Raw genomic sequence first — 47758 nt, forward strand, 5'->3', positions numbered from 1 at the left:
CTTCGCGTTCGCCCTCACCTCGTTCGTGGCCGTGACCACGCTGGGTTTCCTGCTTGCACTGTCGTACGCGACACCCGTGTTCGCTGCACTGCCGGTCGCGCGGACCGGAGCGGTGAGCGCGCACGCCACGCTCGCCGTGTTCGGTGCCATCCTGACCACCGTCTTCGGCGCGCTCTACCAGCTCGCGACGATGTTCACCCAGACGGAACTCCACGGCGTCGATCACCACTGCTGCCGGGTCGAGTCCTACGGCTACCCCACTGGTGTCCTCGCGCTCGCGGTCGGCCGGCTGGTGGGGTCTGTACCGCTCGCACGGGTCGGCGGCGCGCTCGTGTGCCTCGCCGTCGCCGGCTTCGCTGTCCTGCTGGCCCGGCGACTGGTCGAGACCCGCGTCGACTGGACCCCGATGCTCTCCCGGTACGCCGTCGTCGCCGTCGCGATGGCCGCCTGGAGCCTGCTGACTGCTCCGGCGTGGCTCACCGATCCCCTCGCCCTCGCGTACCGCTTCGGCGGCCCCGATACTGTCCACCTGCTCGCGCTCGGTGTCGTCGGGTTCGTCGTACTCGGCACGCTCTATCACATCGTGCCCTTCATCGTCTGGGTTCACCGGTACAGCGACCTGCTCGGGTTCGAGGACGTACCGATGATCGACGACCTCTACGGCGACCGGCTGGCCGCGGCGGATTTCGGCCTGTTTTCCGCCGGCACGGCCGGGCTCGTCGCCGCGGACCTGCTGGCTCTGCCCACCGTCGTCGCCCCGCTCTCGGGGGCGCTCGTGGCCGCCGGTACCGTCGTGTTCGCCGCGAACCTGCTCTCGGTCCTGCGGAACCACAGCCCGCAGACGCTCGGCGGCGTGTTGTTCGCCAGTGCGGACCGTGACCAGGAACCCAGCGAGGAGGCGGTCTGATTCACTCGGGCAGGATGTCCCCGAGGGATGCCCCGACGGCCATCACCGTCGCGGTGAACGTGACCTGCCCGAGCGCGACCGCAGGGGTCGCCCAGTCGGCGCGTCCCCAGATGGTCATCAGGACCAGTGCCGAGGTCACGGCGATGACCAGAAGTCCCGGCAACCGCAACGGGAGGACCCCGAACAGGAGGTCCGCTTCGACCGCTTCTGCACCCGCGGCGTGGAGCAGGCCGACGACCAGTCCCACGCCCAGCAGGACCGTCAGCCCGAAAAAGAGCGGTCGGGTAGCGATGTAGGCACCCACGTCCAGAGCCCCATCCTCGACGATCATCGGGATGCCAAAGAGGAAGCTCCCGACGAACGCTTCCCCCGCATCGCGTGACCCGAACTCGTCCCGGATCGACAGCAGGAGATTGTCCCGGCGGACCCGGCGGACGGTCCGCATCGTCTCGCGGACCCGCTCGCGCTCGTCGGGCGAATCGACCAGCGCTTCGAGTTCCTCCAGATCGTCGAGTACGTCGTCGATACCCGGTTCCTCCGACGGCCCATCGCCCTCCGTCTCGGCGCCCGTTCTCCGGCCCATACCCGCGGTCGCACACTCGTGGCACAAAGGCCCATCGCCACGCGCCACCGTGAACGAAGCGAGTCGTCCGGTAACACCGGCGTCACCTGATAACACCCCGGCCAGAGAGGGACTATACGTGTCGGCCACCTATATAGGAGTACCCATGAGTATTCGGACACCCGGCATCCACCACGTGACGGCCATCGCGAGCGATCCACAGGAAAACGTCGACTTCTACACCGACGTACTGGGCCTGCGACTCGTGAAGCGCACCGTCAATTTCGACGATACGCACACCTACCACCTCTACTACGGCGACGAGGTCGGCACGCCCGGGACGATCCTCACGTTCTTCCCGTTCGAGGGCGGTCAGCCCGGTTCCGTCGGCCGCGGCCAGACCAGCGCGACCGCGTTCGTGATCCCCGAGGCGTCGGTCGATTTCTGGGTCGACCGCCTGGAATCGGAAGGGCTGGCGGTCGAGGAACCGACCGAGCGATTCGCCCAAACCGTCGTCGCCTTCGAGGATCGGGACGGCCAGCAGCTGGAACTGGTCACCGGCGAGAGCGATATCGAACCGTGGGCCGACGGGCCGGTCCCCGCCGAACACGCCATCCGCGGGTTCCACGGCGTGACGCTCGATTCGCTCGACCCCGAGGCCACGGGCAGCCTCCTCGAAGCGATGGGGTACGAGCGCGTCGCCGAGGCTGGCGAGCGAACGCGCTTCGAGGCCGACGGCGACCGCGCGACCGCGGTCGACGTGCTCGACCGACCCGAAGGCGAGCGCGGCCGGCAGGGGACTGGAACTGTCCACCACGTCGCCTTCCGCGTCCCGGACGACGAGACCCAGCTGGACTGGCGCGAGGAACTGATCGAGGGGGGCCAGCGCGTCACCGAGCAGAAGGACCGCCAGTACTTCCAGTCGATCTACGTCCGGGAGGCCGGCGGCGTCCTCTTCGAGATCGCGACGGACCCGCCGGGCTTCACCCGCGACGAGTCGGTAGCCGACCTCGGGAGCGATCTGAAGCTCCCGCCGTGGCTCGAAGGGGATCGGGAGACCATCGAATCCCAGCTCGCGGAGATCGACACGACAGGTCCCGCGGAGGTCGAACGATGACCGGCCCACATCAGGATCAGCCGCTGGTCACCGCCGGGACGGACCTCGACGACGCCGAGGTCGCCGTCGCGCTGACCCACGGCCGCGGCGCGAGCGCCGAGAGCATCGTCCAGCAACTCGGGCGGGAGATCGACCGCGACGGCGTCGCCCTGCTGGCCCCCCAGGCCGCCCGGAGTACCTGGTACCCCAACTCCTTCCTCGCACCCGTCGAGCGCAACGAGCCCGGCCGGTCCTCCGGCCTGCAGGCCGTCGAGAACGCCGTCGAGACGGCCATCGACGCCGGCGTCCCCCACGAGCGCGTCCTGCTCGTCGGGTTCTCGCAGGGTGGCTGTCTCTCCAGCGAGTTCGTCGCGCGCACGCCCCGCCGCTACGGCGGGCTGGCGGTCCTCTCGGGCGGTCTGATCGGCGAGACGGTCGATCCCGACGACTACCTCGCGGTCGAGGGCGACCTCGACGGGACCCCGGTCTTCCTGGGCTGTAGCGACGCAGACCCGCACATCCCGGAGGAGCGCGTCCACGCGACGGCCGAGGTTCTGGACGACCTCGGCGGCGACGTGACGACCCGCATCTACGAGGGGATGGGTCACGGCGTCAACGCCGACGAACTCGACCACCTGGACGAGATGGTCGCCGACCTCCTGGACGGGGACCACACCTAATTGTCGGGCACTGCAACGGGGGGTATGGACACCGTACAGGAGTTCCGGTTCGCCTACGACCACGGTCCGATCCGGTACGGCCGCGGGTGTGTCGACGCGCTGGCCGACGAACTCGCCGGGACCGGGGCCGATCGGGCGCTGGTGGTCTCTGGCAAAACCGTCGGGTCGACCGCCGACGTGATCGACCCCGTCGAGGACGGCCTCGGCGAGTACCACGCCGGCACCTTCGCCGGGACGACCCCGGACAAGCGCCTCGGGTCGGCCGTTGCCGGCCTGGAGGCCATGGAAGACCTGGACGCCGACGCGCTGGTGAGTCTCGGCGGCGGGAGCAGTCTCGACGTGGCCAAGGCCATCGCGGTGCTTTCCGGTCGGGCGGAGTCACCCGCGGAGCTCGCGGCGGAACTCGAATCGACGGGTACCATCGCGACGCCCGACGACGTACCGCCCATCGTCACGGTCCCGACGACGCTGGCCGGAGCCGACCTCTCGATAGCCGCGGGGATCACCGCTACGCCGGCCTCCGGGCTGGTCGAGGAACCCGTCGGCGGCGGGCTGTTCGGACACCAGCTGATGCCCGCCGCCCTGCTGTACGATCCTGCCCTGTTCGCGACGACGCCGACAGGGATCCTCGCGGGCTCGGCGATGAACGGCTTCGACAAGGCCATCGAGGCTCTCTACGCCAGCACGCGGACCGCCGTGACGGACGCGACGGCCAAGCGGGCGCTGGAACTGCTCTCGGCGGGCCTCCCCGACCTGCGCGAGGACACGGACGAGGCCCTGGAGCAGGTGGTTCCCGGGATCGTCCTCGCACAGTACGGGGCCTCCCGCCCCGACGGGATGACACTCTCGCTGTTGCACGCGTTCGGCCACGGGCTGACCGCCGGCTACCCGGTCCAGCAGGGGGTCGCCCACGCCGTGATCGCACCCCACGCGCTCGACTACCTCTTCGAGCAGGTCGACGGTCGCCGTCGCCTGCTGGCCGACGGCCTGGGTGTCGAGACCGAGGGCGCGAGCGACGACGAACTGGCCGACGACGTGGTCTCGCGGGTCACCGAGATTCGCGACGCACTGGAACTACCGTCGAGCCTCCGCGAGGTCGACGGGATCGAGCAGTCGGACCTCCACGACATCGCGGCGTACACCCTGGACGACAGCCTGATTGGCTACGCGCCGGCAGAGCTCGACCCCACCGTCGAGGAGCTGGAAGGCGTCCTCCGCGAGGCCTGGTGAACGATGGGCGAGACACCACGCTGTCGGCTCTGCGGGTCGGACCTGACGACCGGGCTCGTCGCCACCGGCCGCCGGGTCGGCTGTTGCAACGCCACACCCATCGTCGGGACCTGCCCGGAACACGGGCCGCTCGGCCCGCATCACGTCGTCGAGAGCGAGTGAGGGCGATCAGTCGCCCGGCGACCCGTCCGGTCGCGTCGCTCCGGAGGCCCCGACGCCGAGCGCGACACCGCCGGTGACGAAGCCGGGGACACCGAAGCGAAGATTCCCGAGGACGACACCGACGAGAAGGACGCAGAGAACGAAACCGAAGACGAACCGATCGACAGCAACGAAACCGACCTGACTGTCCCGTCACCCGCACCGACGCGGGTGCTGCCCTCCCCGTCGACAGGACGGCACCAATTTTTCCGTCGCTCCCGAACAGCGGTGGCTACGGAGACGATTCCGAGGCTGTCGGTGCGTCGTCGGCCAGCAGCAGGAAGGCGAGGCGGGCCGCAGTGTCGGGACTGACCGAGCCGGCCAACCGCATCGCCCCCGTCTCGTGGTCGTCGAGGTCGAGTACGTCCCGGAAGAACCACGAGAGCGTGACGTACCGCTCGTGCAGGTCGGCGGCCCGCGACCGGCCCTCGGCCGTGAGCGTCGCCCCCTCGTACGGTTCGTAGGTGATCAGCCCCTTCGAGTCGAGCCGCTGGCACATCTCGGTCGTCGCCGCCGGCGACTTGTCGAGGCGGTCCGCGAGCCGGCCCGACGGAATCGGCGGCGAGCGGCGCTGTTGCTCGACGTACAGGGCGAGCAGGTACTGGTCGATCCTGGTCGCGGTGTCGGTCACGGGTTCACCCCTCGTCGGCGATGCTGCCTGCCAATCGCTCGCGGTGGGCAGCGAGTGACCGACTCGTCGTCCCCGGCCCCGCTCATGATTCGTCGAGGTACGAACGGATCGTATCGTCGTCGAGCGAGTCGAGGACGACCATCGGATCGTCGAGTCCGTCGACGAGCGCGGCATCGTCGAGGGTGCCAGCCAGTCGGCGGTGGCCGCGCTCTGCACGGCGATTCCGCTCGGTCTCGGAGACGTACGCCGCCAGTTTCTCGTCGATGACTGTTTCCCGAATTCGCTCGACCGTCTCGGCGTCGCGGTCGAGATCGTCGGGCACCAGACTGTCGAACCACTCGCGCCAGCGCTCGCGGTCGGTCCACTCGTCGTCGAGTTCGGCTTCCCGGCGCACCCAGTCGATGCGGTCGGCGACCGCGTCCCAGTAGCCGTCCTCGCGGCGCGCGTCAGCGATCAGGGTGCGCGCGACCGTCGCGCCGTGCCCGGCGGCGACGATGGCCTGGTCGGTCACGCCGGCGAGCGGGCCAGCGACGTACAGCCCCTCGATGGGTGTCCGGCCGTCGTCGTCGGGATACTCGCGGTCGAAGTACGCCTCGCTCTCGCCGTCGTGCTCGTGCGTCGTGAACATCGCGTCCTGGGTCCCGAGCGGTCGGAGGTAGTCGGCGTCGTACTTCGCCGCCGCGACGACCCGGTCGGTCTCGACGACGCGACCCTGCTGTGTTTCGACGCGGAATCCGGTGTCGGTGCGGGTGACCGATTCGACGAGATCCGAAACCAGCTCGGCACCGGCCTCGCGCAGCTGGACCCGCGCCAGTTCGTAGAACGTCTCCACGTCGATCCCGCCCGGGAACCCCAGGTAGTTCTCCAGATGGGCACAGCGCTTGAGCGAGGAGCGACCGCGGTCGAACACAAGCGTCTCGATGCCGGCCCGGGCACAGAACACGGCCGCCGACGCGCCCGCGGGTCCACCGCCGACGATCACGGTTTCCGTAGTCCGCCGGTCGGCGTCGTCCCCGGTCACGCGTCCTCACCCAGTTTGGAGTCGAGTTGCCGCGTGACGAACTCGTCGTCGAGCAGGGAATCCGGGCCGGTAAAGTGGACGACCGGCCCGTTCTCGACGCGCAGCCACTCGTCGTTGCCGCTGCCGGCCAGCGTCACGGTCTGTCGGGAGTGGGGCAGGCCGTTCGCCCGTCGGCTGTCGGTCGCCTCCCGGACCGCGGCGAGTTCGACCGCACCGTCATCGACCGTCGAGACCACGAAGTCGTGCTGGGTCAACTCGGGGTCCAGTTCCCGCATCGCGGCACGGTACTGGCGGGCCGCCGAACACGCTCGCTCCGCGTCGGCGTACGACGCGAACCGCGCGTCGGTCACCGGTTCGGGGCGGACACCCGTGTCGCGGCAGGCGACGACGAACTCGCCGTCGTCCGTTCGGTGGTCCTCGATCCGCTCACGGGCCCACCTGATGGTCTCGGCACGGGTGGTCGCATTCCCGTCACTCGCAGTGTGGGTGTTCGACACGGCTACACCTCGCCGCGGATCGCGGCCGCGACCTGCTTACGGTCGAACAACCGTTCCGCCGCTGGAATCTCCGGATACGGCCCCTCCTCGTAGGGTGGCCACTCGCCGAAGGCGTCCGGATAGAGTTGCTTGGCAGTCATCTCTAGCTGGAAGAGGTGCAGGATCGGGCCCTGGTAGCGGGCGCCCTGGGGATACATCCGCCCGCTCTGGACCGCGGTGATTTCCGAGGCGACGGGGTCCGACCGGAGCGCCTCCTTCCGTTTGGGCAGACTCGTTCCCGGTTCGAAGCCGCCGAGGAAGAAAATCACGTCGGGGTCGGCCGAAAGCAGCGTCTCGAAGTCGACGACCGTGTTCGTCTCGATCTCGCCGTCGAAGGCGTCCGAGACCCCGAACGGCCGCAGGTGGGCAGTCAGGAATCCAGGGTTTCTCACCGTGTACGCGTAAATTTCGTCCAGATCGGCCGAGGCGAGCATCACTGCCGACGGTCGCTCGGATTCGGGCGGGAGGCCCGACTCGATGGTCGACGTGAGGTCGTCGTGGACCGCGGCCAGTTTCTCGTACCGTTTCCGCTCTTTGAACATGTCGGCGACGATCTCGAACTGCTCCCAGAGGGTGTAGTACTCGTACCCCTCCTGCCAGCCCGGGGCCGGTTCGGCGTGGCGGTCGCTCAGCGAGTTGCCGACCCACGGCGAGATGTTGTTCGTGACCTCCTCGAAGTCCTCGCGGCTCCAGGCGTCCTGTATGGCGATCCAGGCCGGGTCCGCGAGGTGGACGTCGCTGTTCAGTTCGTAGAGTTTCTCCTTGCTCGGCTTCCACGAGGAGTATAATCCTTTCCAGTCCAGCGTGACACCGGGCAACCGCGCGACGAACTGGTTCCAGAGGCCGTCGTAGTAGTCCGGCGCGTGCATCGCAGTGATGGAGTCACCGCGACCGAGGGCGAACGCCATGTCGGCGTGATGGGTCAGGCGCGTGAAGACCGTCTCCGGCGGGTCCTCGAACGTGACCTCGCCCATCGGCGACATCGACACCGTGTACGCGCCCGACCCGGAGTCGGTGTCGTCGGTCTCCCCACCGAGGATACTCGAACAGCCCGCGAGCCCACCGCTGGCGGCGAGTGCAGTGCCGCATTTCAGTGCGTCCCTGCGCGTCGGCGTCGTCCATCGAGTCGTGTCGTCGGTCATCGTTAGCGATCCCCCGTAATTGCGTCCGCAATCTGCTGATGGTCGAACAGCTGTGCGTCCTCGTTCGAGAGCGCCTCGACCCCGCGCCACTCCCCGAACTCGTCGGGATAGAACTGCTTGGCCGCGATCTCGGTCTGGAGCAGGTTGATGATCGGGCCCTGATAGGCCGTGCCACCGCGGTAGAGCCGGCCGTCCTCGACCGCCGAGAGTTGCTGGCCCACTGGGTCCGCTCGCATCTTCGCAATCCGGTCCTCGAACTCGGCCTTCGACGCGTGAGAGAGCCCGTACGAGAACACCAGCACGTCAGGGTCGATTTCGAGGATCTGCTCGTAATCCCACTGCGCGTAGCCCCCCTCGATGTGGGGGCCGAAGGCGTCCCGAATCCCGAGGTCCTGATACGGTTTTTTCCCGTTGCCCTCGCCGATGGGATAGGCGTAGAACGAACCGTTCTCGAAATCGGAGTTGATCGACAGGAGTCCGATCTCCGGCCGGTCTCCGTCCCGTGGCAGGCGCGATTGCACGTCCTCGATGAACGAGTCGTGGACCGACTCGATCGCCTCGTACCGCTCGCGTTCCTGAAACACGTCGGCGATCTTCTCGAAGGCCTCGTACAGCGAATAGTAGCGGTAGTCGTGCCAGTCCTGCCCGCGACGGCGGATCGAGTTGCCAACGATGGGTCCCACCTGCTGGTCGATGTCGTCGAAGTCCGACGGCGAGAGCCCGTCCGCCAGCCGCTGGAGGTGGTTGGGATCGAACAGGTGCACATCACACCCCAGCTCGTAGAACACCTCTTTGTCGATACCGTTCTCACCCATCAGCTGCTGGATCCCGTCGAAGGATACGTCGACTCCCGGGAGCGCGTCGTAAAGCTGGATCGGCCAGTTCTCCGTGAAGACGAGGCCGGAGAGTCCGTCGAGTTGGCCGAGCGCGATCCCCATATCCCCGTACGTGCTGAAGTAGGCCATCCACGTCTCCGGGACCGCCTCGAACTCGACGGCCCCCATCGGTGCCATCGCTACTGTGTACGGGTCCGCGGAACCCTCGGGTGTCGTCCCGCTGTCCCCGCCAACCGGACTACTACAACCGGCCAGCGCCCCACCACCGATGGCAGCAGCGCCCGTCCTCACGCACGTCCTGCGCGTCACGTCACGTCGTGATCGATCCATACGGTTTAGGCTCGCCTAAATACGTAAACCGCTTTCGAAGTTTAGGGAGACCTAAATCGAGAGCCTGTAGGTGTCTGGCTCGATTCCGGTGCACTCGAACGGCTCACCGGTCACGAGAGTCATCGCTATCATTGCGCCGTCGACATCGGTATCGAGGGCGAGGAGGCGACAGAAGACGAGGGTGGCATCCTCGGCCTCATCGCCGGTGTACTTTGCGGCGAAGGAAAGGCGGGGAATTTGAGGGAGACGGACGCGAAGTTCGAAGCAGAGGAAAACGTCTGAGCGGGATTCCCTCGAGGATACGGCCGGGCACTCTACGGCATCCGAGCGGGCCGGGACGACACGACGACTCACAGTCCTGTGCCGTCGCTGGAATCAGTCCGACGCGGCGTCGCTCCCAGTGACAGCTACACGCCCGTTCGACGGGATTCCTCGATGCGCAGCTGCCCGGCATCCCCGACAGATCGGAAGTTAACATATATTCCGACAGCCGTGTACTCCCAGTTATATGCAGTTCTGTGACGAGTGTGGGTCGCTGATGCACACGGAAGACGACAGGTGGGTGTGTCGCTCCTGTGAGAACGAGGAACCGCGGGACTCGCAAGCGGAAGCGGCGATGACGACCCAGGATGGACAGCGGGACGACGGGGGACCCGACGTGGCCGACGCGACCCAGGGCTCCACCGAGACGGTGCAGGAGCCCTGTCCGGCCGAGGACTGCGACAGCGAGCGGGCGCACTACGAGATGCTGCCGAAGCCGGGCGGCTCCTACGAGGTTCGGCTGTTCACCTGCGTCGAGTGTGACCACAAGTGGCGCGAGTCCTGACGGCACATCTCGCGCACCCCGCGGCTACTGAGCGGCTGGGTCCCGGTCTCCAGCACGAAAGAGTAGAGACTGCCGTGCTGCACGGGACCACGTCATCCACACCGGGACAGATCCGTCACGGATCGATTCCGTCGGCGGCACTCGCCAGCGCGGACAGGGAAGTCATTCCGGTTACTGCGCGGTAGCCTCGTTTCCCGCTGCTCACGTTCTCACACAGACGTTATCGAACGTTGATGTTTCTGGAGAGCGACCGTTCTCCCATGTCAGAGACCGAGCCCACTATCGAGCCACGGCCACCCGAATTCGAACTCCCGAACGTGGGGGTCGGGCCGGACCCGCTGTCACTCGCCCGAATCGGGGAGCGTGCCGATTTCGCAATTTTGCTCCTGTTACGGGACTACCACTGTCCGAAATGCAAATCACAGGTACGGACCGTCGCGAAACAGGCGCAGTCGTTTGCCGAATTGAACGCGGTCGTCGTCCCGATCCTCCCCGAGCCGCGTGACAGAGCCGCCGAGTGGCAGGAATCGTTCGACCTTCCGTTCCCGTTGCTGGCAGACCCCGAGAAAGACGTGGCGGAGAAGTACGACCAGCCCACGCGGTTCGGGGCGCTCGGCCAGCTTCACGACATGATCGGCCGGATGCCGGAGAGCGTCATCCTCGACACGCGAGACGTCGAGCCCGAAGTCGTCTACACGTACGAGGGCGAAACGCCGGGGGACCGACCGGATGTCGAAACACTGCTCGCCGAAGTCGACGCGTTACAGGAGTCGTTCGTCTTCGACTGCGATCTCGTCGACTGCTAAGTCGTTCGAGGGACGGGGGTCGTTACCTCGGCGTCAGGTGACCCTATATGAGCGGTGATCGCATCTTCGCCCGTCAGAAACGGGGTCGCCGTCCAATGCCACACGCACGATTACAGTTGAGCGCGCTCGAAGCGCCACACAGCGACAGGCTGGAACCGTTGCCGCCGAGTGCGAAACTCGTGTATCTCGTCCTCGCCTACGAGGGTCGACGGACACAGGGGGACCTGGTATCCGAAACGATGCTCTCACCCAGAACCGTCCGCTACGCACTGACGAAGCTCGAAGAGAACGAGCTGGTCACCTCGGATATATACATCCCCGACGCGAGAAAGAACGTCTACGAAATCACGTCACAGACGGGTCGAAGTAGCCCGAACATGGATTATTCTTGCTGTGTCGGTCCCACCCGAACGGTGGGAGATCACACCGGCACGTCGTCGAAGGCGTACTCGACGACCTTGTTCAGCGTCGGATGGGCGTGGATGGTGTCGGTGATATCCGAGACCTGCCCGGACCCGGCACGCATCGCGACGACGACCTCGTGGATCATCGTCGAGGCCTCGTAGCCCAGCGCGTGACAGCCCAGGATCTCGCCGTCCGGGGCCGCGAGCACCTTCACGAACCCGTCGTCGAGTTTCTTCGCGCGACCCATCGGCGTGTCCGGCAGATCCGCGCGGCCGACGACGTACTCCGTCCCGTCCGCCTCGAGTTCCGCCTCGGTCTCGCCGACGCCGGCCATCTGCGGTTCGGTGAAGATGGCGTGGGGCATCGCGGTGAAGTCGGCGGTCGCGTCGCCGCCGTGGACGACGTTCTCGATTGTGACCTGGGTCTCGTAGTCGCCCGAGTGTTTGAACATCGCGTTGTCGGCGATGTCGCCCTGCGCCCAGACGTTCTCCGCCGACGTTTCGAGCCGGTCGTTCGTGACGACGAACCCGTCGTCGTCTGTCTCGATCCCACCGGCCTCGACGGCGAGGCTGTCGGTGTTGGGCCGCCGACCGAGCGCGACGAGCAGTTCGTCGCCGGTCACCGAAATCCCGTCGCCGGTTTCGGTCTCGGCGTGTGCCGTGACCATCTCGCCGTCGGATTCGACGGCCGTGACGCGGTGGCCGGTGTACACGTCGTGGCGCTGGCTCGCGATCTCGGTGAACGCCTCGGACACGTCGGGGTCCTCGCGGGGGACGAGCGAGTCCATCATCTCGACGATGGTCACGTCGGTGCCCAGCGACTCGAAGAAGTAGCCCAGTTCGACGGCGATGTAGCCGCCGCCGAGGATCACCAGCGAATCGGGCTGTTCGCGCAGGTAGAGCGCGTCCTGGCTGGTCAGATACTCCACGTCGTCCAGTCCGTCGATGGGCGGGACCAGGGGCCGACTCCCGGCCGCGACGACCACCTTGTCGGCGCTGACCTTCGTTCCGCCGACGTCGAGCGTGCGCTCGTCGACGAACTCCGCGTAGTCGTCGTAGATCGTCAGGTCGTCTTTCTCGCGGTAACTGGCTTCCATCCCGTCGGCCAGCGCCGACAGCGTCTCGTCCATGTCGTCGACGATCCCGGCGAAGTCCACGCCGTCCAGCGAGGCGTCGAGGTGGAACTTTTCGGCGTCACGGACGTGGTTGGCCGCGGTCGCCGCCTGAATCAGCATCTTCGAGGGGTTACAGCCGCGGTTGAGACAGGTACCACCGAGCGGTCCCGGTTCGATCAGTGCGGTGTCGAGTCCGGCGTCGGCTCCCGCCGCCGCGACGTTGTTGCCGGTGCCGCCACCGATCACGAGGAGGTCGTGGTGGGGCATCTACTCGCCCTCCACGAGTATCTCGGATTGCCCCGCCGTTTCGGATTCGTCGGCAGTCACGTCGTGTTCGGCCCCCCAGTTGACCATCTCGGTGATGAGCGGTTCGAGGGAGCGGCCGTCCTCGGTGAGTTCGTATTCGACGCGGACCGGCTTGTCGCTGAGGAGCCGTCTGTCGACGAGTCCCGTCGCCTCCAGGTCGTCGAGACTCTCCGAGAGCATCTTCGACGAGATGTCGTCGACGCGGTCCTTGAGGGTGCTGAAGCCCATCGGGCCGTCGTCGAGCAGGTGGTAGACGATGATCGGTTGCCACTTCCGGCCGACGATCTCCTGCATCGACAGCAGCGTCTCCTCGACGCCGGTGAACAACGGCCCCGAGGGGCCGCGAGCGTCGCCGGTCCGTTCGAATCCAGGATCTGAACTCATTGTGAGTGCCTCTGTCTCGTCGAACGACCGAGACCGTATTCAAGACAGCCCGGACGCGTGACACCGCTTCGCGTCACCGGAAGGTATTTATACCAGAATCGGGAACCGACCGACAGCGGTCTCACGACCCGCTCTCGAACTTCTCCCAGAAGATGTCGTTGAGCCCCTCGGAGTAGTCCTCGTCGAGGTACTCCTCTTTGGTGAGGTTGGCCTCCTCGATGAGCGCCGCGGCTTCGCCCGCCCAGGCGTAGAAGCCGATCAGCGTGTCCCTGCGCATCTCCGCCACGTCGATGGAGTGATACACGTTGACGAATCCCCCACCTTCTCGGTTCAGCTGGGACTTCTCCAGCAGGCCGATGTCGACCAGGCGGTTGAGGTAGCGACGGACGGTCGTCTCGTCGTAGTCCAGGTACTCGGCCACGTCGGCGGGTGGCATCGGCCCTTCACCGATCACGCAAAGGCAGATATCCAGACCGGGCTTGGGAAGGCCGAATGCGTCCAGCAACACCTGTTTCACGTCCGGTGGCTGGATGTCGATGTTGACGTCGGTGACGCGTTCCATCACCTGTCCGTGGCAGGTCATCCCGCCGTCACAGTCCTGTAGCGTCAGGACGACGTTCTCACAGTCGTTACACTGGTAGATGCCGTACTGGCGGTCACGGAGGTCGTTTTCTCCGGCCGGTTCGTTCACAGTAGTATCGTCGTCGGTCATGATCCGGATGGGGCCACCCGCGTGAGCCTCTCGTGTTGAAAATCAGAAGCGAGGAAGTAAAACCTACTGTTGGTCCGGATCGCACTCGTCAAGATCCGCGTCCACGACCACGAACTCGTCGTCGATGTTCAGTTCCAGCAGTTCTCTGGCCGTGATCGTCGGCCGATACCCGTCGTCGATCCTCGCGAGGAGCGCACACTCGACGAGTCGGTCGAAACACTCGTCGGCTCGCTCGCGTGGCATCCCGAACCGGGTCGCGGCGTCGGCCGGTGTCAGCGGTCGGTCGAGGTCGTCGTAGGTACCGACGACGAATTCGAGCAGGCGGTATGGTGAGGGGGTCATTGATCGGTACCGGGCGACGAGTCGCGTAACCTGCGTGTTAGTATCGGTTCTTAAAACTTCTTCTGTACCTCTTCCTCACCCTGTTACCTCCACCTCAGCCATTCTCAAGAGGGGGCTTGGTGTACCGTGTGATATGTATCGGCGACGACAGCTGACGGGTGTGGACCACGGTTCCGCCGAGGCTGGATAGTGATGGCGCGGCAGTCACCGCGAATCGAACTCTTCTGTCGCTCACTGGCACCTAGTACGGGCCGGGAACAACAGGACCGTATCGTCCAGCGGCTTCGAACGCTCGACGAGGCGAGCCGAATCCGGGGATTCGAGGTCGTCCTCTGTGGGGAGTGTGTCTGCCCACGCGCCGCGACGGCCGAGACGGACCCCGGTGAGCGACTCCTCGACCGGTACGACGCCTTCGAGACGTGGGCCGAGGAGACCGGCCGAGACCTCGTCGGCTTCGAGAAGCGGGACACGAAGTCGATACTGACCGGAACGACCGTCACGGGAATCGTCTTTCCGCGGCTCACGCTGGCCGAGTACCGCGACGGGGAACTCACGTTCGTCGCACCGTCGAGTGACGACGGTGAGCAGACGACCGTCGCGGATCGGCTGGGTGACTACGAATGGGGGAGTGTCGACGGTCTATCAGACGAGGCCCAGCGAGAGCCACGCGCCGAGGACGCCACCGTAGACCAGGTGGAAGAAGAAAAATAGCCCCATCGTCTTCGGTTCGGGCTCCATCGCCAGGACGATCCGCATCCACAGCACCATCCCAACGACGGTCAGGACGATCCCGTAGACGAACCCGAGCCCGACCCCCGTCGCGAGCGTGAGACTCACGCCGAGAAACGGGAACGCGACGGCGAAGGCCGCTCCGGCACCGATACCGTACAGCATGTGTAACGCCATCCCCTGTGGCATGTACTCCGCTGGCGGCCCGTCACCGACGTACTTCGACCACAGCGCCGCCGTCGGTGGCGGCGAGTCGTCGCCCAGTGCCAGCATGAACACCGTCATGACGATGGTTGCGATCAATCCGCCTGCCAATCCGCCGAGTATCGTTGGGTCAGCCATGGTATTTCTGATCGAGGCAGTACCCGGAATCGGGTTACCTCTAGTAACCTACTGACTGTCAGCGGTAATAAGTGTCTGCTGAGTTAGGGGAAATGCGGTTACACCGGGGAAACCAGGTCGGTCGGCGGTCGCGAACGGCCAGTCAGGCGATCACGAACTCTGTGACCAGGATGAGCAGGCCGACGAGTCCGAAGACGACGCCGAGGCCGACCTCCATCAGGTCGCTGGGTACGTACTTGCCGACGCGGGTGCCCACGGTGCCGCCGATGACGACGCCGGGGATCGACCAGGCGACGACGTACCAGACCGGCGTCGCCGTGAGCGCGTGGACGAGTGCGCCCGCACCCGCCGCGATGGCCAGCACGAACACGCTCGTCGCGACGGCCACGCGCGGTGGAATCCGACAGCGGACGATCAGTTGCGTGGTGACGATCTCGGGCAGGCCGGCGCTGATGAGGCCGGTGACGAACGCACCGACCGTCGACAGCGCCACGCCCGGCGGCCGCCAGCAGGTGTCGTAGGTGAACGTCTCGCCGTCGGCCGCCTCGATGGTCGTCGTGCCCCGGCCCGAGTTCTTCTCGTTCAGGTATTCGCCCTCGCACTCCCCCGGCACGCACTCCTCGGGCGGGTCGTAGTACACGAGAAAGGCGCCGAGTCCGACCAGCCCGACGCCGAAGATGCCCTTCAGAATCCGCGGGTCGACGAAGTGTGCGGCGAAGGCACCGACGATCACAGCGGGGACCGCGCCCGCCAGTAGCCACTTGGCCGTCCGGAAGTCGACGACCTGCTGTTTGACGTAGGATCGCAGCCCGTTGCCCATGCCGAACACCTCGGTCATGAGGCCGGCACCGATTGCCTGAGAGGGTGTGAGCCCGACACCGAGCATGAAGAACGGGCTGAAAAAGAGCGCGCCCGACACACCGGAGGCCAGTGCGACCGTCGAGAACGCGACGGAGGCGGGGAACACCCACCAGTGGGTGAGGAACCGGTCGACTGGAAACCCACCCGGGACCGCCGATCCACCACCCGTCGACCCGAGGGCGGTCCCCACGGTGACAACCAACCCGACCCCGACCAGCGCGGTCCCGAGCGTCCGCCTCATGCGAACAGCTCGTCGACAGTCTCGTCTGCGGGCGTCCAGCCGACGAACTCGCCGCCCTCGAAGGGCAGGTTCACCGACGCCACGTAGTTACAGAGGCCGACGTAGAAGTCCACCAGCAGGCCGACCGCGACGATCTCGGCGTCGCTGTACTGGATCGTCAGCGCCCGGTGGATCTGGTCGGTCACGTTCCCTTCCGCGACAGCCTGCGCGTACTGCAACAGGACGAACTCCGCGTCGTCGAACCCGGAGAAGTCGCCGCCGCCGATGGCCCGCATCTCCTCGGTCGTGACGCCCTTGTCCCGGGCGATGTCGACGTGCTGGTGCCACTCGTAGCGTGCACCGCGAGCCCACGCGACCGTCAGGATCACCAGTTCCTTCGTCCGGGGCGTGAGCTGGTCGTACAGCGTGTTCAGGTACTCCAGGGTCGCCTCCAGCACTTCGGGGTTGTGCGCCCAGGCGCGGAAGATGTGGCGGTCGCCCAGGTAGTCCTCGGTGAACAGGTAATGATACTCCTCGGGGATCTCGTCCAGTTCGAGCAGATCGACTCGAGTCACGCTCGACAGATCACCACGGGGCGTTAAGTCCGTAGCTCACACCGCCGTAACCCGGTGAATCCGCACTCAGTCACCTGCACGGACGAAACCTTTTCGACGAGTCGTCGCTTCCGTTCGCGTATGTCGACGACCATCGAGACCCCCCAGGCCGACGAATCGTGTGCATACTGTGGCTCGCGGGTCTTCGACCACGATCCCGTCTGCGTCCGGGACTGCACGGACGACTGCGGTTCGCCGACGTACTTCTGTAACCACGCGTGTCTGTCCGCCCACATCGACGAGAACGACCTCACGAGCGGCGACACCTGCGAGTGGTCGCCGGAGTGACGGACCGGCCGGCCATCGGGATGGCCACGGTTTCCCGGACGTTGGCGAGTGAGACGGACGTTACCGAGTACTGATACTGTTTTGGAACCGATTCTCGAACCGGAATGGAGGACCTCACAGCGTTCCAGCGCGACATCCTCTACGTCGCCGCTGGCATGGACGAACCACACGGGCTCGGGATCAAAGCCGAACTCGACGACTACTACGAGGGCGACGTCAATCACGGGCGGCTGTACCCCAACCTCGACGACCTCATCGAGAAGGACCTGCTGGAGAAGGGGACCCACGACCAGCGCACGAACAGTTACACCCTCACCGACGAGGGCCACCAATCGCTCCAGCGCCGCCGGGAGTGGGAGTCGAGGTATGTTCGAGACACGGAACGATTGGGCGGCTCCAGTGCCTGAGGAGGGGTCAGCGGGCGAGGCAACTGTCGATTCGCGCGACGCGGCGGACGCACCTACAACTGGTGTCCGCAGGCACACTCGCCGATACAGTAGGTCGTCCCACTGTCTGCCAGTCGTCGCTGGAGACTCTCGCGAGAGGACGACCCCGATTGCAGGACCGTCTCGCCGGGACGGACTCGCCCGGCCGTCGCGCCGTAGGGTCGCGACCCGACGGGGATGGTCGCCGTCACCGATCCCGAATCGTGGTCGACGACTTTCACCTCGTCACTGCTCTGGACGGGGACGTACAGTTTCTCGTGGTTCGGGCCCCAGGTACCGACGAACGCCGAGCCGCCCACGTCGATGCGGTCGGTCACTGTCCCAGCGTCGAGGTCCACGACGGTTACGTCGTTCGTGCCGGGCGTGAACACGTACCCCGTCGCCGAGTCCGGGCCGATCTCGCTGGTCAACGGGCGCTCGCCGAGGCCGTCGTCGCTGGTCAGCCGGACCCGCTCCTCGGGCGCTGCAGGGTCGTTCGTGTCCCAGATGCTCTCGGTGCCGGCCGATCCCTCGTTGTGTTCGACGAGCAGTGTCTCACCGTCGGGTGCGGCCGTGCCCATCCACGGCGCTCCGGCCGGACCGACCACTGGGGGCACCTCGACCTGCTCGACGTTCTCGAAGGTCTCGACGTCGATCACGGTCAGTGTGTCGCCGTACAGGTCCGGGACGTAGGCGTACTGGCCGTCCGAATGGATCGTCACGTCACAGGGGCCGGGCCCGTCGTTGTCGCCGCGGCCGCCCTCGTCGGTCCGGTCGAGTTCGGCCGTGACCGTCCCGAACGAATCCGACTCAGGGTCGGCGTCGATCCGCACCTGCCTGTGTGCTGGCTCGCGGGCACTGACCACGAGGTGGGTGCCGTCGGGCGTGACCTCCTGCCAGTTCGCACCGGAACCGGTATCGACCGACGCGACCTGTGACAGTGTTCCGACCGCCACCGCTCGAACGCCGGAATCGACGTTGAGCCACAGGGGATCGGCGGCCGAGTCGGTCAGGTCGGGTGCGTACTGGTTCGCGGGGAAGGATGCCGTCATCCCGAGTTCGGGTGTGCCGACGACAGTGTCGCTTTCCGCGTCGATCACGCTCATCGTTCGGTCGCCGGTGTTGAACACGAACACCGTGTCGGCGGTCGTTACCGACCCCGAGGAGGGATTCGTGGTCGTCTCCGTGTCCGAGTTCGACGAACAGCCCGCGGTCGCCGCGACGCCCGCGGCGGCCGAACCGGCGAGCAGGAGCCGACGTGACACCCGGGATCGCTCGTCCTCTGCATCGCGGTTCGGATGCAGAAACTCGTCGTCGGTCATACGTTGCTACTTGGGTTGGGCCCGTAAAACGCCCCGGCCCCGTGGTCGTCCTGCCAGGCGAACGCGAACAGCGTCCGAGCGGGGACGCGGTGCAACTGCCGGCCGTCGTCGCTCTCACCCGTTCTCGGGTCCCAGACCGCGCCGTCTCCGGTGAGTTCGCCATCGGTCAGGGTCCAGGACGTGCCGGGGTCCTCGAACGCGTGGAGTTCGCCGTCGCCCACCACGACGACCACGTCGCGCCCACCGACGGTGTCCGTGACGACGCCGCCGGCCGCCTCGACCTGTGGGAGCGGATAGCCCACCGCGTCGCCGTCGTGTGTGATGCCGAGAACGAGGGTCTTGGCGTCGAGGTCGGTTCGGTCCCACGTCCGCCGCTCGCCGTCGCCTCGCATCCCGTAGAGGCCGAACTCGTCGTCCTCCCGGTAGCGGCTGTACGGCTCCATGTCGTAGGCCTGTCCGGAGGGTCGCGCGCCCCCCTCACTATTACCCGGGAGCGGTTCGAGGACGACGCCCTCGGGGTGGGCCGCCCGGAACTCGCCACAGGTGGTCGTCGTGGACGGGAGTGTTGTGAGCGTCCGACCGGCGAGGCAGTCACCGGAGGGCTGTCGCCACTCCGAGTCGGTCTCACGGTCGTCCATCACCAGGGCGTCGTCGGCCAGTTTGCCGGAGACACCGAAGGTGAGCGTCCGACCGTCGACGGTGTCGTTGACGACCCCGTGGTAGCTGAGAATCCGAAGGGGATACGCACGGGCTGGATCCCCGTCGAGGACGATCACGTCGTCGGAGTCGCGGAAATACGTCGTCGTGAAGATCGGGTCGTCGATACTCGCTATCGCGTCTTTCGGCAACGCGTTCGTGGTTTTCATGAAAGTGAGGGGGTGTCGACGTACGAGAGTGAGTCGGTCCCTGACGGCGCTATCGTCTCGCGGTTCGACCGGGCGCAGTTACTGCCAGTCGTCCAGACCGAGGATCAGGTCCGCTTCGATCCACTCCTCGGGACGGTCGACGTGATAGACGATTCCGCTGCTGTCGGTGGAAACGTAGCTGTACTGTTCGTACGACACGGTCGCGGGGCCGGTCGTGGGGAGCCCGTCTCCGGGGTCAGCGGTGTTCGTTGACATCGTAGGGTGTCGTACTGGCATCGCCAGCCTGTATAGAGGGTTACGTTTAGTAACTCATAGGCGTTCCCGAACTTCGGGCTCACTGGGTTACCGAGCGGTAGCTCGACTCGTCGCCCTGGTCCACGTCGGAGTTACACTGACGTGAGGTGCAGTTAACCGTCAGGGAGCCGTCCCTTCGGGTGAGTCCATGGCTGGAGACTTCGATCTGAGCGCGCCCGAACTGACCAGAGACGACCTGCTCGTTCTCGAGGACCCCTACTTCGGTCCGGAGACGGTGGCCATCGTGACCGGCGCGGCCTCGGGCATCGGCCGCGCGACGGCGCTGGGCCTCGCGGCCAACGACCTCACCGTCGTCGGTGCCGATATCGACGCGGAGGGGCTGGACGAGACCGAAGACATCGCCGCCGACCTCGACGTGTCGGGGACGATTCACGGCATCGAGACGGATCTGACCGACGACGGCGACGTGGCGGCCGTCGTCGCGGCGGCCGCCGACGAGGGCGACCTGCGATTCGTCGCCAACATCGCCGGGATGCAACACATCGCAGGCATCCACGAGTTCCCGATGGAGAAGTACGATCTGCTGACCGACATCATGCTGCGCTCCCCGTTCAAGATGGCACAGGCGGCCATGCCCCACATCCGGGAGACCGACGACGGGGTCGGTGCCATCGCGAATATGTCCTCGGTCCACGGCCACTACGCGACAAAGGACAAGCCCGCCTACATCACCGCCAAGCACGGCATCACGGGCCTCACTCGGGCTATCGCCGCGGAGGGCGACGGGAGCCTGCGCGGTTATTCCGTCAGCGTCGGCTACGTGCTGACCCCGCTGATGGTCGACCAGATCGCGGACACCGCCGCGGAACGGGGCATCTCCGAGCAGGAAGTCGTCGAGGACGTGATGCTCGGGCAGGCCCGCACCAAGGAGATGATGACACCCGCCGAGGTCGCGAACCTGTTCACGTTCGGGTTCTCCAGTCACGCCAGCCATCTCAACGGCGCAGACCTGTTGTTCGACGGCGGTTACACCCACACGTATGAGTGATCCAGCGAAGCGCGACGAGCGAGACGGACCGCGCGTCGTCCCCGACGGGGGTGCCAGCGGCGACGAACTGACCAACGTCGCCATCGCCTGCCAGGGCGGCGGGAGTCACACCGCGTTCACGGCGGGCGTCCTCCAGCACCTTCTGGAGGTGTGGGACGACGACGAGTACGAGCTGGTCGGCATCAGCGGCACCTCCGGCGGCGCGTACAACGCGCTGGCGGCCTGGTACGGTATCGTCACCGGCGACCACGAGAAGGCTATCGACACCCTCGACGCCATCTGGGACGACCTGGCCACCGACGGCTGGGCCGACCGGGTGATGAACCAGTGGGCGACCGGAATGTCCCGACTCGAGAGCAGCGGACTCCCGATCCCGTCGGTCAGTCCGTATCAGATTCCCGGCCCGGAAGTCGGGAAAGAGCGGATCACCGAGACGCTGGAACGGCACATCGACTTCGAGTCAATCCCGAACTTCTGTGGCCGGGAATCACCCGAACTCGTGGTCGGGACCGTCGACGTGAACGGCGGCCACTTCGAGACGTTCACGAACGAGGACGTGACGCCCGAAGCGGTTCTGGCCTCGGCCGCCGTCCCGAACCTCTTCGAGGCCGTCGAGATCAACGGGCACTACCACTGGGACGGCCTGTTCTCGCAGAATCCCCCGATCAACGCTCTCATGTCGGTTCCGCCGGAGCGCAAACCCGACGAACTCTGGATTGTCCAGATCAATCCCCAGGAGTTCGAGGGGGAACCCGACACACTCGACGTGATCGCGGACCGGCGCAACGAACTGTCGGGGAACATCTCGCTGAACCAGGAGCTGACCTTCATCGAGCGCGTCAACGACTGGATCGACGACGGCTACCTCCCCGAATCGGAGTTCTCCCACACCGAGATCCACCGCATCGAGATGGGCGAGCGGTTCCACTGCTCGACGAAAGTCGACCGCGATAGGGAGTTCCTCGACGAACTGATGGAACTTGGCCACGAACGGGCAGCCCAGTTCCTCGACGGGAAGTGACCGTCGGGCGGCCGCCTCGGATCGCCGACGGGTCGGGAGCGACGAACCGCTCCGGGACGAGGACGTGCGACGGGCCCCTGCGGTCCGGGTCGTGGCGCTCAGCGGGACGGCGACTCGGCCGTCCGGCGGGCGGCGACGAGGAGACACAGTCCGGCGAAGAGTGTGACGACGGCGAACGCGCGGACGGAGACGGCGATCTGTGACGGCGCGTACGGGCCGCGTGCGCCGGCCAGTGCGCCTCTAAGCGCCTGTGCGGTCCCGATGCCGGCGAGGTTGACGAGGAAGAACCCGAGCGTCAGGGCCGCGGCGATGCCGCCGGTGCCGAAGCCGACCACGGAGCCGATGCTCTCCAGTGCGACGAGCCGGCGAGCGGTGACGGCGTCGGCGTCGGCACGCGCGAGCCGCCGGCCGACCAGCCACGTCAGGGTGCCGGCGAAGGCCTGTGTGAGCGCGGCGAAACACCCGAGCACGACGACGTTCGGCGACCCGAGCGCCGGCCGCGGGCCGGGGAACAGGCGGCCGACGGCCGGCGGCAGGACCAGCGCGATGGGGTACACGAGCGAGAGGGCGACGAGCGTGAGGCCGTGGAGACGGACCTTCTGACGCAGCGAGAGCCCCGTGAACACGCCCCCGACGAGCCGCAACCGCTCGAACTCCGACCCCCGGGTCAGGATGCGACTGATCTCGTCGTCGGGATCGTCCTGGCTCATGGCTGTGGGGACACGGTGGTGGTCACTCTTGAGGACCGTACACACAGGACCCTGCAGGAGCCAGCAATATTTTCTGGTACTTCCGCGCGGACCCTCGCCTCGTGGGTCGGTACCACCGACAGGCTTAGCATTCGGGAGGCCGAGCGGTCTCTGTGAGACGGATGCGAGCGTTACGGCCTGAGACGACGCCGCCATCCGTGCCGCGGTCGCTTCCCGGCGGCCGCCGGCCACGGACGCGCCGGGTCGGGAGGGATCCAGCGTGTCGGTGACGTTACGGGTCGGGGACGGCGACGCCCTCGGGACCGGTGAGGTACGCGTGCCCGTCGACGCGGCGCGAGCGATCGGCGTCGAGGACGGCGGCGTCGTGCGCCTGCGCGGGGCGGACGAGACGGCCGCCGTCGTCCGGACGAGCGCGGACCTGGACGGGACGGTCCTGTTCGGGGCCGAGGGCAGGACCAACGCCGGCGTCGAGGTGGGCGAGTCGGTCGCGGTGTCGGCGACGGCGACGGAACGGGCCGGTGCGATCACCGTCGCGCCGGCCGGTGAGTTCCGGGTGCGGGTCGGGCCCGACACGATCGGATCGCTGCTGGACGGCGTGCCGGTCACGACCGGCGACCGGTACCGGGCGTCGCTGGTCGGCGGTTCGATTACCGTCCCCCTGCGCGTGACCGCCGTCGAACCGACTGAGCCTGCAGTGGTCGACGGGGAGACTGACATCACTGTCACGACTGCCGGGTCCGACAGTGGGCCGGCCGCCGGCAGGCCGACGGTCACGCTCGAAGACGTGGGCGGACTGGACGACGTCGTCGAGCGGGTGCGCCGGACGATCCTCGGACCGCTCAAACACCCGGAACTGACGGCGCGGTTCGGGGGCCGGCCGGCCGGTGGCGTCCTGCTTTCGGGCCCGACCGGGACCGGGAAGACGCTGCTCGTGGAAGCGGTCGCGAACGCGGCCGACGCGGCGCTGGTTCGCGTCACGGACCCTCCGACGGGCCGTGACGGGACCGACCTCGGGGAGGTCGTCCGGACCGCCCACGAGGAGCGACCGTCGATCGTGTTCTTCGACGACCTCGACACCCTCGCGCCGGCCCGGGACGGGGGCGGCGACGGCGACGCACGCGCGACGCGTCGGATCGCGGACGCGGTCGAGACGCTCGTCGACACGGACGGCGTCGCCGTCGTCGGCGCGACCGGCCGGGTGAGCGCCGTCGACGACGCCCTCCGGCGCGGCGGACGGTTCGAGACCGAACTCGACGTGGGGGTGCCGGACCGGGACGGCCGGCTGGAGATCCTGCGGATCCACACCGCGGACCTCCCGCTGGCGGCGTCGGTCGACCTCGGCTCGGTCGCCGACCGGACACACGGGTTCGTCGGGGCGGACCTGGCGGGGCTCGTGTCGGAAGCCGTCCGGCAGGCGGTCGACCGCCTGCCCGGCGAGTACGTCTACGGCGACGATCCGATCCCGGAGGACGTGCTGGCCGGGGTGACCGTCGAGGGTGGCGACTTCGAGGCGGCGCTGTCGCGGGTGATCCCCAGCGGGATGCGAGCGGTCGCGGTCGAACGGCCCGCCGTCGGCTACGACGACATCGGCGGGCTCGAATCGGTGAAGACGGCCGTCGTCCGCGCGATCGAGTGGCCGCTGCTGTATCCGGAACTGTTCGAGCAGTTCGGGAGCGCGCCGCCCTCGGGGATCCTGCTGTACGGCCCGCCGGGGACGGGGAAGACGATGCTGGCGAAGGCGGTCGCGAGTTCGACGGACGCGAACTTCGTCGCGGTCAACGGCCCGGAGTTGCTGAACCGGTACGTCGGCGAGAGCGAGCGGGGTGTGCGGGACGTGTTCGAGCGCGCGCGCCGCCACGCCCCGACTGTCGTCTTCTTCGACGAGGTCGACGCCATCGCGAAGGCCCGGAGCGAGGACGGCGACAGCGACGTCGTCGAGCGGGTGGTCTCGCAGTTGCTGACGGAACTGGACGGGATCGAACCGCGGTCGGGCGTCACCGTCGTCGCCGCGACCAACCGTCCCGACATGGTCGACCCGGCGCTGCTCAGGCCGGGCCGACTGGAGAAGTCACTGGAGGTGCCCCTCCCGGACCGGGACGGTCGACGGGAGATCTTCGCCGTCCACACGCGGTCGGTCCCGCTCGGGGACGTGGACCTGTCGGCGCTGGCGGCGGCGACGGACGGCTACAACGGCAGCGACATCGAGGCCGTCGTCAGGGAAGCGACGATGCGCGCGATGGACGACTACCTCCGGAACACGGGGTTCGACCCGGACGAGGAGTCGCTCTCGTCCGTCCGGGTCGGGTCGTCACACTTCGAGGCGGCGATCGAGGCCGTCGAACCCTCCGTCACGGCGGAGATGCGCGACTACTACGCGGACGTGTCGACGCGCCTCTAAAAAAGACCGCGACGGTGTCGGTCAGTCGCCCGCGGCAGCGGTCTCCGAGGGCGTCGGTGCGCTCGTCTCGCCGAGGATGGCGCGACTCCGGAGCAGGATGAAGCCGAAGCCGACCTTGGCGAGCACGTCCAGGACCATGAAGCCCAGCGTCTCGACGAACAGCGGCACGATACCGGCGCCTTCGGTCCCGACGATCCACAGGACGGGATACAACGTCCACAACACGATCGTCAGATTTCTGAGTACCCTGAACGTTCCCTGCGTGTCCTCGTCCATCTCCTCGACCTTGGCGGTGAGGACGCTGAACAGGAAGTACAGGATGAACACCATCGCCAGGGTGCTGAGTGCCCACCAGATGAACCGGAAGGTGAACACCGTGGTCAGCGCGCCGACCAGGCCGGTGATGATCATGAAGCCGTCGAGGGTGATCAGCGCGAGGATCTCCGAGAAGTCAGCGTCGGCCAACAGGGCCAGGTCGAGCAACAGCAACGGCGTCGTGAACAGCCAGTCGGCGTACCGCGCCCAGTAGATGTCCAGGGTCCGGCCGGTGTTCAGTGTGATCTCCGTCAGCCCGAACCCGAGGAACATCGACAGGTACGACGCGGCCGCGATGGCCGGGATCATGATGGTGATCACGTAGTACTCCTTCGCCTCTTCGTCTTCGACGCCCCAGCCTTTGGCCATGAAGTAGAACGTCCCGATGACCATCAGGGCCGTTCCGATACCCAGCCAGATCGATTCGCTTCTCGCGAGCGGTGCCGCCTTGTTGATCTGCAGTAGCGCCCCTTCGAGTGGCATACGGGTAATATTAGGAGTTCGGTACATTAAGTCTCCATACCAAACATGTTGGACATGTCCTCACGCCCGAGCGGGACACCGGGCCAGCGGCGGGGGTCGGGAGCCACCGTTTTCAGGCAGGACGTCGTACTCCTCGGCATGGCGGACTCAGACGAGCAGGAAGACGAAGCCCAGTCCACCACCGACTCCGTCGGCGACTCGGCCGAGGAGGCCATCGAAGAGGAGGTCGTCATCGACCTGGAGTCGGCGGCCGAGTACGAGGAGCACATCGAGTCGCTGGAGGACAAACTCGAGGAACAGCGCGAGGAGATCGACGAACTCCAGGACCTGGTGGTGGACCTCTCGGCGCGGGTGGCGGACGGCCGGAACACGGGGGTGTGTCCGGAGTGTCACGGCACCGTCGTGAAGAAACGCCGATGGCTCCGCACGAACACCCTCGAGTGTACCGACTGTGGAGAGGTCTACCACGAGTACTGAGCCGGGATCGGTTCGGCGGCGTCGCCGTCCGACGGGACTCGGTGAGGGCCCCTTCTGTCGGCAATTCCGGAAGCCGGGGTACATTTGAACGTCCGATCCGTACCGACGAACAATGGTCGAGGACCCACAGCAGACCGAAGCGACCGGGTTGCGAACCGCGCTCCCGCAGTGGGGGTGGGCCGTCGTCATCGGACTGGCCAGCATGGCCGCGCTGTCGCTTCTGATCCCGGACGAACTGGCCACGAACAACGGCATCCCTTTCCCAGTGTTCTTCTGGTCCGTCGTCGCCGTCCAGGGGATCGCCGCGTTCGGGATCATCGGCGTCGTACTCTACGTCATGGTCGACTTCGAGTGACCGAACCCGCGTGTGACGTAAGTGTCTCCGGCCGATAACACGGTCGATGGCAGGGGACGAGGATAGCCCGACGGCGGACGACCGGCGGATCGAACGACTCGAGTCCGAAGTGGCCGAACTCCGCGACCGCGTCGACCACCAGTACGAGATCATCGCCGTCCTCGCGGCCGCCGTGAACTCGGAGGCGCTCCCCGAGATGTCGTGTCCCGACTGTACCGACGGAACCCTCACGACGAACAGCGGACTCACCTGGGAACGTGTGGAGTGTACCGACTGTGACTTCTCGGAGTACCTGTGACGTGACCCGGTGACGGCCCCACTGTGACGGCGGGACCGCCGCTGGCGGACGGCCCGGAGTGGGGTGGCTGGGGGTCGCCGGGAGCGGCGGGAGTGCCGTCAGCGGGGGTCGGGTGCGAGCGGGGCGCCGAAGGGACGCTCTACTGGGACGCTGGCCGTCTCTCCCCGTGCCCTCGGCCGCGCGGGCGACGGTTGGTCGGCGGCGCTGTCCGTCGTCTTCATGCTCGGCACGATCGGTGGCGGATCGTCGGCCAGCATCGCGGTCGGACGAACGGACCCGTCCCACATAAAGTTAATGATCGTTAATGATGTTCCCGGCGACCGGACCGCAGAGAGGTATCGGGGACCCGGGAAGAGTCGGTGACGATGGCGACCCAGTTCCCCGCGGAGCGGTGACCGGCGGGCGGTGAGCCCGGTGTAACTGGGGCGTTGAATAGCCTCCGGACACACCGGTACAGCATGGAGGACTACGACTTTCTGGTCGTCGGTTCGGGCTCCGGGCTCGAAGTCGCAAACGTCGCGGCCAGACAGGGGCAATCGGTCGCGGTCGTCGAGAAGGGACCGCTGGGCGGGACCTGTCTGAATCGCGGCTGCATCCCCTCGAAACATCTGCTGTATCACGCAGATGTCCTCGAAACGATAGAGCGCGCCGACGAGTTCGACATCGAGGCGACCGTCGAGGACGTAGCCTTCGCCGACATCGTCCGAAAAGTCAACGAGGAGGTCGGCGAGGACGCCGCAGGAATCCGACGCGGACTGGAATCCTCGGATCAGCACGACCTCTATCAGGGGGAAGGGCAGTTCGTCGACGACCGCACGATAGAGATCGCCAGCGGCGACGACGCGGGCGCGCGACTTCAGGCCGAGACGGTCCTGATCGCGGCAGGAACGCGGCCGGCAGTCCCCGACATCGACGGCATCGAGGACGTGCCGTACCTGACGAGTACCGACGCGCTCCAGCTCGAAGACCCGCCGGAGCACCTCGTGATCGTCGGGGGCGGCTACATCGCGGCCGAACTCGCGCACTTCTTCGGGACCTTCGGCAGCGAGGTGACCATCGTCGGGCGGCGGCAGAACCTGCTCCCGCAGGCCGACAGCGAGGTGGCCGCGGCGTTCACCGACATGTACGCGGATCGGTTCACCCTCCACACCGGCCACGCGGCGACGGCCGTCTCGGCCGACGACGGCACGATAACAGTCGAGGCACAGCCCTACGAGTACGGCGACGACGGCGGCCTCGTCGCGGACGCCGACGGCGTGACGGTCACCGGCGACGAGTTGCTGGTAGCGGCCGGGCGAACGCCGAACACCGATTCGCTGCGTCTGGACCGGACGGCAATCGAGACCGACGACCGGGGGTTCGTCGAGACCGACGAGTACCTGGAGACCACGGTCGACGGCGTCTGGGCGCTCGGGGACATCGTGGGCGAGTACCTGCTGAAACACAGCGCCAACCACGAGGCCCGCGCCGTCGCGCGGAATCTGTTCGGGAGCGACCCGGAACCGGTCGATTACACCGCGATGCCGTTCGCCGTGTTCGCCTCGCCCGAGGTCGCCGGCGTCGGCGCGCGGGAGCGGGAACTCCAGGAGGCGGGTCGGGAATACGCGACCAACACCTACCAGTTCACGGACACCGCCCGCGGCGACGCGATGAACGCCACCGGCTTCGTGAAAGTCATCATCGATCCGGAGGGCGAGATACTGGGCTGTCACATCGTGGGCCCCGATGCGTCGACGCTGATCCAGGAGGTCGTCGTGGCGATGAAAGCGGGGACTGGAACCGTCCGTGACATCCGGGAGTCGATCCACGTCCACCCCGCACTCCCCGAGGTCGTCCAGCGCGCGTTCTCCGGGCGGTTCAGCCGCGGGGACAGCCACCAGCACCACTGAGTCCGCCCGGCGGTGACACGGATGTCAGCGGGTTACCCGAACGTTCGGGTACGGTTTAGTAACTCGGTACGATATCGTAATCCGCAATGGCAAACGCAGCAATCGTAATCCTCGCGGGAACGGAATCGCACGCGGACACCGGTCGGCTCGTGAACGGGCTCGAAGCCGCCAAAGAGTTCGAGGAGACCGAGGGCGACGAGGTGGAGATCATCTTCGACGGTGCCGGAACGGAGTGGATTCCGGAACTCGAAGACGAAGACAGCGACTACCACGAACTGTACCAGGCCGTCAGCGACGACGCGGCGGTCTGTGACTTCTGTGCCGGCGCGTTCGGCGTCGACGACGCCGTCGACGACGCCGGTGTCGTCCGACTCGACGACCACGACGGCCACCCGAGCATCCGGTCGCTCGTCGACGACGACTACGAGATCATCACCTTCTGAGCGGCCCCCGGCGGCGCTGCATCCGAGCGGAACGTCTCCCGGGTGTGCCGTTATGTACCACGCCTGCACACTCGCTCAACCGTTAACCGGTCACCCCTCTTTATTTCGGGCATGCCCGCTTCGAGACGTGGATTCCTCGCCGCAGCCGGACTCACGGCAGTCGCCGGTTGCCTCGGCGATTCGGCCTCGAAAACGCCCAGCGGCCCGCTCTCCTTACCGACCGCGGACGAGCGGTTGCCGCTGCCAGCCTCACCCGAGCGGCTCCGGGATGCCGCCCGGTCGGGTGGCCCGTCGAAAGACGGGATCCCATCGATCGACGAGCCGCAGTTCGTGGGCCCGGACCGGGCCGGGTTCCTCGCGGACGGTGACCCGGTGTTCGGCGTCGTCCGTGACGGTGTGGCGAAAGCCTACCCGCAGAAGATCCTCGCACAGCACGAAATCGTCAACGACACGCTCGCCGGCACCCCGGTCAGCGTCACCTACTGTCCGCTCACCGGCACCGTCCAGGGGTTTGAGCGGGGGAACACGACGTTCGGCGTCTCCGGCCGGCTCATCAACAGCAACCTCGTCATGTACGACCGCCACACGGAGACGTGGTGGCCCCAGATGCTCGCCACGTCGATTCCGGGCCCCTGGAACGGCGACCCCGAGATCCGGTCGCTCCGGGAGTTCCGCCTGATCTGGACGACCTGGAAGCAGTGGCGGGACCAGAATCCGGAGACGCGGGTCCTCTCGACGGATACCGGGCACGCGAAAAACTACAGCCGTGATCCGTACGGCTCGTACAATCCGCGCAGGGGCTACTACGCGGACGACGACCTCCTGTTCGGGGCGCTCAACGGGAGCGACCGATTCGGCCCGAAGCGAGTCGTCATGGGGTTGCGGACGCCGAGCGGTGCGACCGCGTTCCCGAAAGACGCGCTCCGCTCGGCGGGGCAACTGCGCGGGAGTGTCGGCGAGACCCCGGTCCTCGCCATCTACGACGACCGCTACGACACGGCGTACGGCTATCTGAGTCCCGACGGCCGATCCTTCGAGCGGGACGGCAACCGACTGGTCGACGCGAACGGGACCGCCCACGAACCTGACGCGCTGCCCCTCTCCCGCGTCCACACGTTCGATTCGATGTGGTTCGCCTGGGCCGGCTACTACCCCGAGACCGATGTCGCCGAGTGAGCGCCGGTTCGGGAGCAGCGTCCGAACCGCGGTCTCGCGGACGCGGGCGGCGTCCGCACTGGTCGTCCGTCGACGCGATAGCCTGTCCGTGTTCGCCCTCGTCACCGGTCTCTATCTCCTCACGTACCTCTGGGCCATCGGCCACCTTGCACCGGGCCTCGGTGGGTTCGACCTGCTGGTCGTCGCCGACCCGCTCGGGAAGCTCCTGCGACCGGAACTCGGGCCGTTCTCCTTCACGCCGGTCGCCCGGGTCACCCTCGGTCCCGTGACATACCTCTTCTCGCTGAACACTCTCGTCGGGCTCGGGCTCGCCGCGCTGGTCGGCCTGAATCTGGCGCTGACGTATCTGGTCTGGCGTCAGCCAGCGGCCTGTGGCATCGGTCGTTCGTCGACGGGATTGCTCGCGGGCGTGCCGGCACTGCTCTCGGGCACGGCGTGCTGTGGGCCCGTCGTCCTGCTCGTGGTCGGCGTCCAGGCATCGGGCGTCCTCCTGACGGGCTTCCAGTTGCTCCTCCCGATGGCCGTGCTGCTGCTGGTCGGGAGTCTCGTCTTGGTCGGGCGACAGGTTACTGTCGAGGGGTGAGCGCAGGAGCGAGTACCCCCGGTAGTGGCGCCGGTAGAACCCGTCCACTCCGAGACTGCCGGTGGCGACTTACCCAAGGGTAACTGACACTTTTTGGCTGGTTGTGCTGAGCTACGGTCGATGGCCACCCGCAGACGGAACGTTCTCGTCATCGTCGCCGTCGCCGAGTTGCTCACGATGTCGCTGTGGTTCAGTGCGACGGCCGTCGCGCCCGAACTGGCGGCCAGCTGGGATTTGACCTCGACGGAGACGACCTGGTCGACCAACGCGGTCCAGTCAGGGTTCGTCGCCGGAGGCTTGCTCTCCTCGTTTTTCACACTGTCCGGCGTGATCCGACCGCGATACCTGTTCGCCGGCTCGGCCGTCGCTGGCGCGGTCTGTACCGCGCTCATCGCGGGCGTCGTGACGAGCGCATTGCCCGCAATCGGGCTCCGGTTGTGTACTGGCGTCGCGCTGGCCGGCGTCTACCCGCCGGGCATGACGATCCTCGCTGGCTGGTTCGAGGAGGGCCGTGGGTTCGCGATTGGGCTCCTCATCGGCGCGTTGACCGTCGGCTCGGCGCTCCCGCACCTCTTTCGCGGCGTCGGCGATCCGGAACTGGTCCTCTACGGCGCGGCGATCATCGCGACGCTGGGCGGCCTGTTGGCGCTGTTCGTCGAGCCGGGACCGCATCAAGCACCGGCAGCGCCGTTCGATCCCGGTGCTCTCGGCCGCATTCTGCGTGCCCGCCCGACGATGCTGGCCAACGGCGGCTACTTCGGGCACATGTGGGAGCTGTACGCCGTCTGGACGTGGATTCCGACGTTCCTGGCGGCCAGTCTGGCGGCGTCCGGATCCGCTGGGGCTGGTGCCGGACTCGGATCGCTGCTGGCCTTCGACACGATCGCGATCGGCGGTACCGGTGCCGTACTCGCGGGTTCGGCCGCGACCGCTGGGGTCGAACCAGCGTGACGAGCGTGAGCATGGCCGTCAGCGGTGCCTCCAGTCTCGCGGCTAGGTTCCTGTTCGGCGCTTCGCTGCTCGTCCTCGTCCCGTTCCTCCTGATCTGGGGGATCGCTATCGTGGCCGATTCCGCCCAGTTCTCGGCGGCCGTCTCCGAACTCGCAGAGGAATCCTACGTCGGCACGGCACTGACGCTCCAGACGGCCATCGGATTCTTGCTCACGACGGTCTCGATCCAGGCCGTGCCGATGATCGCGGAGTTCGTCGGCTGGCAGTGGGCGTTCGCACCGCTGGCGGTCGGCCCCATCGTCGGCACCGTGTCGATGCTCACGCTCAGGGGACCCTCGGCAGCGACCCGGCTCGCGGACGGCAACAAGTGACGTGAACCGTGTGGGTGTCCTCGGGTTCAAGGAGCGGACCATGGGTAACGGTCCCAGCGCAGTCACAGACCGTGGCGGTAACCAGTCAGTAACGGTCTCACTCTGAGGTTCGGAGGGCTTCATTAGTTCCTTCCATCTCGGTTCGGCACGTGATGAAAGAGCTAGATCGACGAACTGTCTTGCGACTCGGTGGTGTCAGTGCGATAGGTGCCCTGGCCGGGTGTTCGGGTGGCCAATCCGACGGGACCCCGACCGGTACAGGTACGGGAACGCCCACGTCCGGCGGGAACGCCCCACCGGGTGCCGACCAGATCGGTGGACCGAACGACCTCAGGACCGAGGTCGAGGTGACCGCAACCCGGCTTGACAGCGATCAGGGCGCGGGCCAGAACGTGTTCACGCCCGCCGTCGTGTGGCTCGAACAGGGTGGCACCGTCACGTGGGTCAACGCCGGCGGCAGTCACTCGGTCACGGCCTATCACCCCGACAACGACCGCCCACAGCGGGTGCCCGACGGGACGAACGCGTTCGACTCCGGGACGCTCTCGGCCGGGCAGGAGTTCGAACGGACCTTCGAGACCCCCGGCGTGTACAACTACTACTGCACGCCCCACGAGGGGCTGGGCATGGTTGGCCTCGTCATCGTCGACGGCGCCCAGGGTGGCCCCGGGACGACCGAGCCCTCGGACCTCGGGAGTTCTGCGGCCAGCCAGAACCTCACCCGCCTGCTGAACGCCGCCGGAATCACGGGCGGTGGGACAGAGACGGGGACCGGCCAGCAGTACGCCTGGCAGGACGCCACCATCGACTCGTACTGGTACTCGCTGTACAACATGAGTACCAACATCGCCATGAGCGGTAACGGCGTCCAGTTCCCGCACAACGAGCGACAGCAGGACGCGTTCGAACGGCGCGTGCCCGCGATGCTCCAGCACGCCGACGTGGACCAGCCGCCGATCAAAAATCCGAACCTGAACATGGCGGCGTTCACCGAGGGAGACCCGCACTTCACCCAGCAGCCAGTCCTGTCCGGGGACGACGGGCGGCCGGACGCGTCGACGCTCACCTGGGACATGTCCCAGTCCTCCGGCGTCGTCAGTCCCTCCTCGCTCGCCTGGACGCACCTCAAGGGCGTCACGTGGGCGAAGAACTTCCAGAACCACTTCGACATCCTGCCGACCCAACTCGCCCCGAAGTTCCGCGCCCAGATGCTCACGACGCTCGCACAGATCGGTATCAGGGCCACACTCGTGGCGGGTGGCCCCGAGGGCAACGGTGCGCTGACCAAGGGCGACTCGATGGAACTGGTCTCTCAGTTCAGACCCAGCGACGGCACGGTCGTCGACGACACGGCGCGACCGAACCACCACGCCGCCATGCTTTGGTTCCTCTCGGACCTGAACAGTCTCGTACAGAACGGCTGGTTCGGCTACGTCAACCCCGAACCGCTCATTCCCGCGGCGAATGTCCAGCAGTTGACCGACGGCATGGGTCGAACGACGATGAACCTGTTCGGCCCCGGCGACGTGGTTTCCAGCGGGTCGACGCGGGACCTCGGGCAGATGCTCGGTGCCGTCGCGTGGTTCGGGACGCAGGCCGGCAGCAGTGACCTCCAGTCCCGGGCGACGACCTACACGAACGAGCTGGCCGGCGAAGTCGAGACCCACCTCGAGTCGAACGGCCGACTCGCAGACGGTGGAGACAATCAGGCAGCGACCCAGGGCGTCGTCGCGCAGGGACTGCTGTGGGCGTCGGAACTCGACGGCGTCGACCACACCGACACGGCCGAGTCGTTGCTCGATCACCTCTTCGGGACCCTCTGGGACGACGAGGCCGGCACGTTCGCCAGCGGCACCGAGGCCTCGACCTATCGGATCACGGCGCGGGACGCCGCGGATATCACTGGCGGTGTCAACGCCGCGGAGACCCTGCTCGACCGTGACGTGAAGTCCCAGTACGCGCGCTTCTTCGATCAGATCTTCAACCGCGGCCGACTCCAGCGCGCCGAGCGTCCGCCCAGCCGCGACGGGAGCGCGGAGTACACGCTCCCCCTGCCCCCGAACGCCGGCGGCGAACACGGCCAGGCGGCCGTCTACAACACCGCCGTCGAATACGACACGGGGGCCGACGAGTGGTCGGTCACCGACGATTCTTTCCGGACAGCCTGGGCGCTCTATCTCTCGAATCAGGACATCTGGGTCAGCCAGTGGAGCGGGGACTTCTATCAGGGCCGTGGCGTCCCCGGTCGGAGCGAAACACCCCAGACAGAGATACAGTAATCGACACCGATATCGAAATATTTCGACCACTCTATCGCACGGTACGCGTCGTTACCCGTCGTCTATTTCGACTCCAATAAACTCGAAGCGAGCGCCACCGTCTGCTCCGTCGACCACCGCAACTTCCCAGCCGTGAGCTTCTGCGATCCGTTTGACTATCGTCAGTCCAAATCCTGTGCCATCCGACGCTGACGTATGGCCGGGCTCGAACACTACATCTCGCTCTGCTTCGGGTATCCCTGGCCCCGTGTCTTCGACATAGATTCCGTCGTCAGCGGTCCGGCCAACTCGGACAGTCAACCCCGTTCCGCCGTGTTCCATGGTGTTCCGAAACAGATTCTCGAACACGTGTCGAAGCCGACTCCGGTCGCCGACGATCGTAACCGCGTCCGCAACTTCGATTCTGGCCTCGTCCGTCGACACAGTTTGCCAGCATTCACGAACCAGTTCCGCCAGTTGTATGCGTTCTGTCTCCGCGACGACGCTGCCCTGCCTCGCGAGTGTGAGTGTGTCAGAGATGATATTTTCCATCCGGTCGAGCGCCTGTTCGATCGGCGGGAGGTGCTCGCTGTCAGTCTCTTGTACCAGGGCTTCTGTCCTCGCCTGTGCGACGTTCAGCGGATTGCGCAGGTCGTGGCTGACGATGCTGGCGAACTCTTCTAACCGCTCGTTTTGCTGTTCGAGCTCCGTCTCTCGGATCTGAAGTTGTTGCTGCTTGCTGATGCGCTCCAGCGCGGCTTCGGTATTCGCGGCCAGCAACCTCGCGAACTCGATATCAGTCTCCTCGAACGCGTTCGTTTCAGTCGACGAAATAATAAACACCCCATGGTCAGCCAGGGGCAGATGCATTTCGCTTCGCACCGGTGTCTCCGTATTGTACACCTCGTCGGCTTCGTCGATGTTATTGTGTATTTTTGCCTTGCCGGACTGGAACGACTGCCAGGCGATTCCCTCGTCGATGACCGGCACCTCGTCGAACAACTCCTGGCTTGCATCAGACACTGCGGCTGGAGCCAACCCATTCGCGGCCTCGTCGTAGAAGTGAATTCCGTTGAGCTGGAAGTCGAGAACGTCGACGGCCGTTTGGCTCGCCGTCGTAGCCACCTGCTGAGTCGTCTCGGAGTCTAGCAGTTCACGAGTTGCTCTATGGAGAGTGCTCAACTGCTGCCCTCGACGTTTGATCTGCTGTTTCCGTTCCTGTTGTTCGGTAACCTGCCGGCTGCTCACGAGAATGCCGTTGATCGCGTCGTTGTCCAATCTGTTGGCGAGCGTCGATTCGATCCAGCACCACGACCCATCGGCCCGTCGGAATTTCGTCCGAATCGTTTGCGGTTCCGTCGGATCACTCAGAACGCGTTCGATGGCGTCTGCAACCGCCCCGCTGGTTTCCGGTGGTTGGTAGCCAAATCCGTTCTCGCCGATCAGTTCCTGCGGTTCGTACCCGAGGACACGCTCTACGGCAGGACTCACGTATTTAATCGTACCGTCCGGAGCGATGATGGTTGCAATGTCGTCAAGATGTTCGACGATCTGCTGGTAGCGTTCCAGTTCCCGTTCTCGGCGCTTTCGCTCGGTGATGTCTGTCAACGAGAAGACGACACTCTCGACAGCACCCTGACCGTCGAACAGTGGTGCACCACTCACCGAGAGTACTTTCTCGGACCCGTCTGGCCACTGTATCGAGTGCCGGTAGTCGTATATCGGTTCCCCAGAATCCCAGACCTGTCGGAAGGGGAGTTCTTCGTCCGGGATGGGGTCCCCATCCAGATCTTTAATCTCCCAGTCGGGGTCATTGTACGCCCGCCCGGTCACCTCCGACTGTTCCAGGCCGAGGACTTCTTTCGCCCGTGGGTTCGCATAGGTGAATCGTCCGTCGTCGTCCAGCCGGACGACACATCCAGGAAGGGTCTTGAGAATCGATTCGAGACCATCCGGTCCGATGGTCGTGGACGCGTCCGCTACAGCGTCCTCTATCGCCCGGGCTAAAACCGTATGCTGCTCGGTATCCTCACCCCGCTGCACGTAATCCGTGGCGTCTGCCGAGACTGCGGCAGCAGCGACGTCTTCGCTGCCACTGCTCGGATAGAGCACGAACGGGAGATCCTGATAGCGTTCTCGAACCGCTTCGAGGAATTCGATCCCGTCCGTTTCCGCGAGGTGGTACGCCGAGACGACACAGTCGAATCGACTAGTGCGGAGTTGGCCCATGCCCTCACCCGAGGTCGGTGCGATCGTGACTGCAAAGCGGTCGTTTTGTCCTTCGAGAGCGGTCGCAACGGTCTCTGCGAAGTCAGTCTCGCTACAGGTGAGAAGGACTCGAATAGGCACGGGCATTGATCCTTTATATGTAATCTAGTAGTTGCAGACACAGGAGTGTTTCCATTGGTCATTTTACCGCCGCTGACCGACGAATGTGCGGATTCGAGCTCGCTCCGCTCGACGGCAGGCCAGCCACACTGAACGATCATCGAGCGACTTGACGACGCGGTCGTCGTCGATGATCGCGTCCCTCATCCATCTCTTCATTACCCTGGTTTTGGGACCGCCGGAGTCGGCCAGTAGTAGTGACACAGAGGGTGGTAGGGAACCGTCGACGGACCGCTCACTCACGCCCACTCACCCCCGAAACACTCCGGGTTGCCACAGAACTCGTAGTGTGGCCGGTACGGTACCGCCGACACCGTAGTGAACTCCCCGTTTCGGTTCTGCTCCCACAGGCCGGCCGCGGCTCGTCGCGCTCTGGATCGGGTCGGTGCAGGGTGTCGGCGTACTGTGAGCGGTTCCGAACCGTCGTCTCCGGGACTTCGGACCCGGAAGCGGCGGATTTGCTCACGCCGAACACCCCGTTTCGGCCGCTCGGTTGTATTGACTCACCGGCAGACGGCGGCGGGCCGCAGTTGGTCCCCAATCGAACCCGATTTCAGGGACCGATTTCGACAGCGGCGAACAGGCCGAAAGTGCGCGCAGCAGACGCTTTACCGGCTGTTCGGTTTTGTATTCGCTCCGTGCCGCAACAAGATGGGCGCTGCAGGCGCTTGTTCGAGTGTCGAACGGACTTGCTTTCGGCCGACTGACGGACTCTGGCGCTAAGATTCAGAGGGGTGTTTCGGACCGTGGTTGTCTACAAAAAACAATGAGCCTCGAACCCATCGATCCAGAGACCGCACTTGAGCTATATCTCGCCAATCGCGAAACCGAGATCAGCCAAGCCACCTACTACTCACACAACTCACGCCTTGGACACTTCGTTCACTGGTGTGATGAGCAAGAGATCATAAATCTAAATGAATTGACCGGCCGGCAGCTCCAACACTACCGACTCTGGCGGCGGAATGACGGCGATCTCTCGCCGGTCACCGAGAAGACTCAGATGGACACGCTGCGAGTATTTATTCGCTGGCTAGAATCGATTGATGGTGTACCGGAGGACCTCAGTACAAAGGTACTCTCACCAGAGATTACACCAAGTCAGAACGCCCGCGACGTTATGTTAGATCATGAACAAGCGACAGCAATTCTAACCCACCTAGAAAAATACGAATATGCTTCGCTTGAGCACCTCACCGTTGCTCTTCTCTGGCACACGATGATGCGTATCGGGTGTGCACATGCTCTCGACGTTGAAGATTATCACTCTAACGAGCAGTATCTAGAGATTCATCACAGGCCAGAGACTGAAACCCCAATAAAGAATCAGCAAGACGGTGAACGACTCGTTGCTTTGTCGCCGTCAGTCTGTGAGTTGATCAACGACTGGCTCAATAATAAACGTCCATTTGTCACCGACAAATACGGTCGTGAACCACTTCTTACCACTGAGCAGGGTCGAGCGAGTATCTCAGCGCTTCGATCTTACGTCTACTGCTGGAGTCGACCCTGTTGGTATGGACAACCATGTCCTCACGATCGCGATCCGAAGCAATGTGATGCAATGAGACGAGATAACGCCTCAAAATGTCCATCGTCAATAAGCCCTCATGCGATTAGACGAGGCAGCATCACTCACAGCCTAGGCAAAGATATGCCAGAGAAAGTCGTGAGTGACCGGACGAACGTAAGTCAGGCTGTCATTGATCAGCACTATGACCAGCGGACAGAGAGGGAGCGGATGGAGCAACGGAGGGAATTTCTGGAGTAAATCACTTTCCGAAGTGGGTTGATGTATACCTAAATGATAGTTATTTATAATATTTGGCACAATTATTCTCAGATTCGATTGAACTCCCGAAGTTTGTCCCCAACCTCTTCTATGAACCTCTCGATTGGGTCTATACGAACAGATCCAAACATCGACCCATACCCATCCCAGTGGTTGGCGTAGCGAACATAGACTCCACCCTCAACACCCATTCCCTTGTTAGTATCATACGACTTATACCGTTGAATCACACCTAAGACAAGGACCTCATCGTACCTGTCATGTTGAAATACGTAATCCGGTTCTATCTTCATACGTTGCATTCTTAACCATTTAACTTAATCAATTGCCAATAGACTTGTCTATCAAATTCTTTTCAACAAGAGATTAGGAGAGAGTCATAGAAGACTTCCCCCACCCCTACAAGAATCGCTCACTACAGAGAAACGAGGTAACGAGTCCTTCGAGTATCTGACCTATATCTGCCAAGAATGCCGTGCAAGATACAGAGGCTATATTACACAGAAACACAATCACGCGGGCTACGATGCAGTCGGCTACTGGGCCAGTGCCACCGAAAAGCGCCTGCGCAGACACTACGACCAGTCTGGTAATGAGGAAGACAAGGAGCGGTATCGCGACGAAGTCGCCAAGAAAGGAGACAACGGGAATCCGGGTACCAAAGGTCCACAAGAGTTCTACCGACTCACGACGGACGCTCGAACGCTCTTCGGCCAAAATGGGCTGTTCCCGTAGAACGCATGGCGCCGTCAGTACGATCGAGTATAGAAGACCCGTGAGATAATCAAACTTGAAGAGTTAGCTCGACCGGAGTTGGATTGAAAAGCTATAGTCCCGGTTTCTGCTGGTGTCCTTACCGATTTATAGAGCACAACCGTCCGTCTTGGTGGGGGATTGAGAAGTTAGCAGGCCGTAGCGGGAGGGGCCCATGACCGTCTCAGAATTGCTCAGTGAAATTCTGGAGGGGAAAGTTAAGACGTTTGGGAGAACGAGCGCACCCCGACACCCGTCCAGCGGCTTGGAGTGCGTCTCCACACGGCCGGAGCTGACGATCGGGGGCGGTGGCCATCTAAGACCTGCTGGGATAAATCGATCATTTCGGGTGAACTGGGAGTGGAGGCATTGGCTGGTTGACAGCAGGTTGAGCCAGCTGACGTTCACAAGAGAGATGCTCCTTTGCAAATAACCCGGGGTTGACGGCTTCTGGTGACGCCGAAGCGGTCGTGGATCACGGTCGATGAAGCCACTGTCAAATTAACGGCGAGCGATGCTGTGTCTACGCGGCGATCGACCTTGAGATGATGCTAATGCTTGATATCGACATATTCATCTGTCACGTCACCGGTCCAGCAGCATCGTCTGCATCGGCTCACCGAGAGACACGATATTGAGGACTCTTCTCGTTGATAGCTACGGCCCTCAACTGCCCTCGCTCGCTTCGGATTGAGAGATAGGCGGAACAACTCAGTACCTCACAAAGCTAGTTAGCCAATATTACAGTAATTTCGGAGCTATTTACTGTAATACGGATCTATGAGAGGCTATGCCGCCAGAATGACACCTCACGATTACGGTTTCTGACGAGGTGTTTCAGCAGGTTCTTGCTGTGATGACTGAGTACGAATGTGACAGTGTAGCCGACTCGGTGCCGACCGCGTCGGCGATCGCACTCAGCCGAGATGAAGCTGAACTCGCACAGATCCTCGCTGATCAGCTTGCTGCATAACTTAAAAACCGCAAGACAGTGGTGGCTACCGTATAGGACGGATAAATTACGGTAATATCATTCAAATTACTTTGTGAGGTACTGATACTGTCCGAAACCACATCAAAGAGGGTTTCAGACCCATAAAGTACGGTCCGACCGCTTCCATACCAGCTGGGTTGGCAGTCGGCAGGCCGTCAGAGAATGGTGTCGTCAGTTTCGTCGGTATTACAACCGTTAGCGGCCGAACCAGGCGTTAGATGACTAAACCCTTGCGTGGCTTATACAGGCAGTACGCAGAACCCTATTATGATATGATGCTTTTCAAAAAGATAATGTGTATATCTGCATAAACAACTGGTTATGGTTGACAGGCCCATTCGAATGAGAAACCCCACTCACAGATTTGAGCCACAGACCGGATTATCTACAGAACCTGAAATAATTTGGTCAATACCCTGCCCAGACCAGATAAATTCTATTGCAGTCTGGGATAGTATTGTCTATATCGGAACTATCCGTGGCCATATTATGGCGATTGATCGATATGATGGAAGTGAAAAATGGTGTTTTCAGCCGGGGATCGGCATTGCATCTGTTCCAGCAGAATCTAATAATAAGATCTATGTTGGTGATTCTGATGGATCAATTTTTGCTATAAATAAATTTGACGGCGATATTATTTGGGATTTTGACACGCAGTCAGGTGTAACGTCATCACCTGCAATTGTTGAGGACACTTTATATATTGGAAGTTCCAATCATTCACTCTATGCACTAGATTTAGAAGAAGGTACAGTTCGATGGAAGTATAAGACAAATGACTGGATATTGTGTGGACCAGCGGTGGTTGACGGATCTGTTTATTTTGGAAGCAAGGATGAATCTGTTTATGCTTTAGATTCTGATGATGGCTCAGTCCAATGGACATCTGATGTCAATGAGTGGATAATAGACTCTTCTCCAACAGTAACTAATGATACTGTGTATATCGGAACTTACGGCGGTTCAATAACCGCATTGGATGCCGAAGATGGGAGCATCAAATGGCGGGTTGATACTAATGCTGAAGTGCAATCATCGCCAGCAGTTGTCGACAACAGAGTTTTTGTAGGTTCATACGACAGTTCGCTGTATACAATAAATAAGGATAGCGGAGAGGTGATCTGGCGATATGAAACAGATGGAGAAGTGAGATCATCTCCTTGTGTTGTTGACAATATCGTATATTTCGGCAGCCGGGATGGGAATATTTATGCCTTAGATTCAAATGATGGCTCTGAACAGTGGAGATACGAAACTGAAGAGGCCATCAATACGTCCCCAGTAGTGATAGATGGCGCTCTCTACTTTGGCAATCATAATGGGTCTCTATATGCACTTGGCCATCCTTCGTTGGTTAAGGCCCCATCCACTAATTAGAATATAACACTATATTCTGACAACCTTGCCTTTTCGGTATTTTCACCGACTCATTTGTACTCATCGACGACGGTCTTGCTGTAGGGATTCCTCTGCTTCCTCAAGTCCATCACGTACATCTTCTTCTGTGACTTGTCGTTGAGAGCTTGTCTTTGATCTACTTCCTGAACCCGATAAAGAAGCAAGCAACGTGAATATAACCACAACTATAGCGACAGTCCCACCTACAAAAGTAGAGAAAATATTGAACTCAGGAATGGAAGATTTGGTGTCTGAATCACCTTTCCCATCTCCACCTGCTGCCCCCAAACCCTCTTCTGTCAGATTTTCGGAGCCGGATTCTGTCTTTTTGCTTGCTATCACTTCAATATCATCCCACCATACGATATCCACCCCTGCATCAAGTCGGAGTTTCGAAAAGTCGGACTCGGCAGGCTGACGCGGCTTGCTGATGGTCCCTCGAGAGTCGCCATTAATCGTGTAGGTGAGTTCAACCGTCTCTCCCGACCGATCGTACTCGACGACGAGTTCGTTCCACGTTCTCTCGGCGTACTCACCAAGCGGTTCCGAGCCAGGGCCACGTACAGTTCTGTCCGTAGTGAGTTCAACGAGTGTCACCGACTCCGATTCCCCTGCGTGGAGCGACAGTCCCGCTCTCTTCGACGTACAGCCGTCCTCCCCCCGGTCGGTCGGAAACACATACACTTGGAAACGGGCCCAAGTGCGCCCCTGAAGATCTAGCTCATGACTTGCGCTAACCGAGGAACACGAGTCGTCACTCCCAAACATCCCGAAGATTTTCGATCCTGCCACCGAGTTCCCTCCATCGGGAACGACGACCCTTGCGACTCCTGTTCCCGATTTCGTCCAGCCGGACGGCCGAGTCCGTTCGGGAGCGCTCTCAAAGCTCTCTTGGAGAATCCGTTCTGTTCCCTGCGTTGCACTGCCGATGTTCGATGCAGATCTGAGTGCTATTACGGAGGTGGAGGCGACTGTCAGCAGTCGCCGGCGGCTAATCCTGTCGGCCATCGTTTGTGTGGATTTCAGTCGTGAATAGCGCGTGTCTCATCATCTCGTGGTTTTCAGGGACACTCTGCTACCGCAGGTGGCCGATGTCGACGTTGACACCGGGGCCACCGAACGAATCAACGCCGACACCGTCCCCGTCTGGCGTGTTAAAGACGTTGTGTCCGTCAATTACTGGAAGGATGAACGCCTTGAAACCGTCATTGGTTCCGTAATACGCGACCTCCTCTTGGACCGTCTCGCGTGAGGGCGATGTAAGCTCGTAAAATCCGCTAGTATATGAGATGTCGAGTACCCACTCGTCGACGATGCGATTCTGCTGGTCAACAATTACGAACCACACTTCGTCAAGCCGCTCCTGGTCAAGCCCCATCTCAAAGATGTTCTCCAAGACATCACGGTTGTTCTCAAGGAAGTCGTGTTTGACACCCGACTCTAGTCGGATCAACGAATACAGCTGCGCAATTTGGTTCTGTACCAGGGTCTTTGAATGGGCTTTCGTCGTTTGCTGGGTGTTAGTCCCAGTGTTGCTGAAGTTATGTGTCATTGAATGTGTTCAAGCCAGGTGAGGTCGCACTGTCGGTGTTTATCGTGTTCGTTAGCAGATTCTGGCGGGTTTCGAGGGGTCGTCTTCGCCCATCCGCCCAGGGAAGGTGATTCCTGTCCGAGGTCGTTTTCGCTCGTAATTCCGAGGAGAATCCGATAGTTGACTGACGACGGGAGAGAGTTGAGCGCCTGCAACTGCGTGGCAACCTCCTCACGGTACTGGTTGAATCTCGCTGCCGGTCGTTTTTCCGGGTCATACGGTGAAACCCTCTCGATTGTGAGATCGAACCACTCGATTGCAGTGATGTCGGTCTCCATATCGAAGACCTCAATTCGCGCTGTCTGTAGATGCCGAGAAGCCAGGTACGACCAGACCGCCATCTCGATAGGGTCGCGCATATCCGCGATCTCGTCGGTATTTAGGGAGCGCGTTTCGATATACCCGAACAGGACATTGACAGAGGAGTTGCTGACATAGCTTATCCTATCTAGATTCATCGGCAACCTCACCGAGAGACGATGCCACGACATCCTCGCTTACGATGTCTCCTCCGTCCCTGGCGACCCACCGCCGGCCCCACTGCCACTCCCTGTCACCTGATCGTCGATTTCGCCGAGATCCATGACGCCGTCTTCGCGGGTCATCCGGTCAGCGTCCGCGAGGTTCTGGATGGTCGGTGGGCTCTCGCTGTATTCGTAGCCGAGTTGTTCGATTGCGTCAACGACTTCATCGCCCTTTTGGTACACGTCGTTGGGATGTGCGCCGTCGATTTCGACTTCGTGCTCGTCGCCGTCGATGGTGAATTTGACTGTTGGCATTACCTGGAACCTCCTTAGCGAATCCACAGACTAGCGTCAGCGTTGATCGGCCCGGTGTTGACCGCGTCACCAAGGTTTTTCTTGTTCAGGTGGTCCGTTGACCGGGCAGACGTTGATGACCAACCGTCGACATCCGGTTTCGGTTGGCCGAGGTCGTTCTCTGGTGCACACCAGATGAGGACGCGGTAATCGACGTTCGAAGGGAGCGAGTCGAGGTCCTGTAACTGCTCCATAACGTCTTTGCGATACTGGTTGAAGTCCTTTTCTTCTATCCGCTGTAACTCCGATTGCGAGAGCTCTTCCGGGTCCTTGATCTCGTACGTGAGGTCGAACCGTTCGATAGCCTCGTCGGACTTGCTAGCTCCCTCCTCATACACCTCGATCGATACCTTCCGCAGGTGGCGCGTATTGATGTACGTGTATAACGCGCTCTCGAGTTTCTCCCGTTTGCTTGAGATCCGGTCCGTCCCCAGCCCACGTGCCTGGGCGTAATCGAACAAGAACCCGACGGTGGACGAAACGACAAAGTTTGCTGTCTGTGTCCAAGTCGTATGCGTAACCTTTGCGCCGACGTCTGTGTGCACTCCCGATTTACTGGCCATGAGTTACCTCCACCGTATCGCTTCGTCGTCTATTCGCCTCGCCGATAGGGATACTACGCCACATCTCAGGCCGCCCTCCGTTCGACTCGCCAGTACACTGTCTCCTCTTCGTACTGGCCTGGGTCGATATTGTCATCAATGGCCGTCGAGTACTGCTTGTCCTCGTACAGGCCGATTTCGGCGTCATGCACGTCGTACGACTGCTTGAGATCGGCGACGACAAATCCCATCGTCCGATCGCGCGGCAAATCGACGGTTTCCTTCTGACCTTCTGGTCCGATAAGTGAGACGGTTACAGGCCCTGTACCGGTCGATCCACCGTCACGGCCGTCTTTCTCGTCTTGCTGGCCCGACCGGTCGTTCTTCGGTGGTGGCGTGGGCTCGGGTTCGGACTCCGACTTTGGTTCTGGTTTTGATTCGCTGTCTTCCTTGAGGGATACGCCCTCGATTTCGACGTTTCCGGTCGTCGTCGAGAGGTCGATGTCGCGATCCAGCAGGCAGTAGATTGTGAGTTCGTCCCCATTGTTGAGGATGGGAAGCGCATCCGGGCTCGGGACAGTAAGATCGCGCTCGTCGCCGAGTTCATACGTGATGTCTACGCGAATCACTCCCTCATCACCGGTGACGACGATCGCGTTGAGCGCCTGCTGAGTCGAGATCGAGAACCACCAGTCCTCGTCTAGGGGGTCAGACAGCAGCGCCTTCTCGACATCGCTGGCGTCCCGTCCTGCTGCCTCAACGGTATTCGTGATGAGTTCCGTGACCTCCTCCTGGAGGAGACGATACGGTTGGGCTTCCAGTTGATCGTACAGTGCGGTGCGATTGTCGACAATGGTGTCGATGTCAATATCATTGGTTCCGGTCATGTCGTTGCTCATTCAATAGATCCCTCCTGGTCGTTGGCGTCGCTTGCCTCGTTTGGCTGGTCGGGGGTCACTCCGAGCTGGATGTAATCATTGCCAGCGCTGTCGAGCATCTCCCGTTTGTGTTCGAACTCACGGAGCAACTGGTCTACTGAGAGCGTTGACGGATTCCGGACCGTCGACGCCTCCCGGGCGAGTGCCGAAAGGACACTCTTCCGCATTCGCCGTCCGGAGAAGCCGGCTGAAAGCGTGACCAACGTCTCCAATTGTTCATCCGTTGGCGACAGTTGCGTCTCGAACGTCTCCTTGAGGCTGGCCAAGATGTCTTCGAGGATCTGCCGCCGATGTTTCGGATCCGGATTGCCAACGTAGATCTGCTCGTCCGTGCGGTCCACGAACGCGCTGTCGACGGCGCCTGGCTGGTTAGAGGTCGCGATTACGTAGATATTGTCGAGTTCAGATAACGCATCCAGACAATCGAGGGCAGTGTTGACCGCGCGGATGGCGTCCATCGGGTCAGTGTCACCGAGCAACCCGCGGTTCGCGAACAGTGACTCGACCTCGTCTAGCAGTACGACCTGGTAGGTGTGGCCCCGCTGACCACCTTTTATTACCCGGTCAAATGCCTCCTCGACAAGTTTCGGCGTATCGCCGTGGTCACTCGAGAATAGGTTCCGAACCTCGATTTGTTTGAACACGACGCGCTCAAGTCCAAGTGCCTCGCGGTCGATTTTCTCGGCAAGTTTGTAAGCCGCGCCCTTTGCGAGCGTGGTCTTTCCTGTTCCAGGTGGTCCAGACAGCAGGACTGCACCGTGCCGGCTGAGGGTCATCTGATCAAACGACGCTGCCTGTAATTTTTGTTCCAGTAAACCGTAGTTGATTAGCTTCTGTTTGTCATTCTCGTCGATGTATATTCTATTCCAGTTTTCTTCCCAGTCAACCTCAGAGAGGTCGTACCGACGGACGAAATCTGCCCCCGATACGTCTTCTTCATCAGAACGCGTGGCCCCACTAGCCATATTGCTTAACATGGATTGACACCAATTAATATCTTAGGGTGCCAAATCTGGAGATAACCCTTATACATAAGAACCAATACCTAAAAATCACCCCGGTGTGCTCGCCAATCATAAATAATAAAACATAAACCACACTCAAAAATAGATTCTATATGACCTCTTCTCTGAGCCTTTTTGCGATGTGGTCGCTCGTTACAGTTGCTGGAGATGCTACCCAGGATTACGCAAAGGCACTCCTGTCATTGGATCCTATAACTTTCATTAGAGGCGAATATCTCGCCGCGCACGGGGTCGGGTATTCGATCCTTGCTCTCTACTACTTGTTTAAAGCCTTATGGAGATCCGGGTTGGCAGCCATGCGCGGTCACGGAGAATCTGGATCACGGGCGATTGCGAAATTGTTGAGCAATTCAATACTCTCGATTATTGCCCTCATTACGAATTTTGTCATCCTGGTGGGTCCAGCGTATCTTTTGTGGGAACTGCTCATCACAGCCGATCCGGTTGTCCTACCTCACAACCTTGTCTATGGATTCCGAACTCTTGTTAATATGATTATTAATATCATATCTTTTCTTCTTATCATCCTTGTAATTTGGTTCTTCGTTGAGGAGTTTACTTCAGGGAAAAACCAGGTATTTGAGCTGGAAGACTTTCATCAGAATCATATAACGAAACAGACTGATACTCAAGGACATAAGTACGTGAAGATATTCGGAGGCTCGATGTCATCAAGCGCAATGAGTGCAGCCTCACGAAGTTCATCTAATGTGTCGAAGAGACGGTTTCCAAGAGACTGATCGAGCCGTCG

51 protein-coding genes and 4 pseudogenes (1 of these 55 cut by a window edge) are annotated in these 47758 nt (G+C 63.1%); 26 read left to right on the forward strand and 29 right to left on the reverse strand.

From position 1 onward, the window contains the following. Nucleotides 1-907 carry the 3' portion of a hypothetical protein gene (locus MU521_RS18085; protein ID WP_092694296.1) on the forward strand. Its footprint begins 443 nt before the window's first position, so 907 of the gene's 1350 nt are visible here — the last part of the coding sequence; the start codon falls outside the window, past its left edge; it ends in the stop codon at nucleotides 905-907. A gap of 1 nt (nucleotide 908) precedes the next feature. Here the strand turns inward: MU521_RS18085 and MU521_RS18090 are convergent, their stop codons facing one another. After that, entirely contained in the window at nucleotides 909-1490 is a 582-nt protein-coding gene (locus tag MU521_RS18090) for a hypothetical protein (protein ID WP_092694299.1), read from the reverse strand. A gap of 145 nt (nucleotides 1491-1635) precedes the next feature. Here MU521_RS18090 and MU521_RS18095 point away from each other — a divergent pair, with 145 nt between their 5' ends. From MU521_RS18095 to MU521_RS18110, 4 genes are read left to right on the forward strand one after another with little or no spacing between them, the layout of a single operon-like run. After that, complete coding sequence (locus MU521_RS18095; RefSeq protein ID WP_092694301.1) at nucleotides 1636-2586, forward strand: ring-cleaving dioxygenase; 951 nt, start codon at nucleotides 1636-1638, stop codon at nucleotides 2584-2586. Continuing rightward, nucleotides 2583-3245: an alpha/beta hydrolase gene (locus MU521_RS18100; protein WP_092694304.1), complete on the forward strand. Its 663-nt coding sequence runs from the start codon at nucleotides 2583-2585 to the stop codon at nucleotides 3243-3245. The genes MU521_RS18095 and MU521_RS18100 overlap by 4 nt, the downstream gene beginning before the upstream one ends. Nucleotides 3246-3269: 24 nt before the next feature. After that, a complete protein-coding gene (locus MU521_RS18105) occupies nucleotides 3270-4475 on the forward strand; it encodes an iron-containing alcohol dehydrogenase family protein (RefSeq protein ID WP_092694306.1) in 1206 nt (401 codons plus the stop codon). Nucleotides 4476-4478: 3 nt separating this feature from the next. Further along, nucleotides 4479-4637, forward strand: a complete 159-nt coding sequence (locus MU521_RS18110) for a hypothetical protein (protein ID WP_175452916.1) — start codon at nucleotides 4479-4481, stop codon at nucleotides 4635-4637. Nucleotides 4638-4908: 271 nt separating this feature from the next. Here MU521_RS18110 and MU521_RS18115 read toward each other — a convergent pair whose 3' ends face one another. The 6 genes from MU521_RS18115 to MU521_RS18140 all read right to left on the reverse strand — a co-directional run bounded on the left by MU521_RS18115 (nucleotide 4909) and on the right by MU521_RS18140 (nucleotide 9526). Beyond that, a complete protein-coding gene (locus MU521_RS18115; RefSeq protein WP_245681210.1) occupies nucleotides 4909-5307 on the reverse strand; it encodes a metal-dependent transcriptional regulator in 399 nt (132 codons plus the stop codon). Nucleotides 5308-5389: 82 nt separating this feature from the next. Continuing rightward, nucleotides 5390-6328 (reverse strand): FAD-dependent oxidoreductase, encoded by a 939-nt coding sequence (locus MU521_RS18120; protein WP_092694310.1) that lies wholly within the window; start codon nucleotides 6326-6328, stop codon nucleotides 5390-5392. Beyond that, nucleotides 6325-6825, reverse strand: a complete 501-nt coding sequence (locus MU521_RS18125) for a DUF7552 domain-containing protein (protein WP_092694312.1) — start codon at nucleotides 6823-6825, stop codon at nucleotides 6325-6327. The genes MU521_RS18120 and MU521_RS18125 overlap by 4 nt, the downstream gene beginning before the upstream one ends. Before the next feature lie 2 nt (nucleotides 6826-6827). Continuing rightward, nucleotides 6828-8006, reverse strand: a complete 1179-nt coding sequence (locus MU521_RS18130) for an ABC transporter substrate-binding protein (protein ID WP_092694314.1) — start codon at nucleotides 8004-8006, stop codon at nucleotides 6828-6830. A gap of 2 nt (nucleotides 8007-8008) precedes the next feature. Continuing rightward, a complete protein-coding gene (locus tag MU521_RS18135) occupies nucleotides 8009-9172 on the reverse strand; it encodes an ABC transporter substrate-binding protein (protein ID WP_092694316.1) in 1164 nt (387 codons plus the stop codon). 51 nt (nucleotides 9173-9223) lie between these two features. Then, a complete protein-coding gene (locus MU521_RS18140; protein WP_092694318.1) occupies nucleotides 9224-9526 on the reverse strand; it encodes a hypothetical protein in 303 nt (100 codons plus the stop codon). A gap of 154 nt (nucleotides 9527-9680) precedes the next feature. Between MU521_RS18140 and MU521_RS18145 the strand changes: the two genes are divergently transcribed. The 3 genes and pseudogenes from MU521_RS18145 to MU521_RS21865 form a co-directional block, all read left to right on the forward strand. Further along, nucleotides 9681-9998, forward strand: coding sequence for an RPA12/RPB9/RPC11 RNA polymerase family protein (locus MU521_RS18145; protein WP_092694320.1), 318 nt, complete (start codon nucleotides 9681-9683; stop codon nucleotides 9996-9998). A 260-nt stretch (nucleotides 9999-10258) separates the two neighbouring features. Continuing rightward, nucleotides 10259-10804, forward strand: a complete 546-nt coding sequence (locus MU521_RS18150; RefSeq protein WP_092694322.1) for a peroxiredoxin family protein — start codon at nucleotides 10259-10261, stop codon at nucleotides 10802-10804. Nucleotides 10805-10899: 95 nt separating this feature from the next. After that, nucleotides 10900-11199: pseudogene (locus MU521_RS21865) on the forward strand (hypothetical protein); the annotation flags it as partial. Between the two features lie 26 nt (nucleotides 11200-11225). Here the strand turns inward: MU521_RS21865 and MU521_RS18160 are convergent. From MU521_RS18160 to MU521_RS18175, 4 genes are all read right to left on the reverse strand, one after another. Next, entirely contained in the window at nucleotides 11226-12590 is a 1365-nt protein-coding gene (locus MU521_RS18160; protein WP_092694324.1) for a dihydrolipoyl dehydrogenase, read from the reverse strand. Continuing rightward, nucleotides 12591-13013: a winged helix-turn-helix transcriptional regulator gene (locus tag MU521_RS18165; protein WP_092694326.1), complete on the reverse strand. Its 423-nt coding sequence runs from the start codon at nucleotides 13011-13013 to the stop codon at nucleotides 12591-12593. 121 nt (nucleotides 13014-13134) lie between these two features. Beyond that, a complete protein-coding gene (locus MU521_RS18170) occupies nucleotides 13135-13725 on the reverse strand; it encodes a helix-turn-helix domain-containing protein (RefSeq protein WP_092694328.1) in 591 nt (196 codons plus the stop codon). 63 nt (nucleotides 13726-13788) lie between these two features. Beyond that, complete coding sequence (locus MU521_RS18175) at nucleotides 13789-14067, reverse strand: helix-turn-helix domain-containing protein (protein WP_092694330.1); 279 nt, start codon at nucleotides 14065-14067, stop codon at nucleotides 13789-13791. A gap of 192 nt (nucleotides 14068-14259) precedes the next feature. On the opposite strand from MU521_RS18175, the gene MU521_RS18180 reads away from it, so the two are divergent. After that, nucleotides 14260-14778, forward strand: a complete 519-nt coding sequence (locus tag MU521_RS18180) for an HTH domain-containing protein (protein WP_175452917.1) — start codon at nucleotides 14260-14262, stop codon at nucleotides 14776-14778. Here the strand turns inward: MU521_RS18180 and MU521_RS18185 are convergent. The 3 genes from MU521_RS18185 to MU521_RS18195 all read right to left on the reverse strand — a co-directional run bounded on the left by MU521_RS18185 (nucleotide 14710) and on the right by MU521_RS18195 (nucleotide 16794). Then, nucleotides 14710-15138: a hypothetical protein gene (locus MU521_RS18185; RefSeq protein WP_092694332.1), complete on the reverse strand. Its 429-nt coding sequence runs from the start codon at nucleotides 15136-15138 to the stop codon at nucleotides 14710-14712. The genes MU521_RS18180 and MU521_RS18185 overlap by 69 nt on opposite strands. 142 nt (nucleotides 15139-15280) lie before the next feature. Continuing rightward, on the reverse strand, nucleotides 15281-16240 hold the full coding sequence (locus MU521_RS18190) for a sulfite exporter TauE/SafE family protein (protein WP_092694334.1): 960 nt from the start codon (nucleotides 16238-16240) through the stop codon (nucleotides 15281-15283). Then, nucleotides 16237-16794 (reverse strand): carboxymuconolactone decarboxylase family protein, encoded by a 558-nt coding sequence (locus MU521_RS18195; protein WP_092694336.1) that lies wholly within the window; start codon nucleotides 16792-16794, stop codon nucleotides 16237-16239. Before MU521_RS18195 ends, MU521_RS18190 begins: the two co-directional genes overlap by 4 nt. 120 nt (nucleotides 16795-16914) lie before the next feature. Here MU521_RS18195 and MU521_RS18200 point away from each other — a divergent pair, with 120 nt between their 5' ends. Further along, a complete protein-coding gene (locus tag MU521_RS18200) occupies nucleotides 16915-17121 on the forward strand; it encodes a hypothetical protein (RefSeq protein WP_092694338.1) in 207 nt (68 codons plus the stop codon). A gap of 104 nt (nucleotides 17122-17225) precedes the next feature. Beyond that, on the forward strand, nucleotides 17226-17528 hold the full coding sequence (locus tag MU521_RS18205; RefSeq protein WP_092694340.1) for a PadR family transcriptional regulator: 303 nt from the start codon (nucleotides 17226-17228) through the stop codon (nucleotides 17526-17528). 53 nt (nucleotides 17529-17581) lie between these two features. Here MU521_RS18205 and MU521_RS18210 read toward each other — a convergent pair whose 3' ends face one another. The 3 genes from MU521_RS18210 to MU521_RS18220 form a co-directional block, all read right to left on the reverse strand. After that, nucleotides 17582-18868, reverse strand: a complete 1287-nt coding sequence (locus MU521_RS18210; protein ID WP_092694342.1) for a YncE family protein — start codon at nucleotides 18866-18868, stop codon at nucleotides 17582-17584. After that, entirely contained in the window at nucleotides 18865-19734 is an 870-nt protein-coding gene (locus MU521_RS18215; RefSeq protein ID WP_092694344.1) for a DUF3179 domain-containing (seleno)protein, read from the reverse strand. The genes MU521_RS18210 and MU521_RS18215 overlap by 4 nt, the downstream gene beginning before the upstream one ends. A 78-nt stretch (nucleotides 19735-19812) precedes the next feature. Next, nucleotides 19813-19989, reverse strand: a complete 177-nt coding sequence (locus MU521_RS18220) for a hypothetical protein (protein ID WP_175452918.1) — start codon at nucleotides 19987-19989, stop codon at nucleotides 19813-19815. A gap of 187 nt (nucleotides 19990-20176) precedes the next feature. On the opposite strand from MU521_RS18220, the gene MU521_RS18225 reads away from it, so the two are divergent. Together MU521_RS18225 and MU521_RS18230 are read left to right on the forward strand one after the other, a co-directional pair. After that, nucleotides 20177-21037: an SDR family oxidoreductase gene (locus MU521_RS18225; RefSeq protein WP_092694346.1), complete on the forward strand. Its 861-nt coding sequence runs from the start codon at nucleotides 20177-20179 to the stop codon at nucleotides 21035-21037. Beyond that, nucleotides 21030-22058 carry a patatin-like phospholipase family protein gene (locus MU521_RS18230; protein ID WP_092694348.1) on the forward strand — a complete coding sequence of 343 codons (1029 nt, stop codon included), beginning with the start codon at nucleotides 21030-21032 and terminating at the stop codon, nucleotides 22056-22058. Before MU521_RS18225 ends, MU521_RS18230 begins: the two co-directional genes overlap by 8 nt. Nucleotides 22059-22156: 98 nt before the next feature. Here MU521_RS18230 and MU521_RS18235 read toward each other — a convergent pair whose 3' ends face one another. Next, entirely contained in the window at nucleotides 22157-22768 is a 612-nt protein-coding gene (locus MU521_RS18235; protein ID WP_092694350.1) for a hypothetical protein, read from the reverse strand. Nucleotides 22769-23027: 259 nt separating this feature from the next. Between MU521_RS18235 and MU521_RS18240 the strand changes: the two genes are divergently transcribed. After that, nucleotides 23028-25166, forward strand: a complete 2139-nt coding sequence (locus tag MU521_RS18240) for an AAA family ATPase (RefSeq protein ID WP_092694352.1) — start codon at nucleotides 23028-23030, stop codon at nucleotides 25164-25166. A 21-nt stretch (nucleotides 25167-25187) separates the two neighbouring features. Here the strand turns inward: MU521_RS18240 and MU521_RS18245 are convergent, their stop codons facing one another. Next, nucleotides 25188-25964 carry a bacteriorhodopsin gene (locus MU521_RS18245; protein WP_092694354.1) on the reverse strand — a complete coding sequence of 259 codons (777 nt, stop codon included), beginning with the start codon at nucleotides 25962-25964 and terminating at the stop codon, nucleotides 25188-25190. A gap of 138 nt (nucleotides 25965-26102) precedes the next feature. On the opposite strand from MU521_RS18245, the gene MU521_RS18250 reads away from it, so the two are divergent. The 9 genes and pseudogenes from MU521_RS18250 (at nucleotide 26103) to MU521_RS18295 (ending at nucleotide 34786) form a co-directional block, all read left to right on the forward strand. Next, complete coding sequence (locus MU521_RS18250) at nucleotides 26103-26441, forward strand: hypothetical protein (protein ID WP_092694356.1); 339 nt, start codon at nucleotides 26103-26105, stop codon at nucleotides 26439-26441. Between the two features lie 112 nt (nucleotides 26442-26553). After that, nucleotides 26554-26796 (forward strand): hypothetical protein, encoded by a 243-nt coding sequence (locus tag MU521_RS18255; RefSeq protein ID WP_092694358.1) that lies wholly within the window; start codon nucleotides 26554-26556, stop codon nucleotides 26794-26796. Between the two features lie 46 nt (nucleotides 26797-26842). Further along, the gene (locus MU521_RS18260; RefSeq protein ID WP_092694360.1) at nucleotides 26843-27094 is read left to right on the forward strand and encodes a hypothetical protein; all 252 of its coding nucleotides are present in this window, start codon (nucleotides 26843-26845) and stop codon (nucleotides 27092-27094) included. 458 nt (nucleotides 27095-27552) lie between these two features. Further along, entirely contained in the window at nucleotides 27553-28983 is a 1431-nt protein-coding gene (locus MU521_RS18265; RefSeq protein WP_092694362.1) for a dihydrolipoyl dehydrogenase, read from the forward strand. Between the two features lie 86 nt (nucleotides 28984-29069). Then, on the forward strand, nucleotides 29070-29426 hold the full coding sequence (locus MU521_RS18270; RefSeq protein WP_092694364.1) for a DsrE family protein: 357 nt from the start codon (nucleotides 29070-29072) through the stop codon (nucleotides 29424-29426). Nucleotides 29427-29537: 111 nt separating this feature from the next. Then, entirely contained in the window at nucleotides 29538-30602 is a 1065-nt protein-coding gene (locus MU521_RS18275; protein WP_092694366.1) for a DUF3179 domain-containing protein, read from the forward strand. After that, nucleotides 30589-31185 carry a hypothetical protein gene (locus MU521_RS18280; protein WP_092694368.1) on the forward strand — a complete coding sequence of 199 codons (597 nt, stop codon included), beginning with the start codon at nucleotides 30589-30591 and terminating at the stop codon, nucleotides 31183-31185. The genes MU521_RS18275 and MU521_RS18280 overlap by 14 nt, the downstream gene beginning before the upstream one ends. Before the next feature lie 120 nt (nucleotides 31186-31305). Next, nucleotides 31306-32507: pseudogene (locus MU521_RS18285) on the forward strand (MFS transporter). A gap of 152 nt (nucleotides 32508-32659) precedes the next feature. Beyond that, nucleotides 32660-34786, forward strand: coding sequence for a cupredoxin domain-containing protein (locus MU521_RS18295; protein WP_092694370.1), 2127 nt, complete (start codon nucleotides 32660-32662; stop codon nucleotides 34784-34786). Nucleotides 34787-34837: 51 nt separating this feature from the next. Here MU521_RS18295 and MU521_RS21870 read toward each other — a convergent pair whose 3' ends face one another. Then, nucleotides 34838-37120, reverse strand: coding sequence for a hybrid sensor histidine kinase/response regulator (locus MU521_RS21870; protein WP_092694372.1), 2283 nt, complete (start codon nucleotides 37118-37120; stop codon nucleotides 34838-34840). 799 nt (nucleotides 37121-37919) lie between these two features. Here MU521_RS21870 and MU521_RS18310 point away from each other — a divergent pair. Beyond that, nucleotides 37920-38924, forward strand: a complete 1005-nt coding sequence (locus MU521_RS18310; protein ID WP_092694374.1) for a tyrosine-type recombinase/integrase — start codon at nucleotides 37920-37922, stop codon at nucleotides 38922-38924. 68 nt (nucleotides 38925-38992) lie between these two features. On the opposite strand, the gene MU521_RS18315 is transcribed toward MU521_RS18310, so the two are convergent. Beyond that, complete coding sequence (locus MU521_RS18315; protein ID WP_092694376.1) at nucleotides 38993-39238, reverse strand: hypothetical protein; 246 nt, start codon at nucleotides 39236-39238, stop codon at nucleotides 38993-38995. A 1545-nt stretch (nucleotides 39239-40783) separates the two neighbouring features. Here MU521_RS18315 and MU521_RS18325 point away from each other — a divergent pair. Together MU521_RS18325 and MU521_RS18330 are read left to right on the forward strand one after the other, a co-directional pair. After that, nucleotides 40784-40891: pseudogene (locus MU521_RS18325) on the forward strand (IS6 family transposase); the annotation flags it as partial. 122 nt (nucleotides 40892-41013) lie between these two features. Beyond that, nucleotides 41014-42072, forward strand: a complete 1059-nt coding sequence (locus MU521_RS18330) for an outer membrane protein assembly factor BamB family protein (protein WP_092694378.1) — start codon at nucleotides 41014-41016, stop codon at nucleotides 42070-42072. 60 nt (nucleotides 42073-42132) lie between these two features. On the opposite strand, the gene MU521_RS18335 is transcribed toward MU521_RS18330, so the two are convergent. The 8 genes and pseudogenes from MU521_RS18335 to MU521_RS18370 all read right to left on the reverse strand — a co-directional run. Further along, nucleotides 42133-42690, reverse strand: coding sequence for a hypothetical protein (locus tag MU521_RS18335; RefSeq protein WP_139171154.1), 558 nt, complete (start codon nucleotides 42688-42690; stop codon nucleotides 42133-42135). A gap of 478 nt (nucleotides 42691-43168) precedes the next feature. Beyond that, entirely contained in the window at nucleotides 43169-43546 is a 378-nt protein-coding gene (locus tag MU521_RS18340; RefSeq protein WP_139171155.1) for a hypothetical protein, read from the reverse strand. 95 nt (nucleotides 43547-43641) lie between these two features. Continuing rightward, a complete protein-coding gene (locus MU521_RS18345; protein ID WP_092694383.1) occupies nucleotides 43642-44142 on the reverse strand; it encodes a hypothetical protein in 501 nt (166 codons plus the stop codon). A 39-nt stretch (nucleotides 44143-44181) separates the two neighbouring features. Beyond that, complete coding sequence (locus MU521_RS18350) at nucleotides 44182-44463, reverse strand: hypothetical protein (RefSeq protein ID WP_092694385.1); 282 nt, start codon at nucleotides 44461-44463, stop codon at nucleotides 44182-44184. Between the two features lie 14 nt (nucleotides 44464-44477). Next, complete coding sequence (locus MU521_RS18355; protein ID WP_092694387.1) at nucleotides 44478-45065, reverse strand: hypothetical protein; 588 nt, start codon at nucleotides 45063-45065, stop codon at nucleotides 44478-44480. Between the two features lie 65 nt (nucleotides 45066-45130). Beyond that, nucleotides 45131-45943 carry a hypothetical protein gene (locus tag MU521_RS18360; RefSeq protein WP_092694388.1) on the reverse strand — a complete coding sequence of 271 codons (813 nt, stop codon included), beginning with the start codon at nucleotides 45941-45943 and terminating at the stop codon, nucleotides 45131-45133. Then, nucleotides 45940-46947: an ATP-binding protein gene (locus MU521_RS18365; RefSeq protein ID WP_175452920.1), complete on the reverse strand. Its 1008-nt coding sequence runs from the start codon at nucleotides 46945-46947 to the stop codon at nucleotides 45940-45942. The genes MU521_RS18360 and MU521_RS18365 overlap by 4 nt, the downstream gene beginning before the upstream one ends. Before the next feature lie 688 nt (nucleotides 46948-47635). Next, nucleotides 47636-47758 (reverse strand): annotated as a pseudogene (locus MU521_RS18370) (IS630 family transposase); the annotation flags it as partial.

This window comes from Halorientalis regularis (assembly GCF_023698535.1).
GTDB classification, from domain to species: Archaea; Halobacteriota; Halobacteria; order Halobacteriales; family Haloarculaceae; genus Halorientalis; species Halorientalis regularis.

What these genes read in the sequence shown, in the direction of transcription:
- MU521_RS18090 (WP_092694299.1), bottom strand. Translation starts at nt 1,490, where the DNA reads ATGGGCCGGAGAACGGGCGCCGAGACGGAGGGCGATGGGCCGTCGGAG.
- MU521_RS18095 (WP_092694301.1), top strand. Translation starts at nt 1,636, where the DNA reads ATGAGTATTCGGACACCCGGCATCCACCACGTGACGGCCATCGCGAGC.
- MU521_RS18100 (WP_092694304.1), top strand. Translation starts at nt 2,583, where the DNA reads ATGACCGGCCCACATCAGGATCAGCCGCTGGTCACCGCCGGGACGGAC.
- MU521_RS18105 (WP_092694306.1), top strand. Translation starts at nt 3,270, where the DNA reads ATGGACACCGTACAGGAGTTCCGGTTCGCCTACGACCACGGTCCGATC.
- MU521_RS18110 (WP_175452916.1), top strand. Translation starts at nt 4,479, where the DNA reads ATGGGCGAGACACCACGCTGTCGGCTCTGCGGGTCGGACCTGACGACC.
- MU521_RS18130 (WP_092694314.1), bottom strand. Translation starts at nt 8,006, where the DNA reads ATGACCGACGACACGACTCGATGGACGACGCCGACGCGCAGGGACGCA.
- MU521_RS18135 (WP_092694316.1), bottom strand. Translation starts at nt 9,172, where the DNA reads ATGGATCGATCACGACGTGACGTGACGCGCAGGACGTGCGTGAGGACG.
- MU521_RS18145 (WP_092694320.1), top strand. Translation starts at nt 9,681, where the DNA reads ATGCAGTTCTGTGACGAGTGTGGGTCGCTGATGCACACGGAAGACGAC.
- MU521_RS18150 (WP_092694322.1), top strand. Translation starts at nt 10,259, where the DNA reads ATGTCAGAGACCGAGCCCACTATCGAGCCACGGCCACCCGAATTCGAA.
- MU521_RS18160 (WP_092694324.1), bottom strand. Translation starts at nt 12,590, where the DNA reads ATGCCCCACCACGACCTCCTCGTGATCGGTGGCGGCACCGGCAACAAC.
- MU521_RS18165 (WP_092694326.1), bottom strand. Translation starts at nt 13,013, where the DNA reads ATGAGTTCAGATCCTGGATTCGAACGGACCGGCGACGCTCGCGGCCCC.
- MU521_RS18170 (WP_092694328.1), bottom strand. Translation starts at nt 13,725, where the DNA reads ATGACCGACGACGATACTACTGTGAACGAACCGGCCGGAGAAAACGAC.
- MU521_RS18175 (WP_092694330.1), bottom strand. Translation starts at nt 14,067, where the DNA reads ATGACCCCCTCACCATACCGCCTGCTCGAATTCGTCGTCGGTACCTAC.
- MU521_RS18180 (WP_175452917.1), top strand. Translation starts at nt 14,260, where the DNA reads ATGGCGCGGCAGTCACCGCGAATCGAACTCTTCTGTCGCTCACTGGCA.
- MU521_RS18185 (WP_092694332.1), bottom strand. Translation starts at nt 15,138, where the DNA reads ATGGCTGACCCAACGATACTCGGCGGATTGGCAGGCGGATTGATCGCA.
- MU521_RS18190 (WP_092694334.1), bottom strand. Translation starts at nt 16,240, where the DNA reads ATGAGGCGGACGCTCGGGACCGCGCTGGTCGGGGTCGGGTTGGTTGTC.
- MU521_RS18200 (WP_092694338.1), top strand. Translation starts at nt 16,915, where the DNA reads ATGTCGACGACCATCGAGACCCCCCAGGCCGACGAATCGTGTGCATAC.
- MU521_RS18205 (WP_092694340.1), top strand. Translation starts at nt 17,226, where the DNA reads ATGGAGGACCTCACAGCGTTCCAGCGCGACATCCTCTACGTCGCCGCT.
- MU521_RS18210 (WP_092694342.1), bottom strand. Translation starts at nt 18,868, where the DNA reads ATGACCGACGACGAGTTTCTGCATCCGAACCGCGATGCAGAGGACGAG.
- MU521_RS18215 (WP_092694344.1), bottom strand. Translation starts at nt 19,734, where the DNA reads ATGAAAACCACGAACGCGTTGCCGAAAGACGCGATAGCGAGTATCGAC.
- MU521_RS18220 (WP_175452918.1), bottom strand. Translation starts at nt 19,989, where the DNA reads ATGTCAACGAACACCGCTGACCCCGGAGACGGGCTCCCCACGACCGGC.
- MU521_RS18225 (WP_092694346.1), top strand. Translation starts at nt 20,177, where the DNA reads ATGGCTGGAGACTTCGATCTGAGCGCGCCCGAACTGACCAGAGACGAC.
- MU521_RS18230 (WP_092694348.1), top strand. Translation starts at nt 21,030, where the DNA reads ATGAGTGATCCAGCGAAGCGCGACGAGCGAGACGGACCGCGCGTCGTC.
- MU521_RS18235 (WP_092694350.1), bottom strand. Translation starts at nt 22,768, where the DNA reads ATGAGCCAGGACGATCCCGACGACGAGATCAGTCGCATCCTGACCCGG.
- MU521_RS18245 (WP_092694354.1), bottom strand. Translation starts at nt 25,964, where the DNA reads ATGCCACTCGAAGGGGCGCTACTGCAGATCAACAAGGCGGCACCGCTC.
- MU521_RS18250 (WP_092694356.1), top strand. Translation starts at nt 26,103, where the DNA reads ATGGCGGACTCAGACGAGCAGGAAGACGAAGCCCAGTCCACCACCGAC.
- MU521_RS18255 (WP_092694358.1), top strand. Translation starts at nt 26,554, where the DNA reads ATGGTCGAGGACCCACAGCAGACCGAAGCGACCGGGTTGCGAACCGCG.
- MU521_RS18260 (WP_092694360.1), top strand. Translation starts at nt 26,843, where the DNA reads ATGGCAGGGGACGAGGATAGCCCGACGGCGGACGACCGGCGGATCGAA.
- MU521_RS18265 (WP_092694362.1), top strand. Translation starts at nt 27,553, where the DNA reads ATGGAGGACTACGACTTTCTGGTCGTCGGTTCGGGCTCCGGGCTCGAA.
- MU521_RS18270 (WP_092694364.1), top strand. Translation starts at nt 29,070, where the DNA reads ATGGCAAACGCAGCAATCGTAATCCTCGCGGGAACGGAATCGCACGCG.
- MU521_RS18275 (WP_092694366.1), top strand. Translation starts at nt 29,538, where the DNA reads ATGCCCGCTTCGAGACGTGGATTCCTCGCCGCAGCCGGACTCACGGCA.
- MU521_RS18280 (WP_092694368.1), top strand. Translation starts at nt 30,589, where the DNA reads ATGTCGCCGAGTGAGCGCCGGTTCGGGAGCAGCGTCCGAACCGCGGTC.
- MU521_RS18295 (WP_092694370.1), top strand. Translation starts at nt 32,660, where the DNA reads ATGAAAGAGCTAGATCGACGAACTGTCTTGCGACTCGGTGGTGTCAGT.
- MU521_RS21870 (WP_092694372.1), bottom strand. Translation starts at nt 37,120, where the DNA reads ATGCCCGTGCCTATTCGAGTCCTTCTCACCTGTAGCGAGACTGACTTC.
- MU521_RS18310 (WP_092694374.1), top strand. Translation starts at nt 37,920, where the DNA reads ATGAGCCTCGAACCCATCGATCCAGAGACCGCACTTGAGCTATATCTC.
- MU521_RS18315 (WP_092694376.1), bottom strand. Translation starts at nt 39,238, where the DNA reads ATGAAGATAGAACCGGATTACGTATTTCAACATGACAGGTACGATGAG.
- MU521_RS18330 (WP_092694378.1), top strand. Translation starts at nt 41,014, where the DNA reads ATGGTTGACAGGCCCATTCGAATGAGAAACCCCACTCACAGATTTGAG.
- MU521_RS18345 (WP_092694383.1), bottom strand. Translation starts at nt 44,142, where the DNA reads ATGAATCTAGATAGGATAAGCTATGTCAGCAACTCCTCTGTCAATGTC.
- MU521_RS18350 (WP_092694385.1), bottom strand. Translation starts at nt 44,463, where the DNA reads ATGCCAACAGTCAAATTCACCATCGACGGCGACGAGCACGAAGTCGAA.
- MU521_RS18355 (WP_092694387.1), bottom strand. Translation starts at nt 45,065, where the DNA reads ATGGCCAGTAAATCGGGAGTGCACACAGACGTCGGCGCAAAGGTTACG.
- MU521_RS18360 (WP_092694388.1), bottom strand. Translation starts at nt 45,943, where the DNA reads ATGAGCAACGACATGACCGGAACCAATGATATTGACATCGACACCATT.
- MU521_RS18365 (WP_175452920.1), bottom strand. Translation starts at nt 46,947, where the DNA reads ATGGCTAGTGGGGCCACGCGTTCTGATGAAGAAGACGTATCGGGGGCA.